The 57,671-nt window shown below is 73.1% G+C and carries 44 protein-coding genes (1 of these 44 running past the window's edge); 20 read left to right on the plus strand and 24 right to left on the minus strand.

Going from position 1 to position 57,671, the window contains the following annotated elements; genetic code table 11:
- Window positions 1-207: hypothetical protein (locus tag ABD331_RS11270; protein ID WP_425565996.1), on the minus strand; the 207-nt coding region annotated here is incomplete at its 3' end.
- On the opposite strand from ABD331_RS11270, the gene ABD331_RS11275 reads away from it, so the two are divergent.
- From ABD331_RS11275 to ABD331_RS11295, 5 genes are read left to right on the plus strand one after another with little or no spacing between them, the layout of a single operon-like run.
- Window positions 127-1,365, plus strand: a complete 1,239-nt coding sequence (locus ABD331_RS11275) for an alpha/beta fold hydrolase (RefSeq protein WP_344474235.1) — start codon at window positions 127-129, stop codon at window positions 1,363-1,365. The two genes, ABD331_RS11270 and ABD331_RS11275, sit on opposite strands and share 81 nt — an antisense overlap.
- Window positions 1,365-4,604: a non-ribosomal peptide synthetase gene (locus ABD331_RS11280; protein ID WP_344473420.1), complete on the plus strand. Its 3,240-nt coding sequence runs from the start codon at window positions 1,365-1,367 to the stop codon at window positions 4,602-4,604. Before ABD331_RS11275 ends, ABD331_RS11280 begins: the two co-directional genes overlap by 1 nt.
- The gene (locus ABD331_RS11285) at window positions 4,601-6,664 is read left to right on the plus strand and encodes a beta-ketoacyl synthase N-terminal-like domain-containing protein (RefSeq protein WP_344473422.1); all 2,064 of its coding nucleotides are present in this window, start codon (window positions 4,601-4,603) and stop codon (window positions 6,662-6,664) included. The genes ABD331_RS11280 and ABD331_RS11285 overlap by 4 nt, the downstream gene beginning before the upstream one ends.
- Window positions 6,661-7,839: a cytochrome P450 gene (locus tag ABD331_RS11290; protein WP_344473424.1), complete on the plus strand. Its 1,179-nt coding sequence runs from the start codon at window positions 6,661-6,663 to the stop codon at window positions 7,837-7,839. The genes ABD331_RS11285 and ABD331_RS11290 overlap by 4 nt, the downstream gene beginning before the upstream one ends.
- 9 nt (window positions 7,840-7,848) lie before the next feature.
- Window positions 7,849-8,229, plus strand: coding sequence for a VOC family protein (locus ABD331_RS11295; protein WP_344473427.1), 381 nt, complete (start codon window positions 7,849-7,851; stop codon window positions 8,227-8,229).
- Between the two features lie 24 nt (window positions 8,230-8,253).
- Here the strand turns inward: ABD331_RS11295 and ABD331_RS11300 are convergent, their stop codons facing one another.
- Together ABD331_RS11300 and ABD331_RS11305 are read right to left on the minus strand one after the other, a co-directional pair.
- The gene (locus tag ABD331_RS11300; RefSeq protein WP_344473429.1) at window positions 8,254-9,141 is read right to left on the minus strand and encodes a TIGR03619 family F420-dependent LLM class oxidoreductase; all 888 of its coding nucleotides are present in this window, start codon (window positions 9,139-9,141) and stop codon (window positions 8,254-8,256) included.
- 85 nt (window positions 9,142-9,226) lie between these two features.
- Window positions 9,227-10,870, minus strand: a complete 1,644-nt coding sequence (locus tag ABD331_RS11305; protein WP_344473431.1) for a hypothetical protein — start codon at window positions 10,868-10,870, stop codon at window positions 9,227-9,229.
- A 200-nt stretch (window positions 10,871-11,070) separates the two neighbouring features.
- Here ABD331_RS11305 and ABD331_RS11310 point away from each other — a divergent pair, with 200 nt between their 5' ends.
- Together ABD331_RS11310 and ABD331_RS11315 are read left to right on the plus strand one after the other, a co-directional pair.
- Window positions 11,071-11,925: a phosphotransferase gene (locus tag ABD331_RS11310; RefSeq protein ID WP_344473433.1), complete on the plus strand. Its 855-nt coding sequence runs from the start codon at window positions 11,071-11,073 to the stop codon at window positions 11,923-11,925.
- 59 nt (window positions 11,926-11,984) lie between these two features.
- On the plus strand, window positions 11,985-12,245 hold the full coding sequence (locus ABD331_RS11315; protein ID WP_344473435.1) for a TFIIB-type zinc ribbon-containing protein: 261 nt from the start codon (window positions 11,985-11,987) through the stop codon (window positions 12,243-12,245).
- 57 nt (window positions 12,246-12,302) lie between these two features.
- Here ABD331_RS11315 and ABD331_RS11320 read toward each other — a convergent pair whose 3' ends face one another.
- The 3 genes from ABD331_RS11320 to ABD331_RS11330 form a co-directional block, all read right to left on the minus strand.
- On the minus strand, window positions 12,303-13,280 hold the full coding sequence (locus ABD331_RS11320; protein ID WP_344473437.1) for a hypothetical protein: 978 nt from the start codon (window positions 13,278-13,280) through the stop codon (window positions 12,303-12,305).
- A 37-nt stretch (window positions 13,281-13,317) separates the two neighbouring features.
- Window positions 13,318-14,976 (minus strand): ABC-F family ATP-binding cassette domain-containing protein, encoded by a 1,659-nt coding sequence (locus ABD331_RS11325; RefSeq protein WP_344473439.1) that lies wholly within the window; start codon window positions 14,974-14,976, stop codon window positions 13,318-13,320.
- Window positions 14,977-15,212: 236 nt separating this feature from the next.
- The gene (locus ABD331_RS11330) at window positions 15,213-15,734 is read right to left on the minus strand and encodes a CGNR zinc finger domain-containing protein (RefSeq protein WP_344473441.1); all 522 of its coding nucleotides are present in this window, start codon (window positions 15,732-15,734) and stop codon (window positions 15,213-15,215) included.
- Window positions 15,735-15,759: 25 nt separating this feature from the next.
- Here ABD331_RS11330 and ABD331_RS11335 point away from each other — a divergent pair, with 25 nt between their 5' ends.
- On the plus strand, window positions 15,760-15,924 hold the full coding sequence (locus ABD331_RS11335; protein WP_187414711.1) for a hypothetical protein: 165 nt from the start codon (window positions 15,760-15,762) through the stop codon (window positions 15,922-15,924).
- A 61-nt stretch (window positions 15,925-15,985) separates the two neighbouring features.
- Entirely contained in the window at window positions 15,986-17,746 is a 1,761-nt protein-coding gene (locus ABD331_RS11340; protein WP_344473442.1) for an AMP-dependent synthetase/ligase, read from the plus strand.
- On the opposite strand, the gene ABD331_RS11345 is transcribed toward ABD331_RS11340, so the two are convergent.
- Window positions 17,737-18,282, minus strand: coding sequence for a hypothetical protein (locus ABD331_RS11345; RefSeq protein ID WP_344473444.1), 546 nt, complete (start codon window positions 18,280-18,282; stop codon window positions 17,737-17,739). The two genes, ABD331_RS11340 and ABD331_RS11345, sit on opposite strands and share 10 nt — an antisense overlap.
- A 38-nt stretch (window positions 18,283-18,320) precedes the next feature.
- Here ABD331_RS11345 and ABD331_RS11350 point away from each other — a divergent pair, with 38 nt between their 5' ends.
- Window positions 18,321-18,722, plus strand: a complete 402-nt coding sequence (locus ABD331_RS11350; RefSeq protein ID WP_344473446.1) for an acyl-CoA thioesterase — start codon at window positions 18,321-18,323, stop codon at window positions 18,720-18,722.
- Here the strand turns inward: ABD331_RS11350 and ABD331_RS11355 are convergent.
- The 5 genes from ABD331_RS11355 to meaB all read right to left on the minus strand — a co-directional run bounded on the left by ABD331_RS11355 (window position 18,680) and on the right by meaB (window position 24,839).
- Complete coding sequence (locus ABD331_RS11355) at window positions 18,680-19,753, minus strand: acyltransferase family protein (protein ID WP_344473448.1); 1,074 nt, start codon at window positions 19,751-19,753, stop codon at window positions 18,680-18,682. The two genes, ABD331_RS11350 and ABD331_RS11355, sit on opposite strands and share 43 nt — an antisense overlap.
- On the minus strand, window positions 19,750-20,370 hold the full coding sequence (locus ABD331_RS11360) for a TetR/AcrR family transcriptional regulator (RefSeq protein ID WP_344473450.1): 621 nt from the start codon (window positions 20,368-20,370) through the stop codon (window positions 19,750-19,752). Before ABD331_RS11360 ends, ABD331_RS11355 begins: the two co-directional genes overlap by 4 nt.
- A 51-nt stretch (window positions 20,371-20,421) precedes the next feature.
- Complete coding sequence (locus tag ABD331_RS11365; RefSeq protein ID WP_344473452.1) at window positions 20,422-21,357, minus strand: acyltransferase domain-containing protein; 936 nt, start codon at window positions 21,355-21,357, stop codon at window positions 20,422-20,424.
- Between the two features lie 4 nt (window positions 21,358-21,361).
- Entirely contained in the window at window positions 21,362-23,722 is a 2,361-nt protein-coding gene (locus tag ABD331_RS11370; RefSeq protein ID WP_344473454.1) for a CehA/McbA family metallohydrolase, read from the minus strand.
- 157 nt (window positions 23,723-23,879) lie between these two features.
- Entirely contained in the window at window positions 23,880-24,839 is a 960-nt protein-coding gene (meaB, locus tag ABD331_RS11375) for a methylmalonyl Co-A mutase-associated GTPase MeaB (protein WP_344473456.1), read from the minus strand.
- Between the two features lie 111 nt (window positions 24,840-24,950).
- Here meaB and ABD331_RS11380 point away from each other — a divergent pair, with 111 nt between their 5' ends.
- Entirely contained in the window at window positions 24,951-26,963 is a 2,013-nt protein-coding gene (locus tag ABD331_RS11380) for a serine/threonine protein kinase (protein ID WP_344473458.1), read from the plus strand.
- 18 nt (window positions 26,964-26,981) lie between these two features.
- Here ABD331_RS11380 and scpA read toward each other — a convergent pair whose 3' ends face one another.
- From scpA to ABD331_RS11405, 5 genes are all read right to left on the minus strand, one after another.
- Window positions 26,982-29,147, minus strand: a complete 2,166-nt coding sequence (gene scpA / locus ABD331_RS11385; RefSeq protein ID WP_344473460.1) for a methylmalonyl-CoA mutase — start codon at window positions 29,145-29,147, stop codon at window positions 26,982-26,984.
- Window positions 29,144-30,892, minus strand: a complete 1,749-nt coding sequence (locus ABD331_RS11390; protein ID WP_344473462.1) for a methylmalonyl-CoA mutase family protein — start codon at window positions 30,890-30,892, stop codon at window positions 29,144-29,146. Before ABD331_RS11390 ends, scpA begins: the two co-directional genes overlap by 4 nt.
- 105 nt (window positions 30,893-30,997) lie before the next feature.
- Complete coding sequence (locus tag ABD331_RS11395) at window positions 30,998-32,638, minus strand: peptidoglycan-binding protein (RefSeq protein ID WP_344473464.1); 1,641 nt, start codon at window positions 32,636-32,638, stop codon at window positions 30,998-31,000.
- A gap of 79 nt (window positions 32,639-32,717) precedes the next feature.
- Window positions 32,718-33,656, minus strand: coding sequence for an S-methyl-5-thioribose-1-phosphate isomerase (gene mtnA / locus ABD331_RS11400; protein ID WP_344473466.1), 939 nt, complete (start codon window positions 33,654-33,656; stop codon window positions 32,718-32,720).
- A 31-nt stretch (window positions 33,657-33,687) separates the two neighbouring features.
- Window positions 33,688-35,553 carry a CASTOR/POLLUX-related putative ion channel gene (locus ABD331_RS11405; RefSeq protein ID WP_344473467.1) on the minus strand — a complete coding sequence of 622 codons (1,866 nt, stop codon included), beginning with the start codon at window positions 35,551-35,553 and terminating at the stop codon, window positions 33,688-33,690.
- Window positions 35,554-35,819: 266 nt separating this feature from the next.
- Between ABD331_RS11405 and ABD331_RS11410 the strand changes: the two genes are divergently transcribed.
- A complete protein-coding gene (locus ABD331_RS11410) occupies window positions 35,820-36,929 on the plus strand; it encodes a DUF5925 domain-containing protein (protein WP_344473469.1) in 1,110 nt (369 codons plus the stop codon).
- Between the two features lie 87 nt (window positions 36,930-37,016).
- The gene (locus ABD331_RS11415) at window positions 37,017-41,219 is read left to right on the plus strand and encodes an NACHT domain-containing protein (protein WP_344473471.1); all 4,203 of its coding nucleotides are present in this window, start codon (window positions 37,017-37,019) and stop codon (window positions 41,217-41,219) included.
- Between the two features lie 30 nt (window positions 41,220-41,249).
- Here ABD331_RS11415 and ABD331_RS11420 read toward each other — a convergent pair whose 3' ends face one another.
- Window positions 41,250-44,024, minus strand: a complete 2,775-nt coding sequence (locus ABD331_RS11420) for a DUF6493 family protein (protein WP_344473473.1) — start codon at window positions 44,022-44,024, stop codon at window positions 41,250-41,252.
- Window positions 44,021-45,352, minus strand: coding sequence for an SWIM zinc finger family protein (locus ABD331_RS11425; protein ID WP_344473475.1), 1,332 nt, complete (start codon window positions 45,350-45,352; stop codon window positions 44,021-44,023). Before ABD331_RS11425 ends, ABD331_RS11420 begins: the two co-directional genes overlap by 4 nt.
- An 84-nt stretch (window positions 45,353-45,436) precedes the next feature.
- On the opposite strand from ABD331_RS11425, the gene ABD331_RS11430 reads away from it, so the two are divergent.
- The 3 genes from ABD331_RS11430 to ABD331_RS11440 are packed head-to-tail and all read left to right on the plus strand — an operon-like array spanning window position 45,437 to window position 49,663.
- Entirely contained in the window at window positions 45,437-46,543 is a 1,107-nt protein-coding gene (locus tag ABD331_RS11430) for a peptidase C39 family protein (protein WP_344474237.1), read from the plus strand.
- Between the two features lie 4 nt (window positions 46,544-46,547).
- Window positions 46,548-48,404 carry a dipeptidyl-peptidase 5 gene (locus ABD331_RS11435; protein WP_344473477.1) on the plus strand — a complete coding sequence of 619 codons (1,857 nt, stop codon included), beginning with the start codon at window positions 46,548-46,550 and terminating at the stop codon, window positions 48,402-48,404.
- Window positions 48,401-49,663, plus strand: coding sequence for a M20/M25/M40 family metallo-hydrolase (locus ABD331_RS11440; RefSeq protein ID WP_344473479.1), 1,263 nt, complete (start codon window positions 48,401-48,403; stop codon window positions 49,661-49,663). Before ABD331_RS11435 ends, ABD331_RS11440 begins: the two co-directional genes overlap by 4 nt.
- Here ABD331_RS11440 and ABD331_RS11445 read toward each other — a convergent pair.
- Window positions 49,656-51,347, minus strand: a complete 1,692-nt coding sequence (locus tag ABD331_RS11445; RefSeq protein ID WP_344473481.1) for an FAD-dependent monooxygenase — start codon at window positions 51,345-51,347, stop codon at window positions 49,656-49,658. The two genes, ABD331_RS11440 and ABD331_RS11445, sit on opposite strands and share 8 nt — an antisense overlap.
- 98 nt (window positions 51,348-51,445) lie before the next feature.
- Between ABD331_RS11445 and ABD331_RS11450 the strand changes: the two genes are divergently transcribed.
- Both ABD331_RS11450 and ABD331_RS11455 read left to right on the plus strand, forming a co-directional pair.
- Entirely contained in the window at window positions 51,446-52,105 is a 660-nt protein-coding gene (locus tag ABD331_RS11450; RefSeq protein ID WP_344473483.1) for a TetR/AcrR family transcriptional regulator C-terminal domain-containing protein, read from the plus strand.
- Between the two features lie 35 nt (window positions 52,106-52,140).
- Complete coding sequence (locus ABD331_RS11455) at window positions 52,141-52,746, plus strand: TIGR03086 family metal-binding protein (protein ID WP_344473485.1); 606 nt, start codon at window positions 52,141-52,143, stop codon at window positions 52,744-52,746.
- A 4-nt stretch (window positions 52,747-52,750) separates the two neighbouring features.
- Here ABD331_RS11455 and ABD331_RS11460 read toward each other — a convergent pair whose 3' ends face one another.
- The 3 genes from ABD331_RS11460 to ABD331_RS11470 are packed head-to-tail and all read right to left on the minus strand — an operon-like array spanning window position 52,751 to window position 55,644.
- Complete coding sequence (locus ABD331_RS11460; RefSeq protein WP_344473487.1) at window positions 52,751-53,494, minus strand: DUF427 domain-containing protein; 744 nt, start codon at window positions 53,492-53,494, stop codon at window positions 52,751-52,753.
- Window positions 53,495-53,536: 42 nt separating this feature from the next.
- On the minus strand, window positions 53,537-54,124 hold the full coding sequence (locus ABD331_RS11465) for a hypothetical protein (RefSeq protein ID WP_344473489.1): 588 nt from the start codon (window positions 54,122-54,124) through the stop codon (window positions 53,537-53,539).
- Between the two features lie 53 nt (window positions 54,125-54,177).
- Window positions 54,178-55,644 (minus strand): YibE/F family protein, encoded by a 1,467-nt coding sequence (locus ABD331_RS11470; RefSeq protein WP_344473491.1) that lies wholly within the window; start codon window positions 55,642-55,644, stop codon window positions 54,178-54,180.
- Window positions 55,645-55,719: 75 nt separating this feature from the next.
- On the opposite strand from ABD331_RS11470, the gene ABD331_RS11475 reads away from it, so the two are divergent.
- Both ABD331_RS11475 and ABD331_RS11480 read left to right on the plus strand, forming a co-directional pair.
- A complete protein-coding gene (locus tag ABD331_RS11475; RefSeq protein ID WP_344473493.1) occupies window positions 55,720-56,427 on the plus strand; it encodes a DUF72 domain-containing protein in 708 nt (235 codons plus the stop codon).
- Window positions 56,427-57,395, plus strand: a complete 969-nt coding sequence (locus tag ABD331_RS11480; RefSeq protein WP_344473496.1) for a magnesium transporter CorA family protein — start codon at window positions 56,427-56,429, stop codon at window positions 57,393-57,395. The genes ABD331_RS11475 and ABD331_RS11480 overlap by 1 nt, the downstream gene beginning before the upstream one ends.
- Here the strand turns inward: ABD331_RS11480 and ABD331_RS11485 are convergent.
- Window positions 57,351-57,671 carry the 3' portion of a DUF1850 domain-containing protein gene (locus ABD331_RS11485; protein WP_344473498.1) on the minus strand. It continues 153 nt past the right edge of the window, so the window shows 321 of its 474 coding nt (coding positions 154-474); its start codon lies beyond the right edge, outside the window; it ends in the stop codon at window positions 57,351-57,353. The two genes, ABD331_RS11480 and ABD331_RS11485, sit on opposite strands and share 45 nt — an antisense overlap.

The raw sequence follows: 57,671 nt of genomic DNA on the forward strand, positions 1-57,671 counted from the left end.
GGTGGCGGGGTCGGTGGCGGGGTCGGTGGCGGGGTCGGTGGCGGGGTCGGTGGCGGGGTCGGTGGCGGGGTCGGTGGCGGGGTCGGTGGCGGGGTCGGTGGCGGGGTCGGTGGCGGGGTCGGTGGCGTGCGGGAGACGGCGGGGCGCAGGCTGGTCGCCTACGTCGTCCTGCGCGGCGGCGGGACGCTGGAACGGGTGCGCGAGCACGTCACGGCCCGCCTGCCGAAACACCTGCTCCCCGCCCAGTACGTCCTCCTCGACCGCCTCCCCCTCACCCCGCACGGCAAGGTGGACCGCACTGCGCTCCCCGCCCCGGCGGCCCCACCGGCCCGCCGCCAGGCCGCCGCGCCGGGGACGCCCCGCGAGAAGGAGCTGTGCGACCTGTTCACCGAGGTCCTGGGCAGCGGCGCGGGAGCGGACACCGACTTCTTCGAGTCCGGCGGCGACTCGCTGCTCGCCATGCGCCTGACCGCCGCCATCGAGGCCAGACTCGGCCTGCGCACCTCCATCGCCGCCCTGTTCGAGGCCTCCACCCCGGCGGCGCTGGCCGTCCGCCTCGACAGGGCCGCGCCGGAGCTGGACCTGTCGCCGCTGCTGACCCTGCGCGCCGAGGGCGAGGGGCCGCCGCTGTTCTGCCTGCATCCGGGACGCGGCATCGGCTGGTCGTACACCGCGCTGCTGCCGCACCTCGCGCCGGGACGGCCGGTGCACGCCCTGCAGTCGCCCGTGCTCCAGGACCCCCGCTGCACGACGCCGGACAGCATGCGGGAGATGGCGGACGACTACCTGACGCGGGTGCGGGCCGTCCGTGCCGAGGGGCCGTACCTGCTGCTGGGGCACTCGTTCGGCGGGCTGCTGGCGTACGAGATGGCCGCCCGCCTGCGCGCCGCCGGGCAGGAGGTCGGCCTGGTCGCCTCGCTGGACGCGGTCCCGTGGCCGGCCGGGACGCGGGCCGACCCGGCGGACGCCGAGCAGGAGGCGCTGACCATCCTGCTGCGCACCCGCACCCTGCACCCGTACGCCCAGCCGGGGCCGCTGGAGCGGGCGCGGGTGTTCGCCGCCGTGCGCGGGAGCGAGGGGCCGCTGTCCGGGCTGGACGACGGACGGCTGTCGGCGGTCGCGGACGCGGTGGCCGGGCATCTGCGGCTGGCCGTCACGTACCGGCCGCCCGCGTTCGACGGGACGGTGGTGCTGTTCTCGGCCACCGCCCAGCCCGGCGGGCTCGCCTCGGCGGTCAAGGCGGAGCGGTGGGCGCCGGCCCGCGTGCGGGTGCACGACCTGGACTGCGGCCACAGCGACCTGCTCAGGCCCGGCCCTGCCGCCGCGATCGCGCGGGTCCTCGAACCGATCCTTGGGAGTGTGTGATGGCGCCGGTCGTCGAGTACGAGTTCCCCGTGTCGCCCGCGCAGGCCAGGATGCTGGTGCTGGACCGGCTCCACCCGGGCACCGCCCAGTACAACGTGCCCGTGGCCTTCGCCGTGCGGGGGCCGTTCGACGTCGCCGCCTTCCGCGCGGCCCTCGACGCGGTGGTGGCGCGGCACGAGTCGCTGCGGACGGTGTTCCGGCCGGGCGACGGCGCGTACGTGCAGGTCGTGGCCGGGGAGGCGCGGGCGGCGCTGCGGGTGGCGGAGCGGGTCGTGCCGGTGGACGGCGCGGACGAGGCGCTGCGGGCGGAGGCGGCGGCGCCGTTCGACGTGGAGGCGGGGCCGCTGCTGCGGTGTGCCGTGTTCGGGGTGGCGGACGGCAGCCATCGGGTGCTGCTCACGGCGCATCACCTGGTGTGCGACGGGTGGTCGCTGGGGCTCCTCCTCCAGGAGCTCTCCACCGCCTACCGGCCCGGCACCACCGCCGTCGCCGCCGTCCCCAGCCCTGACGTCACCGCCGCGCCTGAGCCGCACCCGATCCAGTACGCCGACTACGCCGCCTGGCAGCGGGAGCGCCTCGACGCGCACGCCCTGGACGCGGCCATCGCCTACTGGGCGGACACGCTGGCCGGCGCGCCCAGGACGCTCGCCCTCCCCACCGACCACCCCCGCCCCGCCGTGCAGTCCACGGCGGGCGGCGTCCACCGGCTGGACCTCCCCCCGGACACCGGGGCCCGCCTCGCCAAGGTCGCCGCCGAACGCGACGCCACCCCGTTCACCGCCATGTTCGCCGCGTTCGCCGCGTTCCTGTCCAGGATCACCGGCCGCCGCGACCTGCTCGTCGGCGTGCCGGTCTCCGGCCGCGACCACCCCGACGTGCAGAACCTCGTCGGCCTGCTGGCCAACACGATCGCGTTGCGCGCCGACGTGACCGGCGAGCCGTCGTTCCTGGACCTCGTGACCCGCGTGCGTGACCACCTCCTGGAGTCCCGCCCCCACCACGAGGCCCCGTTCGAGGCGGTGGTCGAGGCGCTGGCCCCCGGCAGGGAGCTCAGCCACGACCCGCTCGTGCAGGTCATGCTGGCCTACGACGACGACACCCGGCTCGCACTCGACCTCGACGGCTGCGTCACGGAACGCGTGGAGCTGCTGCTGGACGACGCCAAGTTCGATCTGCTGATGAGCGTGCAGCGGGACGGCGACGGCCTGGCCGCCCACTTCGTGCACCGGGCGGACCTGTTCGAGCCGGGCACCGTCCGGCACTGGGCGCGCGCGTTCGAGACGCTGCTGGACGGCCTTCTCGACCGCCCCCACCTGCCCGTCACCGCGCACGACCTGCTCCCGCCCGGCGAACGCGACCGCGTCCTGCACCGGTGGAACGACACCTTCGCCCCCACCCCTGCCGGGCTCGTCCCCGGCCTGGTGGCCGAGCGCGCCGCCGAGCGGCCCGACGCGACGGCGCTGGTCTGCGGCCCGGCCAGGCTCACCTACCGCGAGCTGCTGGAACGCGCGGACCGGCTGGCCGCGCGGTTGCGGGCGGCGGGCGTGGGCCCCGAGGTGCCCGTCGGGCTGTGCCTGGCGAGGGGGGTGGAGATGGTGGTGGGCGCGCTGGCGGTGCTGCGGGCGGGGGGCGCGTACGTGCCGCTGGATCCCGGCCATCCGGAGGCGCGGCTGCGGTTCATGGTCGAGGACGCCGGGGTGCGGCTGCTGATCGCCGACGAGCCTCGGGACCTAGGGGTGCCGGTGACCACGGCCGACGGACCGATCCCTGTCGTCGGGCCCCTGTTGAAAACCCCGGCCGACCTCGCCAACACGGCGTACATCCTTTACACCTCCGGCTCCACGGGCACCCCCAAGGGCGTCGCGGTCGAGCACCGCGCGCTGCTGAACCTCGCGACCGCCGTCCGGCCGCGGTTCCCCGTGACCGGGGAGGATCGGGTGCTGCAGTACGTGTCGTTCGGGTTCGACGTGGCCGTGTCGGATCTGTTCTTCGCGTTCGTGGCGGGGGCCGAACTGCACGTGGCGGGCGAGTGGGAGCGGCTCGGGGACGATCTGCACGCCCGGCTGCGCGACTCCCGGATCACCTACGCGTTCCTGCCGCCGTCGGCCGCCATGTCGCTGCCGCCCTCGCCGGAAGCGCTGCCCTGCCTTCGCACGCTGGCCGTCGGCGGGGAGGCGTGCCCGCCGGAGCTGGTGGAGCGCTGGTGGGCGCCGGGGCGGCGGGTGGTGGACGCGTACGGGCCGAGCGAGAACACCGTCTACGCCACCACGGCCGACCTCCGGCCAGGACGCCCTGTGGTGATCGGCCGCCCGGTGGCCAACACCCGCGCGTACGTCCTGGACGAGCGGCTGCGCCCGGTGCCGGTCGGCGTGACGGGCGAGATCTACCTGGCGGGGTCGAGCCTGGCGCGCGGGTACGCCAACCGGCCCGCCCTGACCGCCGAACGGTTCGTGGCCGACCCGTTCGGGCCGCCGGGCGAGCGCATGTACCGGACGGGCGATCTGGGCCGGTACGACGCCGACGGGGTGCTGTCGTACCTGGGGCGGGTGGACACGCAGGTGAAGCTGCGCGGGTTCCGCGTCGAGCTGGGCGAGATCGAGACCGTGCTGGCGGCGCATCCGGGTGTGAGGGTGGCGGCGGCGGCCGTGCGCGGCGACCGCCTGGCGGTGTACGCGGTGCCCGCCGCGGGTCCTGGCACGGAAACGGGCGCGGAGACCGGCGCAGGAACCGGCGCAGGAACCGGTGAGCGGCGCCCGACCGTGGTGGAGCTGCGTGCGTGGCTGGCGGCGCGGCTGCCCGGTTACATGGTGCCCGACGCGATCGTGTTCGTCCCCGGGCTGCCCCTCGGCAAGTCCGGCAAGCTGGACAGGCAGCGCCTGCCCGACCCGCCCCTCACTCGTCCCGAGCTGGACAGCCCGTACGCGCCCCCGTCCTCCCCCACGGAGCGGCGCGTCGCCGCGATCTGGGCGGACGCGCTGGACCTGACCCAGGTGGGCCTGCACGACAACTTCTTCGACCTGGGCGGCAACTCGATCCGCCTGCTGTCCGTCCTGACGGCACTGCGCGGCGGCGACCTCAGGCTGGTGGACCTGTTCCGGCACCCCACGGTCGCCGCGCTGGCCGCCTTCCTGGACGGCACGCTCCCGGACGCGGAGCGGGACGAGCCAGGACGGCGGGGGCGCCGCAGACGCGAACGGCTGGCCGCTCGCAGGAGCACGCAGAGAGGCGAGATGCGATGAACGACGTACCGGCGGCGGCGATCGTGGGCATGGCCGGCCGTTTCCCGGGTGCCCGCGACGTGGGCGAGTTCTGGCGCAACCTCCTCGACGGCGCCTGCTCGATCACCGACTTCACCGAGGAGGAGCTGCTGGCGGCCGGGGTGGACGCGGCCGAGCTGCGCGGCCCCGGGTACGTGGCGTCGAAGGGGTTCCTGGCGGAGGCGGACCGGTTCGAGCACGAGCTGTTCGGGTTCAACGCCACGGAGGCGGCGGCGCTGGACCCGCAGCACCGGCAGCTCCTGGAGACGGCCTGGTCGGCGCTGGAGGACGCCGGGTACGACCCGCGCCGCACCGGCCTGCGCACCGGCGTGTACGTGGGCGGCGGGCCGACGGAGCACGCGGTCGCGGCGCAGGTGGACGGGCGGTTACGGGCGCGGCTGGGGCCGATGCGGGTGCGGGTGTTCACCGATCGGGAGTTCCTGGCGGGCTGGCTGTCGTACCGGCTGGGCCTGACCGGGCCGAGCCTGACCGTGCAGACGGGCTGCTCCACGTCGCTGGCCACGGTGCACGTGGCCGTGCAGGCGCTGCTGAGCGGGGAGTGCGACCTGGCGGTGGCGGGCGGCGTGTCGATCGACTCGCCGTACCCGCGCGGCTACCTGTACGAGCCCGGCGGCATCTCCTCCCCCGACGGGCGGTGCCGCCCGTTCGACGAGAAGGCGGCGGGCACGGTCGGCGGGAACGGGGTCGGGCTGGTGGTGCTCAGACGCCTGGAGGACGCCGTGGCGGACGGCGACCCGATCCACGCCGTCATCCGGGGCACCGCGGCGGGCAACGACGGGGCCGGGCGGGTGGGGTTCACCGCGCCCGGGCTGGACGGGCAGGTGTCCACCATCGTGGAGGCCTGGGCGGCGGCGGGGCTGGACCCGGCGTCCGCGCAGTTCCTCGAGGCGCACGGGACGGGCACGGACCTCGGCGACCGCATCGAGGTCGCCGCCGCCGCGGAGGCCTTCCGCGGGGCCCGGCGGTGTGCGATCGGGTCGGTGAAGTCCAACGTCGGGCATCTGAACGCGGCTGCGGGGGTGGCGGGGCTGATCAAGGCGGTGCTGATGCTGCGGCACCGCACGATGGTGCCCACGGTGAACGTCACCCGCCCGCACCCGGATCTCCGGCTGGACGCCACTCCGTTCCGGCTGCTCACCGGGGTGGAGGAGTGGGAGCGCCCGGCTTGGGGGCCGCGGCTGGCGGGGGTGTCGTCGCTGGGCATCGGCGGCACGAACGTGCACGTCGTCCTGGAGGAACCGCCCCCACCGCCGGTCACCGCGGGTGACGCCCGCGAGGCGGCCCTGTCCTTATCGGCGCGCACCGGGGCGCGGCTCGACGAGGTGGGCCTGCCCTCGTCGGCAGACACCGGGGCGCGGCTCGATGAGATGGTCCTGCCCTTGTCGGCGCGCACCGGCGCGCAGTTAGCCATCGCCGCCCGGCGCCTGGCCGACGCGCTGCGGGCGCCCGGCGCGCCGCCGCTGGCCGACGTCGCCCACACCCTCGCCCACGGCCGCGCCGCCCTGGACGCCCGCGCCTTCGTGACCGCCGCCACCCGCGAGGAGGCCGCCACCGCCCTGGACGCCCTCGCCACCGGCCTCACCACCGGCCTCGCCACCGGCAGCACCGCTGGTTCGGCGTGGGTGGCGGGTCAGGAGGTCACCTGGCCCGACACCGGCGGCCACCGCACCCACCTCCCCACGTACCCCTTCGCAGGCGACCCCCACGGCGCCCTGACCCTGACCGCACAACCAGCCCCACCACCCCCCAAGCCCCAGCCCGAGGAAGAGGCCGTGACAGCCCTGTTCCTCTCCACGCTCGCCCTGACCACCGACCAGGACCTCGACCGCACGTACTTCGCGGCCGGCGGCGACTCCCTGACCGCCGTCTTCCTGGTCAGCGAACTACGCGACCGCTTCGCCCTGAACGTCGACATCGACCTGTTCCTCACCGACCTCCCCTTACGCGAGCTGATCGCGAAAGCCGTACAGGGCGAGGACGACGACCTGCTCACCGACCTCCTCGACGAGCTGGAACCATGACCCGCGCCCACCCGGACCCCACCCGGCTCGACACCCTGAACCTCCTCGACCCCCACCTGCACGCCACCACCGACCTGACCCCCCTCTGGCGCCACCTGCGCACCACCGACCCGGTACGCAGGCACGACCGTTTCTGGAGCGTCACCCGCCACGCCGACGTCCTGCACGTCATCCGCGACCCGGCCACCTACACCTCCCTGCACGGCAACATGCTGCGCACCCTCCTGCGCGGCCACGACCCGGGCGCGGGCAGGATGATCGTGGTCACGGACGGCCCCCGCCACGCCGCCCTCCGCCGCCTCCTCACCCCTGGCTTCGGCCCCCGCACCCTCGGCCCCGTCACCCACTCGATCACCGAGGCGACCAGGGGCCTGCTCAAGGCGTTCCGCTGCGAGGGCGGCGGCGACTTCGTCGCGGAGGTGGCCGCCCAGGTGCCGCTGCGCGCGATCTGCGAGCTGCTGGGCGTTCCGGAGCGTGACCGTCAGCGCGTCCTGGAGCTGACCGCGCAGGCCATGCTCGGCGAGGAGGACACCGATCCGGCCGCCAGGATCGCGCAGAGCGAGATCCTGCTCTACTACACCCGCCTGGCGGCCGAACGCGGGTCCGCCCCCGGCGACGACGTCATCAGCCTGCTCGTCTCGGCGGACCTCACCGAGGAGGAGGTGCTGCTCAACTGCTACAACCTGATCATCGGCGGGGACGAGACGGCCAGGCTGGCGATGGCCGGCGGGCTGCTGGCGCTGGCCACGTACAAGAGGGAATGGGCGCGTTTGCGCGCGGACCCCGGCCTGGCGGGGACGGCCGTCGAGGAGGTGCTGCGCTGGACCACGCCGGCCGCGCACGTCGGCCGGGTCGCCACCCGCGCGGCCGAGCTGGGCGGGCGGCGCGTCGAGGCGGGCGACGTGGTGGCGCTGTGGACGGTGTCGGCCAACCGCGACGAGACGGTCTTCGACGAGCCGGACCGGTTCGACGTGGGCAGGCGGCCGAACAGGCACCTGACGTTCGGCCACGGCCCGCACTTCTGCCTGGGCGCGCAGCTCGCCCGCGCCGAGATCGGGGCGCTGCTGGCGGAGCTGCGCGCGACGGTGACCACGATCGAGGTGACGGGCCCGGTGACGTGGCTGCCGTCGAACTTCGTCAACGGCGTCGTCACGCTCCCCGTCGCGCTGGCGTAGCCTGCGGGTATGTCCGTCCACTTGAACCACACCATCATGCCGGCCAGGGACAGGGACGCGACCGCCGCCTTCCTCGTCGACCTCCTCGGCCTGGAGCCGGCGCCCGAGTTCGGCCCGTTCCGCGTCGTCTCGCTCGGCAACGACGTGTCGATCGACGTCGTGCAGGCGGGCGAGGAGCTGCCGTCGCTGCATTTCGCGTTCCTGGTCGGTGAGGAGGAGTTCGACCAGATCTGGGGCCGGATTAAGGAGCGCGGGCTGACGTACTGGGCCGATCCCTACCACCGGCACGCGGGGCAGATCAACACCAACGACGGCGGGCGCGGCCTCTACTGGTCCGACCCCAACGGGCACAACTTGGAGATCATCACGGTGCCGTACGGCGGCGGCTGAGACGCCGGCGCTGTAAGGCGGCGGCTAGGGCGCCAGGGCCTCCAGCGCCTCCTCGGCCCGGCGCATCGCCTCCTTCGCGTCGGACGCGGGGATCTCACGGTCGAAGTTCAGGTCGTGGAAGACCTCCGTGACGCCCCGCTCCGCCAGCGCCTGCACGTCCCGCCTGATCTTCTCGTACGTGCCGGTCAGCGGACGTTCCTCGTCGCGCGCCCGCACCTGCGTGGAGCCGCGGCACACGAACCGGAACGTGCCCGCGTCCCGCCCCACCCCGGCCAGCTCCTCCTTGATCAGCTCGATCCTGGCGGCGATGGACGCCAGATCCTCCCTGCTGGAGCTGACCCACCCGTCGGCCAGCCGCGCGGCGCGGCGCAACGCGACCTCGGCCGTGCCGCCGAGCAGCAGCTCCGGCGGCCCCGGCACCGGCTTGGGGTCGATGTGCGCGGGCGGCACGCGGTAGAACTCGCCCTCGTGCCGCACCGGGTCGTCGCTCCACACCTTGCGCAGCACCTCGACGAACTCCTCGCCCCGGCGCCCGCGCCGCGCCATGTCCACGCCGGTCGCCTCGAACTCCTCGGGCAGCCAGCCCAGCCCGATCCCGGCGCTGAGCCTGCCGCCCGACAGCGTCTGCAGGGTGGCGAGCTGCTTGGCCAGCGGCACGGGCTGCACGTACGCGTTGATCACCGCGACGCCCAGCCGGATGCGGCTGGTCAGGGCCGACACGTGGGCCAGCGTGATGAGCGGGTCGTGCACGGCGCGGTAGGTGGGGCCCATGTCGTGGCCGACCGGGTAGAGGAGGCGCTGGAACGTCCACAGCTCGTGATAGCCGAGCTCCTCGGCCCGGACGGCGATGCGGCGCAGGTTCTCGGGAGTGGCCCAGGGGCCTGATACGGGTACGGCGAAACCGACTCTCATGGCACCCAGTCTGTACGACGCGGATCACACGCAGGGGGAAGCCGCGGGGCGCGCCCGGTCGGGCCTCCGGGCACGCCCCGCGGGGTCATCCGGTGCCCGCCGTGACCGTGAGCACGTGGACGGCGTGCTCCTCCCCGGCCGTGGCGTGCCCGGTCCACTCCACGAAGTAGGCGTACTTGGTGGCGGTCCCAGGCGTGTCGGTGAAGGCGTACGAGCCGTCGGCGTTCGTGGTCACGGGCGGGAGATCGCTGATGCCGACGCCCTTCACGCTGCGCTGAACGGTGATCGTGGCACCCGGTTCCGGCCGGCCGCCCGCCGTCAACACGCCGGTCAGCCGCAGGGGCTCGCCAACGGTGCCGGATGCCGGCCCGTCCAGGATGAGGGAGGAGACGTGCTTGACCGGTACGGTGACCGAGGCGCTGCTCCAGCGGGACTTGACGTCACCGTCCCAGAGCACGGTGTAGGTCACTTCGCCGACGTCCGGCGGCGTGTCCGTGAAGGTGAACCTGCCGTCCGCGCCCGTCTTCACGCCGGCGAGCGGCTCTGTCGTCCCGTCGGGCAGGCGGCGGGTCACGGTGAGCGGCTGGATGCCGGGCGACTTCCCCTCTGCCCGGGCGAGCCGTCCCGCGACGGTGACCTGCGCACCGAGCCACGCCCGTTCCGGGGCCGTCAGCGTCAGCTCGGAGGCCGGCAGGGCGACGCCGTGCAGCCGCCACAGCAGCAGCCGGCCCGTCGTGCTCCGCAGCAGCGTGAAGACGTCCGGCCCGGAGAACGCGACGCCGCCGGGTATCAGCTCGGCGTCCGGCTGGTCGGCGGAGAACACCGCGGCCCGGGTCGCGGCGTCGTAGAGCGTGAAGTCGGTGCCCCACTGGCGGCCGGCGGCGACGCGGGTGCCGCCGGAGCCGATCGCCACGGCGGAGGCGTAGCCGTCCCATTCATCGCCGTAGGCGCCGTTCTGCGTGAGCGTCGTGGTGTCGAAGGTGGTGAAGTGCCCGGGGGCGTCGGCCGCCGTGATCAGGGTAGCGCCGTCGGTGGTGAGGGCGAGCTCCTTGAGCCTGTCCAGGTTCGCCTTCTCGCCGTCGATCTCGCCGCGCAGCGCCGGGGCGGCTCCGCCGATGTCGTAGACGAACAGGCGGGGAGAGTGCATGCCGGTCTCGCCTGCCACGAGCGTGTCGCCGGCGACCGCGAGCACGGGCGGCCGGGCGTGCACGCGTCCGAGCGTCACCGGCGCCGGTGACGCCGCCGTCAGGTCCAGGCCGACGGCGCCGCCGTCGTCGCCGCCCACCTCGTCGCCGCACCCGTGCCCCACCCACAGCCAGTCGCCGGACAGGGCCAGCGTGGACGGGCACGGGTGGGCGGACAGGTCGATCCGCCGGAGGACGGTGAGTGCGGCCGTGTCGATCTCGGCCACCTCGTTCGAGCCGGTGAGCGCCGCGTACAGGCGGGTGGCGTCCGCGTTCAGCGCCAGCTCGGCCACGCCGGGCAGGCCGGTGACGGTCTCGCCGGTGACCTTCCCGCCGGTGTCGGCGACGATGATCCGGTCCTGGGCGGAGACGAACACCCGGCCGCCGCCGACGGCCAGGCCGGCGTCGAAGGTGTCAAGGCTCACCCCGAGGTCGGTCGTGGTGTCGGCGGCCGAGGCGGCGGGGGCCGCCACGGCGAGCAGGCCCATGATCAGACCGGCGGCGCCGCAGTGAGCGGCTAATCGGCGAACCAGGGAGTGGCGCACGTAGACCTCCTTCTTGAATGGGAACACGCGTTCTAATAACGCCTCATGGGACACTCCCCGTCAAGACCGACATCTCGACAGAAGACCTAACTCTCCGCGATATAGGCAGGTCGAGGCAGAAGGGCGAGATCAAATCGTGATCAGGCACATGAGCGCACACATGGGAGCCCGGCCCCTTACCTGCCGCATACCCTGTACGAGTGGGTCTTGAAGCGGAGCTGGCGATCATCGCCTCGGCGTACGGCGGCACGGGCGAGCCGGTGTTACATCCGACGCGGACGGACGTCGTCGTGTTACGCATGGGCGAGGTCGTCGTCAAGGCCCATTCGGCGCGCGACGAGGCCGGCGAGCTGCGGCCCAGGTTGCGGGCCGCCGCGTCGGCCGCGGTGAGCGGGGTGATGCTGACCCCCCTGGAGCGTGAGGTGCTGTCGGCGGGCGGCCGGGCGGTGACGGTGTGGCCGGCGGGAAGGCCGGTCTCGCATGACGATCCGCAAGCGGCGCCGTGGGAGGAGGGCGCGAGGCTGCTGGCCAGGCTGCACGCGACCCCGCTCACGGTGGTGCCCGCGCTGCCGCCCGCCGGCGGGCCCGCGCGGGCGGCGCGGGCGGTGGGGAGGATGACCGGCGACGGGCCGGTGGAGCAGCTCGTGCGGCGGGCGTTCAAGGAGCTGCCCGAGCCGCCGCCGCTGCCCGGGCTGCTGACGCACGGCGACTGGCATCTGGGGCAGCTCGTGCACCGCGACCGGTGGCTGCTGATCGACGTGGACGATCTGGGGGTCGGCGATCCGGCGTGGGATCTGGCGAGGCCGGCCGCCTGGTACGCGGCCGGGCTGCTGGAACCGGCCGTGTGGGAGCGGTTCCTGGGTGCTTATCTGGCGTCCGGCGGGCCGGCGCTCGGGCAGGGCGACGACCCGTGGGCGCGGCTGGACGTGCCCGCCCGCGCGCTGACCGTTCAGCTCGCGGCCGTGGCCGTGGTGAACGCCGATGGGGAGGGCCGGGAACTCGACGAGGTCGAGCACTCGTTAATCGAGTCGTGCAACAGAATCGTCCGAGCATGACGGGGGTTGCGCGCGGTAGGTTTCACCCTGAGACCTCGAAGTCAAGGAGAGCGACTTAGATGCAGTGCCCCAAGTGCCGCGGGAACATGCGGACCTATGAGCGCAACGGCGTGCACATCGAACAGTGCGACAACTGCCGTGGGATCTTCCTCGACTACGGTGAGCTGGAGACGCTGACCCGGATGGAGACGCAGTACCACGCGGCTCCCCCGCCTCCCCCCGCCGCCCCCGGCCCGGCCTGGGGCGCGCCGCACCACGGCGGCGGTCACTACGGCCACCACCGTCAGCGCAGCTGGGTGGGCATGCTGTTCTCGACCTGATCTGACGAGGGCCGCGCACCGGCGAAGTGCGCGGCCTTCTCCGCTCGCCGGTGGAGTTCAGCCCGGGAAGTCGTCCGGGTCCACGGGTGAGGTGCGGACGTTGCCGCCCGCGATGGCGTGCAGCGTGATCCGCCAGTCGTGCCAGAGGATCTGCGTGGCGGTGAACGTCGTCTTGAACTTCACGTTCTTCTCGAAGCGCTCGAAGCTGCAGTCACGGGTGAACGCCTTGTTCTTGCCGTCCCAGTCGGCGCCGCGGGTGAAGTAGATCTTGTAGCTGCCGTCCCGCACGCCTCTGATCTTGTACTTCGCCTTCTTGCGCACGTAGACGCTGAGCACCTTGCTCTTCCCCTTGACCACGGTGATCACCGCGTCGAGGCTCGAACCGTTGTCGATCTCCAGCGAGCTCCGCCCGTTCAGCGTGCTCTTGCGGATGAACGAGCCGTTGCGCAGCCGCCTGGTCTGCCGCTCCCCCGCCTTCACCGACACGACGTCGGCCGGGTAGCCGCCCGCGCTCTGCAGCTCCTTGCCGGCCTGGTCGAGCGCCTTCAGCTTGTCGCCGAGGTCGGCGAGCACGGCGGAGGACGTGCACAGGTCCCGCGCGCCGACCTTGTCGGTGGTGGCGCCCAGCTCGGTGGCGACGTCGCGCAGGCTGGTCACGTACGTCTCGTGCTGGGTACGCACGGCCTCGGGCGGGGTGAGCGCGGCCAGCGCGTCGGCGGCGCCGCTCAGCTCCTCCTCGGCCCGCCCGACCCGCTGGTCGAGCGCCTTGACGCCGCGCGCGCCGGCCAGCGCGGTGATCGCGCCGGCCATCGCCTCGTGCCGGCTCTCCAGCTCTGCCTTGTACGCCTCCGGGGTCAGCGCGGCGGACGTCTGGCCGCCTTCACTCCCCGTCTGGGGTACGGCGCCGCCGCCGCCCGCGACGCCCGACACCGTGGATTCGCCACCGGTCGGGGACAGCCCGCCGGAGGAGCACGCGCCGAGGGTGGCGAGGGTCGCCAGTGCGAGAACGCTGGAGATCAACCGGGGTGTAGCCACCTGCCACACTATCGTCCGGTTGATCCCCAACCGTCAATTACGATTCGGTCAGTCCCTTCTCCCGATCCTGCCGCAGCCAGCGGGTGATCCCCAGCGTCTCCAGGAACGGCACGTCGTGGCTGGCCACGACGAGCGCGCCCCGGTAGGCCGACAGGGCCTGGGCGAGCTGGCGGACGCTAGCCATGTCCAGGTTGTTGGTCGGCTCGTCGAGCAGGAGGAGCTGCGGCGGCGGCTCGGCCGACAGGAGCGCGGCGAGCGTCGCGCGGAAGCGCTCCCCGCCCGACAGGGTGCCGGCGGGCTGGTTGGCCCGGTCCCCGCGGAACAGGAAGCGGGCCAGCCCCGCCCGTACGTCGTTCACCGAGGCGGACGGCGCCAGGGCGCGCACGTTGTCCAGCACGCTCAGCCTGTCGTCCAGCAGGTCGAGGCGTTGCGGCAGGAGGCGGACGGGCACCTGGGCGCCGCCCTGCGCGACGATGCGCCTGAGCAGCGTGGTCTTGCCCGAGCCGTTGGGCCCGAGCAGCGCGATCCGCTCGGGCCCGCGCACGACCAGCGTCTCCAGCACGATCCCCGCGGGCTCCTCGCCCACCCCGCGCGAAGGCTCCACCACGCCGCGCGAAGGCTCCACCGCCCCGCGCGCAGGCTCCAGCACCGGGCGCGGAGGTTCGAGCGGGAGCGTGAGTACCGTGCGGCCCGCGGGCACCTCGGTGCCCGGGAGCTGGACGCGGATCTCCGCGTCGTCCCGCACCCCTAGCTCGGCCTCGGTGAGCCGCTCGCGCGCCTCCTCCAGCTTCTCCAGGTGCAGCGTGCGCTGCTTGCCCGCCGACACCTGGGCCTTCCCCTTGAGCGTGTTGGCGACGATCTTCGGCACCTTCTTGTTCTCGAACGCCTTCCTCCCGGTACGCAGCCCCCGGTCGGTCCTGATCCTGGACTCGACGAGCTCGCGCCGCTGCCGGCGCACGTCGCTCTGGGCGGTGCGCACCGACCGCTCGGCTGCCTCCTGCTCGGCGGCGACCTGCTCCTCGTACGCGCTGAGGTTGCCGCCGTACATGCGCACAACGCCGTCGCGTAGCTCGGCGACCTGGTCCACCAGCTCCAGCAGCGCCCGGTCGTGGCTGACGACCAGGAGCACCCCCTGCCAGGCGGCGACGGCGGCGTAGAGCCGGCGGCGCGCGTCCAGGTCGAGGTTGTTGGTGGGTTCGTCGAGCAGCAGCACGTCGGGCCGCTTCAGGAGCTGGGCGGCGAGCGCGACCATGACGGTCTCGCCGCCGGACAGCGTGCCGACGGTGCGGTCGAGCCCGAGGTGGCCGAGCCCGAGCCGGTCCAGCTCGGCGCGGGCGCGTTCCTCGACGTCCCAGTCGTCGCCAACGGCCGTGAAGTGCTCCTCCGCGACGTCGCCGCTCTCGATGGCGTGCAGCGCGGCCCGCGTGCGGCTGATCTCCAGGAGGTCCGACACGGTACGTCCGGCGCCGAGCGGCACGTTCTGCGGCAGGTAGCCGGCCACGCCGGAGACGGACACCGAGCCGGTGCGCGGCGTCAGCTCCCTGGCGATGATCCTGAGCAGGGTGGACTTGCCCGACCCGTTGACCCCGATGAGCCCGGTGCGTCCGGCGGGGAAGGCGGCGTCGAGCCCGTCGAGCACGGTGGTCCCGTCCGGCCAGGCGAAGGAGACGTGATCGACGACAATGGAAAAAGACATCAGGCGGCTCCCATCACGGAATGCGAAATTTCGTGACTTGGCGGGAAATCACCGCAAATACGCGCAAACCCACGGAAGTCCGTGGCAGGGAAGGCGAGGACGGCCTCGAGGTCCAGGTGAATGCGCGCATGCCCATGACAGGGCCGAACGGCGCGGTGCCCGCGACCTCAGATCCTCACGTCGGCTGCCCCCGGGGGTCGGCGATAAGACGTCCGGGAGTCTACGTGACAACCCGATCAGCCGACAAGGCGCCGGGCCCGGTGCGCCGCCACGTTCACCCTGTTGGCGCAGCCCGGCGAGCAAAACCGGCGCCGCCCGTTGCGGGAGGTGTCCACGTAGACGGTCGCGCAGCCCTGCCTGCCGCACCGCCCCAGCCGGTCTCCCCCGGCGAACGACAGCGCCATGGCCAGCCCGCCGGCGGTGGTGTCGCGTGTCCTGGCCACGATGTCGGCGTCGATGGAGAAGAAGTGCAGGTGCGGCTCGCGTCCGTCGTGTGCGCTGACGTACGGCTTGGACGTGGTCAGGTCGAGCAGCGCGTTGACCAGCTTGATCTGCGTCTCCTGGTCCTGCTCCCCGAACACCGGCGCCAGCCTGGCCGCCCACGCCCGCAGCTCGGCGGCCTGCCCGTCGGTCACGGCGGTGCGCACCATGCGGTGCTCGACCAGCATCGCCTCGACGGCCTCGGTGCTGAAGTCGGTGGCGTTGACCAGCGCCGCCGCGAGAGCCGCCCCGTTGCCGCCGTAAGCGTTGAAATGCATAAGGCCATTACATCAAGTTGGAGTCATGCACACCAGAGAGCCCCACGACCCCCTGGACCTGACCCTCGTCTCCTCCCACCGCACCTCCGAGGGGGTGGTGTCGTACCTGAGGTGCTCGTGCGGCGTCTGGGAGGTGCGCACCGCGCTGCTGGTGGGTACCGCCACGCCGCGGGGGCACGATCGAAGATGACCATCGACTGAGACGGTGCCCGCGTCCTAGAGTCGGGGCCAACACCCCCAGGAGGTCAGGCATGTCCAGCATTCCCTCCCTGTTGCGCGACCGGATCGCCGCGACCCCCGACGCCGAGGCCTACCGTGTGCCTTCCGACGGCGGGTGGACCTCGCTGTCATGGCGGGAGGTGGGCGAACGGGTCCGCGGCCTGGCGCTGGCGCTGTCGGGCCTGGGCTCGGGCTCCGGCACCCGCGTGTCGATCCTCTGCTCGACCCGCCTCGAATGGATCGTCTGCGACCTGGCCGTGCTGGCGACGGGGGCGGCCACCACCACGATCTATCCGTCGAACACGGCCGCCGAGTCCGCCTACGTCATCACCGACTCGGGCAGCACGATCGTCATCGCCGAGAACGACGAGCAGGTGACCAAGCTCAGGTCCGTGCAGAAGGAGATCCCGGACGTCACGCACGTGATCGTCATCGACGGCGCCGCGAGCGACGACGGCTGGGTGATCACCCTCGACTCGCTGAGCGGCGGCGAGGCCACCGGCGACTACGACGCCATGGTGGACGCGATCGCCCAGGACGACCTGGCGACCCTCATCTACACCTCCGGCACCACCGGCCGCCCCAAGGGCGTCGAGCTGACCCACGACAACTGGCTCTACGCCGCCGGCGCGGTGCGCGAGCTGGACCTGCTCTCCCCGGCCGACCTGCACTTCCTGTGGCTGCCGCTGTCGCACTCGTTCGGCAAGCTGCTGGAGGTGGTGATGATCGGGATCGGCGTGCCGACCGCGATCGACGGCCGCCTCGACAAGATCGCCGACAACCTCGGCGAGGTCAAGCCGACCATCATGGCCGCCGCGCCGCGCATCTTCGAGAAGATCCACAACACGGTCGTGGCGAACATGCAGCGCGAGGGCGGCCTCAAGCTGCGCATCTTCGGCTGGGCCCGCAAGACCGGCCGGCGCGTCGTCAAGGCCAGGCAGAACGGCGCCGCGATCCCGGTGACCAGCCGCGCCGAGTACGCCCTGGCCGACCGGCTGGTCTTCGGCAAGCTGCGCGAGCGGTTCGGCGGCCGGATCCGCTTCTTCATCTCCGGCGCGGCCCCGCTCAACCAGGAGGTCGCCGAGTTCTTCGACGCCGCCGGCCTGACGATCCTCGAAGGGTACGGGCTGACGGAGTCGTCCGCGGGCAGCTTCCTCAACCGGCCCGAGTCGGTGCGGTTCGGCACGGTCGGCCCGCCGCTGCCCGGCACCGAGGTGCGCATCGCCGAAGACGGCGAGATCCTCATCGGCGGGCGCGGCGTCATGCGCGGCTACCACGGGCTGACCGAGGAGACGGCCGAGGCGCTGGAGGACGGCTGGCTGCACACGGGCGACATCGGCGAGGTGGACGAGGCCGGCCGGCTGCGCATCACCGACCGCAAGAAGGAGCTGATCAAGACCTCGGGCGGCAAGTACGTCGCGCCCACGTACCTGGAGGGCCGGATCAAGGCGGCCTGCCCGTTCGTGTCGCACGTGTTCGTGCACGGCGACCGGCGCAACTACGTCACCGCGCTGGTCACCCTCGACCTGGACGTGGTCAAGCCGTGGGCGCAGGCCGAGTCGCTGCCCCTCGACACGGAGGAGCTGCGCGGGCACCCGCGCATGCGCGCCGAGGTGGAGAAGGCGATCAAGCAGGTCAACGCGGGCGAGGCCAGCTACGCGACGGTGAAGAAGTTCGCCATCCTGGCGGAGGACTTCTCGGTGGAGACGGGCGAGCTGACGCCCAGCCTCAAGATCAAGCGCAAGGCCGTGGAGGAGCGGCACGGCTCGACGCTCGACTCCTTCTACGACTGAGACGGCTGGCCGGTGTAGGCGGTCACCTCGACGGTGTGGCCGCCTGCCTCGATCGTCACGGTCGTCGGGCCGGTGGTGATCACGGCTCCGACCCACAGGGCCGGGGTGCCCGCGCAGCCGGTGAAGCGGTAGGAGGGGGTGCCGTCGTCCAGCGTGTAGGAGTTGTCCGCCCGGTAGCGGGACTCGTCGAACAGCAGGGCCGTGCCCGGCGTCCTGGTCGCCAGCGTGACGTCCGCGCCGGGCGGGAGGCGTACGGCGAGCTTGAAGGTGCGGGCGCGGGCCCGCTCGGGCGCCGGGGAGAGGCGGTAGGCGGCCATCGCGGCCGGTCCCGCCGTGACGACGCGCGCCCCCATGCCCGCGTCGAAGTCGCGCTGGTCGGCCCCGGCGCAGCGCCGCTGCCCCGGAGGGTCGGCCGCCTGTACGGGCGGAGCCGCGGCGCAGGCCGCCACGAGCAGCAGCGCGACCGCGAGCAGCGGGACGGCCGCGAGCGGCCGGGCGATCGCGTGCGGCCGGGCGAGCGCTGGAGTCGTTCTCATGCCTGCGTTACACCGGCCGCCCGCGTAGGGTTCCTGGCGTGATCTCCCGCTTACCGGTCCGCCCACGGCACTGCGACGCGCAGGCCATGATGCACGCGACCCGCTACTACGAGTACTTCGAGGACGCCTTCCTCGACTGGCTCGCCCCCAGGGGCGGCTACGAGAGGCTCCGGGAGGAGGGCGCCGACCTGGTGGTCAAGGTCAGCGGCTGCGAACACCACGCCCCCGCCCGGCTGGGCGACGTGCTGGCGGTGGAGAGCGCGCCGGCCAGGGTCGGCGCCACCTCGCTCACGATGACGTTCACGATGCGGCGCGGGGAGGAGCTGGTGGCGGTCGGCACGGTCACGTACGTGTGCGTGCGCGACGGCCGCCCCTCCCCGCTGCCCGCGATGCTCGTTCAGAGCACCCGCTTGGCCCCCGGCAGCGACCGCACCAGGTAGGCCAGCCACCAGCACAGCGGCAGGGCGAGCACCAGCATGGCGGCGAACTTGACGATCGCGATCGTCTCCAGGCCGCTCAGCGCCCAGCCGAGGCCGACCAGCACGAGCGGGTGGATGATGTAGACGGTGAAGGCGTGCTCGGCGAGGAAACGGCCGCGCGGCCCCTGCGTGTTGTGCCGCTCCCTGAACCACACGGTGAAGCCGATGACCATGCCGACGGCGAACGCGGACTCCCAGGCGGCCGTCAGCGCCGCCGACAGCGCCCCGGTGGTGAACAGCGACGGCACCAGCAGCACCGGGGTGGCCACTCCTGCCAGGCCGAAGCCGAGCCCGGCGGCCCGCGCGGGCAGCGTCTCGAACCAGCCGCGCCTGAAGGCCACGCAGCCGAGCACGAACATGGCCGCGTACTGGGGCAGGAAGTTCGGCGTCGGCAGCCCGACCACCGGCCAGTAGGTGCCGGTGGGCACCAGCAGCCGCCACAGGAACGTGGCCGCCGCGAGCGCCACCGTGAACACGGCGACCGCGCGCACGGTGAGCTGGGCGGGGCGCTGGTCGAGCGGGGCGCGCAGGGCCCGCCAGCCCGTGTACGCCAGCGCGAGGACGATCAGCACCTCGACGAACCACATGGGGCCAGGGTCCCAGGAGCGGAGGTAGTACTCCCAGAACGGCGTGTCACCGCGGCCCAGCACGCCCCCGAGGCCGGCCAGCGGGCGCAGCAGCAGGAGGTAGACCACCAGCGGGACGCCGAGCCGCACGAGCCGGTCGCGCACGAACAGGCGGGGGCCCTTGCGGTCGTAGGAGCCCGGGGTGAAGAAGCCGGACAGCAGGAAGAAGAACCCCATGAAGAACGCCTGGTCGGCGACGACCAGGAGGTCGAGCACGATGCCCGACGGGTCCTTCGCGGGCTCGACGTAGTACCACAGCGGGATGTTGCCGTAGGTGATGGCGACGTGGTGCGTGACGACGAGCGCGGTCAGCATCACGCGCAGGTTGTCGATGGCGTGGAGCCTCGTTCCGGTGTCCGCCTTCATGCGCGGCAGGCCCTTTCGATGAGGTCGGCGAGCTCTTTCGCGTGCGCTTCGAGGTCGTGGTCGGGGTGCGTGATCCAGTAGGCGAACATGCTGTCGACGGCCGCCTGATGGGTTACGGCCATGACGCGCAGGTCGAACGACCTGAACTCCCCGGTGCTCTGGCCGAGGCGGTAGATCCCCTCCAGCGCCTGGTAGAGCTCCTCGTTGGTGTGCATGCCGTACCGGAGCTCGCCGTCGGCGGTCCTGAGGTTGGTGAGGATCTCCCCCAGTGCCCTGTTCTGGCTGCGGTGGCCGCGCATGTGCTCGGCGACGGCCGTGATCTGCGTCCTGAGCAGCTCGGTGGCGGTCGTGAGCCCCTCCATCTTGGCCATCACGGCTTCGATGATCGCCCCGTAGGTGTGCTCGACCACCTGCTCCATCAGCTCGTCCTTGCCGGCGAAGTGATAGGAGATGACGCCCTTGCTGATGCCCGCGTGCTGCGCGATGCGCGCGAGGGACGCCTGGGCGAAGCCGACCTCGGCGATGACCTCGATGGTGGACGCCATGATCTGCGCCCGCCTGGCCTCCTCGATGAACGAGCGCCCCTTCTGGCCGACCGGCTCATTTTCTGACCGCATGGCCAAAATCTAGCACGTGCGGACGCCCATTTGGCCGGGCGGCCAGATTTTTCAGAAGGGCAGCCAGCCGACGCGGCCGTACCAGGTGCCGCCGGAGGCCAGGTGATCGGCGATCGCGCGCTCCAGCCGGGTGCGCCGGGGCAGGGCGCCCGGGTCGTGCTCGCCGTACACGAAGCCCAGCACGTCGCCGTCGTCGAAGCGCTCCAGCAGGCGGAAGCGCCGCTGGAAGGCCAGGATGTTGGAGTTCGCCGGCAGGTACGCGCGGAGCTGGTCGTCCAGCAGCCACGACCCGCACGTCATGACTCTGACCCGCTCGCCGGGGAAGTGCCGCGGGAAGAACTGCCTGGCCAGCGCGAACGACGCGTCGCAGGCCGCCGGCGACAGCGGCCCCAGGAAGTCCGGGACGTGCACCCCCAGCGACGGCGACCCCGGGCCCGCCGGCGTCCCTGACGCCCGGACGGCCTCGCCCACGCTCCCGCCCAGCGTGTCGCGGTTGAACTGGAGCCGCCCCAGCGCGTACAGGACGCCCCTGGCGTGCAGCATCAGCCAGTACGGCGCGTGCACCCCGCCGCGGCCGTACCGCTTGCGGTGCACGGCCATGGCGCGGCCCACGTCGGCGAGGGTCGCCCACGACACCTGCGGCGCGACGCCCAGCTCCCGGTGGTAGGCCAGGGTGTGCGGCAGCGCGCCGAGGAAGACGTGCACGTAGAAGTACGGCCCCAGCTCCGGCAGCGGCGGGAAGAACGGCGGGCCGTCCAGGCTGCCCATCGCCGACACCAGCGAGCGCACGCACCGCTCGGCCAGCCACCACTGCCCGCCGCCCGGCTCCGGCCGGGCGGCGAGGACCGCGCCGACGTCCTCGTGCGGCACCGTCAGGCGCAGCAACTCCGGCGTCGGGTCGGCGGGCAGGACGAGGTCGGGACCGTCGACGGACTCCAGGTGGGCGAGCCACTCGGGATGGGCGCTCAGCACGGCCTTGACGTCCATCGGCTCAGCCCAGCCGTCCGTGGTAGACGGCCCTGGCCTGCTGCAGCAGCGACATGTGGTCGCCGAACTGGTACGGGCTGGCCAGGCGGCCGTGCTGCCTGATGAGGTTCTCCAGGCCGTCCAGCCACTCCAGGCACCAGCGCACGTCCTCCTGCCTGGCGACCTGCCTGCCGTCCACGTCCACGTACACGGGGCTGGTCAGGGCGTAGCCGGTCGCGGTGAGCGTGCGCGGGTGCGGGTCGCACAAGACCTCGGCCACCACGTACGTGGGCGCGTCCACGCGCAGCTCGGCCGTCACCGTCAGGAGGTCCTCGCCCCGGCCGTGGCCGTCGGCGGGCAGCCGCTCGGCCCCCGCCCGCACGCCCTCGGCGGTGCGGATGCGCACGGCCGCCACCTCGGGGCCGATGGCGGTGGCCGTGACGCTGATGCGCTCCCCCGGCCGCGCGTGCAGCACGTGGCCGGGGCCGTGGCCGTTCACCGACAGCTCCAGCCACGGCCCTGTGGTGGCGAACGTGCGGCCCGCGCGCACGGCCGAGGCGAACGAGCGGGCGGTCAGCTCGCCCTCGACCTTGGCGTAGACGCGGGCCCAGCCGGGCGGGTTCGACTGGTTGTCGGAACGGGTGAAGGAGATCATCGCGTCGGTGCCCGCCGTCACCGCCAGCCGGTTGCCCGCGCCCAGCAGGCGGCGGTAGACCGACGCCGTGGCCGGGATCGAGGCGTGGGTGAGCACGTCCAGGCTGTCCACCAGGCCGAGCGCGGCGTCGGCGACCAGCTCGCGGGCGGCGCAGTTGCGCGGCACCGGCGAGACGATGCCCTTGGGCGGGTCGCCGTCGGCGATCGGCGTGCGGAAGGGGTGGCTGTAGCCGACGAGCGCGCCGAGGCCGCGCAGCTCGCGCAGCCCGTCGGCGTTGGGCGGCCAGTCGGCGTCGCCGTCGAAGCCGGTGTGGTAGCGGCCGGGGGCCGAGCGGGGCGCGAAGGCGTAGATGTGGCCGAGCAGGTCGTTGCGGTACTCGACGCCCATCCTGGCCAGGTGCGTGCCGTCCGACCAGGGCAGGTCGCGGCCCGTCCAGTGCTCCAGCGCCTCCCTGTCGTACACGCGGCGGCCCGAGACGTTGCCCGCCAGCAGGTTGAGCACGTGCAGGTCCTCGCCGTGCTGGGCGGCGGCCGCGTCGGCGGGCACGGCCACCAGGTCGCCCGCCCAGTTGAGGTGCACGTGCAGGTCGCCGCCGTACCAGCCGCGGGCGGCGGCGTCGTACAGGCGGGCCGGGGAAAGCTCGATCAGGTGCTCGGCGCCGGGGCGCGGCACCAGCCTGGTCCTGGCCTCGTCGTACTCCATGCCGCGCGCGGCCGTGACCGTCAGGTCCAGGCAGGGGACCTCCAGGCGCAGGTCGTCGCCGTGGAAGTACGGGCGGCCGTGGTAGTCGTAGCGGTGCGGGACGTCGGGCGGGAACCAGCCGCTGCCGTCGCCCGCCACCACGCTCCACCGGCACGGCATGCCGGCCACCAGGCGCAGGGTGGCCGACGGGATGGGGCGCAGCAGCGTGTCCAGGCGGACGCGGACGCCGTCGGCGATGACCAAGCTGTCCTCGTCCACCTCGACCAGCCAGGCGCCGTGCGGGGGGAGCAGGCGTTGCGTGTCGTCCACGCTGACCAGGCAGGGGGTGTCGCGGCTGGAGTCGATGAGCAGCGAGATGCGCTCCTCGCCGCGGCCGGGGAGCGGGGCGGCGGGCATGAGCTCCTCCCGCACGAACGGCGGATCGGGCGCGGGCTCTTGCCTGGGGAAGGGCGTGGCGCCCTCGGGGAGCGGTACGTGACCCTCGACGGGAAGCGGTACGTGACCTTCGCCGGGGAGCGGTGCGGCGCCCTCGCCGGGCAGGGGTGCGGCGGCGCCGCCGTGTTCGGCGGTGTGCGCGCCGCCCGGCAGCACGACGAACGGCGCGCCGCCGCTCCAGCGCCTGGGCCCGCCGCCGCCCCGGTGCGGCCCCTTCGCGGGCGGCTCGGAGGGCAGCAGCACCGTGCGCGGCGCCCCCTGCAGCGCGACGCCCTCCGGCTCGATCCGCACGGCGACGAGGTGACCGGGCAGCTCTCCGTCGAGGGTGTCGCGCAGCACGCGGTCGTAGTCGGGCTCGGCGAGCCTGGCGGCCATCTGGTCGCTCGGCTCGTCCGGGTGGTCCTCGGCCACCGCCTCCATGACGAGCTGCCAGAACCGGTCGAACAACGCGGGCGGCAGCACCCTGCGCCTGGCGAAGAACTTCACGTAGGGGATCTCCGGCTCCCCCCAGGTGATCCCGTGGTCGTCCAGGAGTTGCCCGTACTCCTCAAGCGCCTGTGTCACCCTGCCGGGCAGCATCGATTCCGCACCCATATGAGCCCTCCCCAGTCGGTTGCGCGACATCGTGACACGCATCACGTGAGCGCTCGGGCGGGCGGCGCTGCCGGGAGGGGGGATTCCTCACCCCCGGGGGGATGTATCTCCACCCGGGGAGTACCGATGCCGCTTACCGGAGGGGGTTCAACCTAGGTCAAAGCCTCTTGAACACCGACAAAACTTTTTCCGCCGCGAGGGCCGGCGTGAGCTCCCCCGCGAGCACCGCGCGCTCGACCTCATCGGTGATCGCGGCCACCTTCGGGTCGTCGCGCAACTCCGCCAGGAGCCGGTCCTGGACCAGCGTCCACGTCCAGCGCACCTGCTGGCGGCGGCGCCTGGCCGCCAGGTCGATCGACTCCTGGTGGGACAGCACCCGCCGCCACAGCTCGTCCAGCCCGTCGCCGCTGAGCCCGCTGCAGGTCAGCACGGGCGGCGGGGTCGAGTCGGAGCGCAGCAGCCGCAGCGCGCCCGCCAGCTCGCGGGCCGCCTTCCTGGCCGGCAGCTCGTACTCGCCGTCCGCCTTGTTGACGGCCACCACGTCGGCCAGCTCCAGCACCCCCTTCTTGATGCCCTGGAGCTGGTCGCCGGTGCGGGCCAGCGTGAGCAGCAGGAACGTGTCCACCATGTCGGCCACCGCCGTCTCCGACTGGCCCACGCCGACCGTCTCCACCAGCACCACGTCGAACCCCGCCGCCTCCACCACCACCATGGCCTCCCTGGTGGCCTTGGCGACGCCGCCGAGCGTGCCCGAGGTGGGCGAGGGGCGGACGAACGCGGCAGGATCGACGGCCAGCCGCGCCATGCGGGTCTTGTCGCCGAGGATGCTGCCGCCCGTCCTGGTCGAGGAGGGGTCCACGGCCAGCACCGCCACCCGATGCCCGGCCGCCGTCAGGAGCGTGCCCAGCGCGTCGATGAACGTGGACTTCCCCACCCCCGGCACGCCCGAGATGCCGACCCTGCGGGCCCGTCCGGACAGCGGGGTGAGCTCGACCAGGAGCCGCTGCGCGAGCGCGTGGTGGTCGGGCCTGGTCGACTCGACCAGCGTGATCGCGCGGGCGATCCAGGTACGGGAGCCCGCCCGCACACCACGGGCGTAGTCCTCCAGCGAGTGCACCCCACAAACCCCTTTCTTCGCAGTTGATCAGCCTAACTTCTGACAAGTCTTGACTTTTGCCAGTAGGGTGCTCGATGTTCTGTCTCAGCCGTCACAGGAGTCACTCCCCTCATGCCCAACGTCGAACCCCTCCGCGAGGGCGACCCGGCAGCGGTGGGACCCTACCGGCTGGTCGGGCGGCTCGGCGCGGGCGGCCACGGTGTCGTCTACCTCGGCCAGGCACGCAACGGAACCCCCGTCGCCGTCAAGGTGCTGCGCGAGGGGCTCGCCGTGGGCGAACGCCTGGTCAAGGACATCGCCGCCGCGCGCAACGTCGAGCCGTTCTGCCTCGCGCAGGTGCTCGACGCCTCGACCAGCGGCAGGCCGTACATCGTGTCCGAGTACGTGGACGGGCCCTCGCTCCAGCAGGCGGGCCGGCGCGGCGGGGCGGAGCTGCAACGGCTCGCCGTGGCGACCGCCACCGCGCTCGACGCGATCCACCAGGCCGGCGTCGTCCACGGCGACTTCACGCCCGCCAACGTCCTGCTCGGCGCCGACGGGGCCCGGGTCGTGGACTTCGGCATCGCGGCGGCGCTCGGCTCGGGCATGAAGGCGACCAGCAACATCGTCGGGACGCCCGCGTACATGGCGCCCGAGCAGCTCGCGGGGCAGCCCGTGGGGGCGGCGGCGGACGTGTTCTCCTGGGCGTCCGTGCTGGTGTTCGCGGCGACCGGCGTGCCGCCGTTCGGGGACGACTCGCTGCCCGCGGTGATCAACCGCATCCTGCGCGAGGAGCCGGTGCTCGGCGATCTGGGACGGCCCCTGCGCGAGGTCGTCGCGGTGTGCCTGGCCAAGGATCCGGGGGCTCGGCCGTCGATGCGTGATGTGCTGCTGCGGCTGGCGGCGCCGTCCCGCCAGACCTCGGCGCCGTCCCGGCAGACCTCGGCGCCGTACGCGGCCCCGGTGCCCGAGCCCGGTGCGGCGGCCCGGTCCGCCGACGCGAACGACGCCTGGCAGGACACCGTCGACCATCCGCCCGTCCGGCCCCCGGCTCCCGTCGAGCCGTTGCGCAGGCGCGGGCCCCTCCAGGCGCCCGAGCACCCTCGCGAGCCCGGGCTCGGGCACGGCTTCGCTGCTCACCATGGGGCGGGTCCCGCGCAGGAGGGCCCCGGCCCGGCGACCTCGCCGTTGCAGGCGCTGTTCGACCTCTCCTCACCCGTCGAGCAGCCCGCCGCCCCGCACGACCGGCCGGGCCCGCCCGCAGCGCAGGCCCCCGGCGCGTACGACCCGCCTGTCGCGCCCCCTGCGCAGCCGACCGGCGCGTATGACATGCCTGGCGCGCCGGCGGGGCAGGCCTCTGGCGCGCCAGCGGGGCAGGGCTCTGGCGCGTACGACCGGCCGGGCGCGCCCACGGCGCAGACCCTCGGCGCGTACGACTCCACGGCGCAGGCCTCCGAGCCGTTCGGCGCGCCACCCGCGTTCGACGATCCGGCGACGGCGCGGTACCCCTCCGCGGGCGAGCCACCTCCCCCTCCCGGCGACGAGCCCCGGCCGCGCAAGGGCCGCACGCTGAAGAAGGTGGCGATCGCGGGCGTGTCAGGCGTGTGCGTGTGCGCCCTGGCCGGCGCCATCGTCTGGCTCACCCCCACCACCCCCACTCCCAAGACCAAGAACGTCGCCGTCACCACCGGCGCCCCCACGACGTCCGCCGCCACGTCCGCCCCCACGCCCCGGCGCACCCGTACGACGAGGCCGACCCCGCAGACGGAGGGCACCCCCAGCACCGTCCCGAGCGACGGCGAGGGCGTCTCCGGCACGCCGTCGGCGGACCGGCTCAGAGTGATGTACGTCCGCCCGGGCGGCACCCTGAACGGCGAGTGCTGGGCGGGCGGCGAGGTGACGCTCCAGGCGCTGGTACGCCGCACGGGCGCCCCCGTGACGTTCACCTACGCCTGGATCGTCGACGGCGCCACCGCGGGCCGCGCGACGGCCACGATCACCGAGGACGGCCAGCGGTACCTCACCGCGCCCCGGACCCTGACGAGCACCGGCGGCACGCACACCGTCACCCTGCGCATCACCGCCCCCGTAACCGCCAAGCGGACGATCTCGGTCACGATGTGCGACGAGGCGACGGCCTACTGACGGCGGCGGGAGAGGCGCTCATCGGCGGTTCTTGAGCTGTTCCAGCAGGTCGAGGGCGGCGTCCGCGATCACCGTGCCCGGCGGGAAGATCGCGGCGGCGCCCGCGGCGCGCAGCTCGTCGTGATCGCCGGGCGGGATCACCCCGCCCACCACGATCATGATGTCGGCGGCGTCCAGCCCGGCCAGCGCCTCCCGCAGCGCGGGCACCAGCGTGAGGTGCCCGGCGGCCAGCGACGAGACGCCGACGATGTGCACGTCGGCCTCGACCGCCTGCCTGGCGACCTCCTCCGGCGTCTGGAACAGCGGGCCGACGTCCACGTCGAACCCCAGGTCGGCGAACGCGGTGGCGATCACCTTCTGGCCGCGGTCGTGCCCGTCCTGCCCCATCTTGGCGACCAGGATGCGCGGCCGGCGCCCCTCGTCCCGCTCGAAGCCCGCGCAGGCCGCGCGGACCCGCTCGATGTCGCCGGCCTGCCCGGACTCGTCGCGGTACACGCCAGTGATGGTACGCACCTGCTCGGCGTGCCGGCCGAACACCCGCTCCAGCGCGTCGGAGATCTCGCCGACGGTGGCCTTGGCGCGGGCGGCGTCCACGGCCAGCTTGAGCAGGTTGTGCTCCAGGCCGGGCGCGGGGTGGCCGGCGGCCTTGGTGAGCGCGTCGAGGGCGTGCCTGACGGCCTCGGGGTCGCGTTCGGCGCGCAGGCGGGCGAGCTTGTCGAGCTGCTGGGCGCGTACGGCGCTGTTGTCGACCTTGAGCACCTCGATGTCCTCGTCGGCGTTCGCGCGGTACTTGTTGACGCCGATGACCGGCTGGCGGCCGGAGTCGATGCGGGCCTGGGTGCGGGCGGCGGCCTCCTCGATGCGCAGCTTGGGCAGCCCCGCCTCGATCGCCTTGGCCATGCCGCCGGCGGCCTCGACCTCCTCGATGTGCGTCCAGGCGCGCTCGGCCAGGTCGTGGGTGAGCCGCTCGACGTAGTAGGAGCCGCCCCACGGGTCGATGACCTGGGTGGTGCCCGACTCCTGCTGGAGGAGGAGCTGGGTGTTGCGGGCGATGCGCGCGGAGAAGTCGGTGGGCAGGGCGAGGGCCTCGTCCAGGGCGTTGGTGTGCAGCGACTGGGTGTGGCCCTGGGTGGCGGCCATGGCCTCGACGCAGGTGCGGGCGACGTTGTTGTAGACGTCCTGGGCGGTGAGGGACCAGCCGGACGTCTGGCTGTGCGTGCGCAGGCTCAGCGACTTCGGGTTCTTCGCGCCGAACGCCGAGACGAGCTTGGCCCACAGCAGCCGGGCGGCGCGGAGCTTGGCGACCTCCATGAAGAAGTTCATGCCGATGCACCAGAAGAACGACAGGCGCGGCGCGAACCGATCGACGTCCATGCCGGCCGCGACGCCCGCCCGCAGGTACTCGACGCCGTCGGCGAGCGTGTAGGCCAGCTCCAGGTCGCAGGTCGCGCCGGCCTCCTGGATGTGGTAGCCGGAGATGCTGATGGAGTTGAACTTCGGCATCTTCTCGCTGGTGTAGGCGAAGATGTCAGAGATGATCCGCATCGAGGGGGCCGGCGGGTAGATGTAGGTGTTGCGGACCATGAACTCCTTGAGGATGTCGTTCTGGATGGTCCCGGAAAGCTGCTCAGGCGCGACGCCCTGCTCCTCGGCGGCCACGATGTAGAGGGCGAGGATGGGCAGGACCGCGCCGTTCATGGTCATCGACACCGACATGCGGTCCAGCGGGATGCCGTCGAAGAGCTGCCGCATGTCGTAGATCGAGTCGATCGCCACCCCTGCCATGCCCACGTCGCCGGCCACCCGCGGATGGTCGGAGTCGTAGCCGCGGTGCGTGGCCAGGTCGAACGCCACCGACAGGCCCTTCTGCCCGGCGGCCAGGTTGCGGCGGTAGAACGCGTTGGAGTCCTCGGCCGTGGAGAAGCCCGCGTACTGGCGGATCGTCCAGGGCTGGTTGACGTACATGGTGGGGTACGGGCCGCGCAGGTAGGGCGCGGCGCCGGGGTAGGTGCGCAGGAAGTCGAGGCCGTCCAGGTCGGCGGCCGTGTAGAGGGGCTTGACCGCGATGCCTTCCGGCGTCTCCCACGGCTCGCCCGCCGGTTCGGGGCCCTGCTGCTGCGAACGCTCCGGCCCCGTCTGATCCGGCGGGGGGTCGAGCGGGATGCCGGAGAAGTCCGGGATCATCGGGTCACCTCCAGGTCGTCGAACGTCTCGCTGAGCACGGCCAGCACGTCGCAACCGGCGTGCAGGTCGGCGTCCACGCCTTCGTAGCGTCCCTTACCCGCCAGCCACACCTTTCTCGCGCCCGCCCTGTGCAGGGCGGCGGCCACGGCGGTGGCGTGCTCGTCGTACAGCTTGTCGGTGGAGCACAGGCAGGCCACGGCGGCGCCGCTGACGGCGAACGCGGTCGCGATCTGCTCGGGGTCCGTGCCGGGGCCGGCCGTCTCGGTGGCCAGGCCGCCCGCCTGGAACAGGTTGGCGGCGAACGCGGCTCTGGCGGTGTGGGCGGACAGGGGGCCGATCGTGGCGAGGAACACCTTGGGGCGGTCGGGCCGGGCGTCGGCCAGGGCGCGCAGGCGTTCGAACGGCTCTGCGTACCGCACGGAGGGCAGCGCGCCCGCCTGCGCCGGGTCCGAACCGGGCGGGGCGGGGCGGCTGCGCAGGGGCTTCTCGCCGACGTCGGGGTACTCGCTGACCCCGGTGATCGGCAGGCGGCGGTGGGCGATGTCGTCGGCGCGGCGGTCCCGCGTGGCGGCGATCCGCCCGGACACCAGGTCGCCGGCCGCCTCGATTCCGCCGGCCGCCTCGATCTCCTGGAAGAACGCCCAGGCGGCCTGCGCGAGGTCGGCGGCGCGGCGCTCCACGTACCAGGAGCCGCCCGCCGGGTCGATCACCCGCCCCAGCCCCGACTCCTCCAGCAGCAGCGACTGCGTGTTGCGGGCGATGCGGCGCGAGAAGGCGTCCGGCAGGCCGAGGCAGGCGTCGAACGGCTGCACGGTGACCGCCTCCGCCCCGCCCACCCCGGCGGCGAAGCAGGCGACGGTGGTGCGGAGCATGTTCACGTACGGGTCGCGGGAGGTCATCATGGCGGAGCTGGTGACGGCGTGCTGCCGCTGGCCGCCCGCCCCGGGGGCGCCGCACGCCTCGGCGACCCTGGCCCACAGGCGGCGCGCGGCCCGCAGCTTGGCGATGGTGGCGAACTGGTCGGCGATGGCGGCGTACCGGAATTCGAGCTGCCCGAGCGCCTGCTCCACCGACAGCCCGCCGCCGGTGAGGGCGCGCAGCTCGGCGACGCCCAGGGCGATCGAGCAGGCCAGCTCCTCGGCGTCGCTGCCGCCCGCGTCGTGGTACGGCGTAGCGTCCACGGTGACGGCGCGCAGCCCGGGATGCCCGGCGGCGCAGCGCGTGGCCAGCTCGACGCCGCCGGTCCCGAGCACGGCGGAGGCCCCGAGGTTGCCGCTCAGCCCGTTCGTGTCGCCGGCGAGGGCGAACAGGGCCTCGGCGGCCTCCGGGGTGCGCTCCCCGGCCTGCAGCACGATGGGCGCCAGGTCGAGGTAGACGTCCTTGAGCACCGCGCCCAGCTCGCCCACCGGGATCGCGCCGTCGCCGACCACCAGCCAGAGCGAGGTGACGCCGTTCTCCAGATCGGCCAGCACGGCCTCGGGGTCGGGCACGGCGTGCCGCTGCCGCACGTCCCACCCGGCGACGGCGCGAGCACCGCGCACGTACGGGGCGGCGCCGGGCGAGCCGGGATCGCCCGGCAGGTCGTCCGCGTCGTAGAGCGGCGCGACGGTCACCCCGTCGTACGTCCGCCGCGACAGCACCTCCTCCGGCGCCCCGCCCTCGGCCCCGGACTTGCGCAGCACCTCCGCCGCCAGCGCGCGCCAGTCGTCTCGTGAGATGGACGCGAACCCCGCTGCCAGTTCCATGGTTCGGATAGTAGGCGGAACGGCGGCGCACCAGTAACCCCGGGGCCGCCTGACATGATCGCGACGGGATCGCGCCGTGACCCGCCCGCCATCCCGGGCGGCACGTCAGGTGAGGGGCGCCTCCCAGGACAGCCGCCACGTGACCGGCCCCACGATCCCGTCGGCGGGCACGTTCTGCTCCCGCTGGAACCGCAGGCACACCTCGCGCGACTCGGCCCCGTAGGCGCCGTCCACGTCGAGCGTGTAGCCGCGTTTCTTCATCTGCCCCTGCCACGCCCGCACGTCCGGGCCCCGCATGACCGGCGGGTACTTCAGCAGCCGTCCGGGGAACGGCGGCGCGGTGGGCGGTTTGGGGGTGCCGTTGTCGCCGCCGGGGCGGGGCGCGCCGCGTTTGACCCAGGCGTAGAGGGGCTCGCCCGGGCAGTCGGTGGAGTAGCCGTCGCGGTGCCCCTTGATCTCCCTGCCCGCGCGGCCGTAGTCCTGCACGTACTGGACGGCGTCGAGGATGCCGTGCAGGATCCCGTCGGGCGGCTCGACGAGGCCGCTGTTGCCGACCAGCCCGAGCACCGCGTAGTGGCCGGCGTTGAGCCCTGAGCCGTTGGCGGCGGGCAGGTGGTGGAGGCCGCGGCCTTCGAACACCGTCCGGTGCGGGCAGCAGACGTAGGAGTTGCCCGTGAAGTAGACGGTCCCGGCGCGGCGCGCCAGCCAGCTCTGGTTCTCGGTGCGGGGGCACCAGATCTCGCCGTGGTACAGCTCGCGCGTGATGCTGAGGCGCCGCTGCCGGTGCGGGGCGAAGGACCGCTGCCGCCCGATGCGCACCTGCCACCCGCCGCCCGGCGCTCTCTCCCGCAGGGACGCCGGCGCGCCCGTCAGCAGCACGGCGAACATGAACGCCTCGGCGGCGGCCCGGTCTTCCAGCGTCAGGTGGTTCCTCGTGCCGAACGAAGCCTCCATGAACAACGCGAGCTGCGCCCTGGTGAGGGAGAGCAGAAAGTCGTGGCCGGGCACGCCGCCAGGCGCCACCTCGCTCAGCCGCCGCCAAGCCTCCGCCGGCAGGTGGAATCCGTCCGGGGTCTCCCGCCAGCCGGGCCCGACGGCCGGCGTGAGCGCCGCACGCATCCTGGCCACACCGATGGGGTCCTTCCGCCCGCCGGCGGCGAACCAGGCGACGACCTCCACGACGGCGTCGGACCACTTCGCCTCACCGGGCAGGTCCGCGCACGGCGCGGCCAGCGCGATCCGGTCGGCGTGCCCCATCGTCTCCGTGGTCACCCACGATCGCTCGGGGTCCGCGCCCGCGCGCCGCCGCTCGACGGGCCAGCGGTGCTGAGGGGTGGTCAGCGAGGAGTGTCCCGCGCCTTCCATCCGCACCATCTTCCGTGGACGGGCGGGGAAGACGCACACCTCCAGCACGGGCTGCCACCGCGACAGGCCGGTCCCGTGGTCGAGGGTGAGCACCATGTCCCCGGCGCGCAGGCGGGTGTAGGACGTCCAGCCCTGCCGCGTCAGGATCTCGGTCTCCTCGTCCGCGCAGTAGCCGATGTCGATCCAGCCGTTGCCGTCCATGTGGTAGCCCTGGATGGAGCGGACCATGGCGACGCATTGGTCGTGGTCCGTCACGATGCCGGGCGAGACCAGACCGCCCGTGTAGTGGACTTTGACTCCCTTGGTGGAGTCGAGCTGTGTGTAGTCGCCGCGCGGCGGGCGTGCCAGCCAGTCGCGCCGCATGACCAGGTCGATGGCCACGGTGCTCTCCGGGGGTCGAGAACATGATGACCGAGCGTAACCCGATCGATGCGGCGCGGTCCTCGTGATCCGCCATTTGCTACGGCCTGATCACCCGTTGTTCCGTCACGATGGCGCTGATCAGATCGTGCGGGGTGACGTCGAACGCCGGGTTCAGCGCCCGTGTCCCCTCCGGGGCGACCCGCACCCCCCTGACGTTGACGATCTCCTCGTCGCCGCGGTCCTCGATCTCGATGTGGTCGCCGGACGGGGTGCCGGGGTCGATGGTGGACTCGGGCGCGACGACCACGAACGGCACCCCGGCCCGCTCCGCGCCGAGGGCGAGCGCGTACGAGCCGATCTTGTTGGCGGTGTCGCCGTTGGCGGCGATGCGGTCGGCGCCGATGAGCACCGCGTCCACCTCGCCCCTGGCCAGCAGGTACGGCCCGGCGGAGTCGGCGATGAGCCGGTGCGGCGCGCCCATCCTGCCCAGCTCCCACGTCGTGAGCCTGGCGCCCTGCAGCAGGGGCCGGGTCTCCAGGGCGAGCACCTCGGCCAGGCGCCCGCGCTCGTGCAGGGTCTGGACGACGCCGAGCGCGGTGCCGCGTTCGACGGCGGCCAGGCCGCCGGTGTTGCACACGGTCATGATCCGCAGGCGGTCGCCTTCGAGCAGGTCGGCGCCGCGTTCGCCCATGGCGCGGCAGGCGGCGACGTCGTCGTCGCGGACCTTCAGCGCGGCGGCGAGCACCGACTCGCGGCCTTCGGCCAGGCGGGCGGCGGCCCGGTCGACGCCCCAGGCGAGGTTGACGGCGGTGGGACGGGCGGCGCGCAGCGCGGCGATCTGCCCGGTGTCGCCGTCGGCCAGCACGACGCCGAGCGCTCCCGCCACCCCGAGGGCCGGAGCGCCGCGCACGGCCAGCCGCTGGATGGCCTCCACCAGCTCGGCGACGGTGTGGATGCGCAGCATGACCAGCTTGTCGGGGAGCAGGGTCTGGTCGACGAGCTCGACGGCGTCGTCGACCCAGTCAATGGTCCTCACACGCAAACGCTAACTTAATCCGGCGTAGGGGTCAGCGTTCCGCGAGGACGATGACCGAGTCCCGGCGGCCCAGCACGATCGGCTCGGACTTGTCGGGGTTGAGCACGATGCCGTAGTGGGGCGGGTCGTTGCGGGCGGTGGCGTTGCGGTAGCCGATCGCGGTCTCGCCCCTGCGCCGCGCCGACTCCACGACGGTGGCGAACGACACGCGGGTGCCGGTCTTGACGTAGTCGCCGGCGGGGCGGGGGTAGATCTCCGAGCCGGTCGAGTCGAAGAGGTAGGCGAAGACGTCGGCGAGGTGCCGGTTCTCGGCGAGCTGGGCCAGGAGCAGGCCGATGACGGTGTCGCTGATCACGATGTCGTCGGCCTCGGTGACCTCGGCCAGGGCGCGGTTGTTCTCGTCGTGCATCTCGCTGACGATCGAGTAGTGCTCGCCGAGTGTGCTCTGCATGTCGCGTAGCTGCAGCAGCGTCATGAGGGTGCGGGTGTCGGCGTGGTGGGGGTCGAAGCGGTCGTCGGAGAGCACGATGACGTGCTGGAAGAGGCCGACGCCGAGCGACTCCAGGGCGAACCTGTCGGTGGTGTCGCAGTCCTTGACGTTCACGGTGAGGTTGCGCAGGCCCGCGAGTTCCGTGCCGGCCTTGGGGTGGTCGGCGGCGACCTCCAGGACGGAGCCTGGGGCCACGTAGCCGTCGAGGTAGCGGATGATCTGCTCGGCGCGGCCGTTCCAGTTGAGCAGGAGGGTGCGCTCGGGCTCGGTGGGCGCCGTGCCGGTGGTGACGATGGCCGACTCGTCGATGGCGGGCTTGCCGGCGGCGAGCCGTACGTGGGAGTCGTCGTGGGCGATGACGATGACCTCGTCGTCGGCGTTGACGACGGTGTCGGCGGGCGGGTTCAGCACGACGCCGGAGGGGCGGCGCAGGCCGATGGCGGAGGCAGTCTGGTAGGCGTGCAGCGCCTCGCCGTAGGTGACGCCGACGAGCTTCTTCGGGGTGCGCAGGTAGATCTCGCCGCCGTCGAAGTTGAGCAGGTCCATGCAGACGACGGACATGCCGGACTGGCGGGAGGACTGCACGATGAGCCGGGAGGCGGTGTCGTCGGAGTCGACGAGGTGCACGTCGGGGCCGCCTGCCAGGCGGGCGGCGGCGGCGTTGCGGCTGGAGGTGAGGCCGGCCACCACCGGCGGGTGCGCGCCGCGCCGCTTGGCGAGCGCGAGCAGGATCTTGATCACGTGGGCGTCGGGGTCCTCCTTCTCGGGTGAGAGGACGACGACGGAGCGGGCCGCGGCGAGGTTCATCAGCGCGAGGTCGCGCGGCTCGGTGGGGCGGCCGGTGCGGCAGACGACGCGGGTCCTGCCGAGGTCGCCGACGTGCTCGCGGATGGCCTCCTCCATCTCGAGCTTGTCACGTTCCGCCAGTACGGCGATCACGGAGCCCTTCTGGCTGGCGTGCGCCTTGACCAGCTCGGCGACGATCGTGAACACCTGGTCGGACCAGCCGAGGACGACCGTGTGCCCGGCCTCCACGATCCGCGAGCGGCCTCTGCGCAGCCGGTCCACCTTCTGCTTGAGGCCGTTGGAGAGCAGGCCGACGAGCATGCTGACGATGAACAGGCCGCCGAGCGAGCAGGCGAACATCACCGTCATGTACGCCAGCGAGCCCTTGTCGCTGGCGACCTTGCCGGGGGTCAGGGCGTGCATGAGGGCGATCCAGAGCACCTCGCCCGCGTGCCCCACGCCTTCGGGCTCGCCGGGGGCCAGCCACATGGTGAGCGTCGCCACGACCACGATCAGCCCGACCGACACCACGGCGAGCCAGCCGATCAACGACGCCGTGCCCCTGGACATGGTGTTGTCGAACCAGTACCGCGCCCGCTCGCGGAACGTGATCTTCGACACTTCCCCGATACCTCCAAGTAAGGAGTGATTTGACCCGAAGACACGGTACCGGGCGATCTTGGCTTCCGCATGGAGACGAGCAACCCTCCCGGACCGCCAAAACCCCCGACACGCCCCGATAAACCCGAAACATACCGACGTCATTAACGCTCCGGCGCCGGCCCCGGACGACACACCCCCGCAGCCGGTACGCTGAGGACGGAACCCAGCGGATCCCCAGCCAAAATGCTTCGACATCCGGCCCAGAGACGGAGATCATTAACGGTATGTCTGTGATCAGGGAGGTGCCGTTCCCCAGCCCCGAGTCCTCTGAGCTCCCGATGAACATCTGGATCGACGACGCCGACTCGGCCATCGACGTCATCGACGCGCTGGCACTGTCGCCGTTCGCGACGGGCGCGCAGCCGTGGTCGCGCCTGGCCAACTTGGAGCGCGTCCGCCCGGAGGCCACGCTGACCCCCGCCGGGGGGCAGGTGCTGCGCACCGCGCGGGTCGAGGACGGCTCGGAGTCGCGGCTGATCAGCGGCGACGGCTGGACCCTGCGGGTCATCCGGCACCGCAACCGCACCGCGACGGTGAGCGTCACGGCGGTCAACGAGGACCTGGCCAAGACCGTGCTGGCGGAGAGCATCGAGGGCGCTGAGGAGCCCGTGCCCGAGGCCGACCACGTCGAGATGGGCTTCTGGTGGCGGGGCATGCACGGCGGCACCCGCTCGGAGAAGCCGATCACGGCGCAGCCGTGGGACGAGATCAGCTCCAACTACTCGGCCAAGGTCCGCCCGGCGCTCGACCGGCTCATGTCGATCACCCCGGCCGACGTCAACGGCCGCCTCATCCTGCTGCACGGCCAGCCGGGCACCGGCAAGACCACCCTGCTGCGCTCGCTGGCCAAGCAGTGGCGCGACTGGTGCCAGGTCGACTGCGTGCTCGACCCGGAGCGGCTGTTCAACGAGCCGGGCTACCTGATGGAGGTGGCGGTCGGCTACGACACCGACGAGGACGCCCAGCGCTGGCGCCTGCTCGTGCTGGAGGACTGCGACGAGCTGATCAGCTCGGGCGCCAAGGCCCAGGCGGGGCAGGGGCTGTCGCGCCTGCTCAACCTGACCGACGGCCTGCTCGGGCAGGGCCGCGACGTCCTCGTCGCGATCACCACGAACGAGGACCTGACCCGTCTGCACCCCGCCGTCGTCCGGCCCGGCCGCTGCCTGGCGCAGGTCGAGGTGGGGCCGCTGAGCAAGGAGGAGGCGGTCGCCTGGCTGGGCTCCTCGCAGGGGGTCGGGCCGTCGGGGGCGACGCTGGCGCAGCTCTACGCGCTGCGGTCCGGGCGTGAGATCACGCCCGTGCCCGGCGACGAGTCCACGGGCCTGTACCTCTGACAGACGGTCGAGTGTGGTCCCCGGTATCAAACCAGGCCGGGGACACCTCGTTACGGTTGGGTGACCGTGCGCGAGGAGGCCGTGGACATGCGCCGAAGCCGCTTGACCTTGCTGGCCCTGCTGACCGTGCTGGGGATCGTCGCGTTCTCGGTGGCGACCAACCAGCTCCTCACCGACGCTCAGGCGTCGTGGTCCATTCTCACCGGGCTCTTCGCGGCCCTGGCAGCGGCGTGGGCCTCGGAGCTGGTGTGGACCCAGTCGAGACACCCCGGGCTGTCCATGGAGCGCCTCGACGAGGTGGCGGGCAAGTTCGCCACCCAGGTCAGGAACCGGTGGCAGCGGGAAGCCTCCGCCGCCGACCTGTCGGACGCCGGTCGCCTGCCGCTGCGCTGGGCGGTCTCCGCCGAGGCCGAGGCAGGCGATGTCACGGAGCTGGCCGACACCTTCCGCTCCTCCTCGACGAGGCGGCTGCTGATCCTCGGCGCGCCGGGATCGGGCAAGACGGCTCTGGCGCTGCTGGTGCTCCTGGAATTGCTGGACAAGCGGCGCGACGACGATCCGGTGCCCGTGATGTTCGGCATCTCGACCTGGGACCCGTCGACCCAGCCGTTCCACGACTGGCTCGTGGGGCGCATGCTCGCCGAATATCCCTCCCTGGCCGCCATGCCGTCCGGCGTCGAACTCGCCCGCGCGCTGGTGGCGCGCCGACGCGTCCTGCCCCTCCTGGACGGTCTCGACGAGTTGCCTGCCCGCCAGCGACTGCTGGTGATGGACGCGCTCGCCAGCACGCTGCCCGAGGGTGACCCCCTGATCATCACGAGCCGAGACGCGGGCTTCCCCCCACTCGGTGCGGATCGCAGGACCGATCTCATGCTCAGCGGCCTGACCATCGCGCTCCTGCCACTGGATCTCACCACGGTCCTGTCCGCCTTGCGCGCCGACCTGCCGCAGCCTCCTGCCGCCGGATGGGCGTCCCTGCTGGACAGGCTCGGCGACGGCTCCGCCGACGTGGTGGTGCACGCGCTGAGCAGGCCGTGGGCCCTGGCCGTGATGCGCAGGGTCTACCCGCCCCATGACGATCCCACCGCCCTCCTGGACGCCGCGCGTTTCCCCGACGCCGGAGCCATCGAGCGGCACCTGCTCGACCGGTTGATCAACACGCAACCCGCCCCCAGGCCGGGCAAGCGCTGGTTCAGCCCGAAGGACACCCGCCGCTATCTGGCTTTCCTGGCCGAGCACATGACCGGCGACCTGGCCTGGTGGCAGTTACCAGGAGCCGTCTCGGCCCTGCTGCACTACGGGCTGGGCAGCTACTTCGGCATCGGTCTCATGCTGTTCGTGGCGGTGAATGTCGACCCGCGGCTCCTGCTCAGCGGCTGGATGCCATCGCTGCTGCTCACCGCGGCAGGAGGCCTACTCGGTGGTCTGGCAGCCGTGGCCGGACGTCACCGGTGCCTCGGGCTGGTCCCGCGCCACCACGTTCGCGGATCTCCCGCCGGCCCACGCACAACGCTGCGCGAGGCGCTGGCGAGTGCCGTCGCCCAGATCGTGGTGGGCGGCGTCGCGGCCGGACTCCTGTTCGCCTTCACCCTGTCCGACAACGAATGGGCGGCCTCACCCTTGCTCCAAGGGGCTCTCTTCGTGGCCTGCCTGGCGGGGGTGAGCCTCGGAATGAGCACTCCCGGCTTCACCTATCTCCTGGCCGTGGCCTTACTCGCCTACCGGCGCCGGATCCCGTTCAGGCTGATGACGTTCCTGGAACACTCCGCCGGGATCGGCCTGCTGCGGCAGGTCGGTCCCGTCCACCGGTTCCGCTACCCGCACCTGCGCGACGTCCTGGTCAGCCGGCACCCCGCCGAGACGGCACCGGGGCCGCCCGGCGAGGTGGCCCCCGGTCCGGCGAGCGGGCAGCCCACGCTCGTCCCGCCTCCACCCTCGATCCCGCCGATCCCGCCGATCCCGCCGACGAGTAAGATCGACGCGGTCGCCCAGCGGAAGATCTGCGACGCGGCGATGGTGCAGCCCGATGTGCTGCACATCATCGACGACTCCAGCGAGAACCGCTCGCACGAGGCCGTGAGGCTGCTGCTCCTGCGGCTGCTCGCGCAGAAGTTCGATGTGGTCGAACGGGTGGCCACGGCCCAGCGCGACCGCTACGTCAAGGCACACAAGCGCCTGGTCGACGCCGCGCACCTGCCGTGGTGGACGCGTCCCGGCCTGCTCTATCTGTGGGCCGCCTGGCTCTCGGGGGCGACCACGGTGTGGGCGGCCGGCATGTGGCGGTCGCCGGACGCCTTCAAGGCGACACTGATCACCGCCCTGTCCGTGTGCGTGGTCCTGCTCCTGATCCGCAGGTGGGTTCGAGCCGAGATCTGGTACCGCACAGTGGTCGTGCCGCTGACGCCGCTGTTCGGGGTGGGGCTCGCCGTCTCCTTCTTCTTCCGGGTGCCGGTCCATCCGGCCGCGGGACCGCCTCCGCTGCTGTGGGGGTCGGGCGCGGTCTGGCTCGTCACGACCCTGCTCTGGCTGTCCAGTGCGCCATCCATGCACGACCGTGCCGTCTTGTCGAACCCCGACCCGGCGGCGTGGCTGCAACTGCCCTCCGGGCTGGCCTGGTATCGGGCCGCGGCGGAGCAGGCGTACCAGAGCTGGATCGGCGCCATGGTCAGAGAGGGCCTCATGCCGCTCCTGCACGACGTGGTGGACGACGAGCGGGACGCCATGACCACGGTCCTGCCCCCGCTGGACTCGGGCAGGCTCGGCGGGCTGAGCAAGGTCGAGGAGTTCGTCCCCACCGCGGAGAGCCGCTATCTCCAGCAGCTCATCACACGGCTGACGAGCGCGAGCATCGGCGTGAGCGGCTCCAGGGGCGTGGGCAAGACGACCGTGCTCCAGCATCTGTGCGCCCGCGATCAGCCGGACGGGACGGCGAACCTCTGTCTGACGGTCCACGCACCCACGGCCTACGACGCCAAGGAGTTCGTCACCCACCTGTTCATCGAGGTCTGCGAGGAGGTCGTCGGCGAGGCGGGCGCGCAGACCGCCCAGCGGCGATGGATGGCCCGCCTGGTCAGACGGCTGCCCGCCATCGTCACCCTCGCCGGGCTCGTGCTGCTGGCCGGCGGCCTGGGCTGGGGCTGGCTCGGGCCGGTGATGACCGGCATGACCGAGCGGCCCGCGCTGCTCGTCGCCGCACTGGGAGGGCTCATGGCGGCCTGGGGGCTGCTCGCCACCTGGCAGTCCAACCGGCGCAGGCCCCGGGTGACAGGGGCCACCGCCTCGCAGGAGGCCGCCCGCGAGCACCTGCGGTCGCTGCGTTACCTGCAGGCGGTGACTCGCACCCGTACGGGTGAGGTGGCCGTGCCCGGATGGAGCAAGCTGGGCGGGCAGTGGGCCGTTCAGCGCACCGAGCAGTCCCGCGGCTACCCGCAACTGGTCGCGGAGCTGCGGGAGCTCCTCGGACAGATCGCGCTCGACCGGCAGGACCGCAAGGGCAAGATCATCATCGGCATCGACGAGCTGGACAAGATCGGCAAGGCCGAGGACGCCGAACGGTTGCTCAACGATCTGAAAGTGATCTTCGGTGTGCCCGGGTGCTTCTTCCTCGTCGCGCTGTCGGAGGACGCGCTCAGCGCGTTCGAACGCCGGAGCCTGGCCTTCAGGAACACTTTCGACAGCGCCTTCGACCGAATAGTCCGCATACCGCCACTGCGGAGCGCCGAATCGCGCAACCTGCTGAAGGGACGCGGGGTCCTGCTGCCGCTCCCGTATGTCTGGCTCTGCCACGCGCTCACCGGCGGCCTGCCGCGCGACCTGCTGCGCACCGCACTCGACCTGTCCACCACAGCCTCGGAGGAGGACGAGCGCGAGCTGCCCCTGCTGGCGGACAGAATGATCCGTCAGGATCTCGGCGCGATCACCGGAGCCTACCTCCGCGACGCGGCCAAGCTGACCGACCAGCACGCCCCCGCCGTCACCGAGTGGCTGGCCAAATGCGCGACGATCACCCCGCTCACCGCCGCGGAGTTCGACAGGCACGCGGCCGACGTGCCGCCCGCAGTGGAGAACCAGCCGCTGGTCGTGCAGGCCCGCGCGTACTTGCACATCCTCGCCGCGTTGACCACGATCTTCATCGAGTGCCCGCAGACCTCGCTGACAGCTCTGCTCGCGGAGGCGCAGCCGGGCAGCACCATCGACCTCATCGCCGAGACCCGCCTGTTGCTGACCACGGATCCCCGCCTGGCCCGGCACAGGATCCACGGCATCAGGACGCAGGCCCCGTTCCTCTGAACGGGGCCCAGCCGCGATCAGGTCAGGCCTTCAGGTCAGGTACGTGTGCAGCCTGCGCGCCTCCCTGACGAAGTTGTTCGACGCCCGCCGCTGCGCCAGCTCAGCCACGCACGGCAGCGCCCCGCGCGCCCCGGCCCACCGCGCCGCCCGCAACGCGAACGTGAGCCCCTGCGTGTGCCGGGTGTGCGGCCGCTCCCCCGGCCCCGGCAGGAACACGGCCAGGAACCCCGTCATGACCCGCCACACCTCACGGTGCGCGCCGAGCGCCGCCGCGCTCTCCAGCGTCTCGAACACCGGGCCCGGCTTCAGGTCCGACCTGCGCACCAGCAGCGCGAGCTGCCGCCCCACCTCCTCGGCGGGCAGCTCCCCCCGCGCGGCCAGCTCCACCAGCGGCCTGGCCCGCTCCTCCGGGTCGGCGCACCGGGACCTGTCGGCCACGAAATACGCCTGCACGAGCGCGGCCGCCTCGCCCATCGGCCCGTCCGCCAGCGCCAGCGCCTTCGCCTGCGCGTGCTCGGTGCGGGCGCGCTGCCAGCGCTCGGTCAGGTGCGGGACGAGATGCGCCGCGACGGCCTCCCTGTCGGACGGCATCAGGTACGGCCACCAGCGCAGGTAACCGTCGTGCTCCTTCAGCCGGTGCGCCACGGGGCCGCCGCTGAGCGATGTGGTGAGGTGGGCCGTCAGCTCGTGGAGCACCGCGCCCGTGCCCGCCTGCTCCCGGTCCTCACCATAGGAGCGCCTGTCGCCGCATCCGGGGGTTCCGGCGGGCGGGTAGTACCACCAGGTGATCTCCGCGACCGGCTCGGGGCGGTCGCCTCCCATCCAGCGCGCCGCCTCCTGGCCCGCCCGCGAGGTCAGCCGCCCGGCCCGCGCCGCCACCTCGGGCGCGGTCAGGCGCGGCAGCCGCAGCAGCGCCTGCCTCAGGTCGGCCGGCAGCGCCTCGACGCCCGCGCGCTCGTAGCCCGCCAGCCGCTCCACCAGCACACCGGCGTCGAGGTGGCCGGTCGTCGAGGTGGGCTCGGCCAGCAGGTACGGGGGCAGCGTCCCGCCCTCGATCGCGTCGCACACCTCGGCCCAGCGGCGCAGCAGGAACAGGTGCGGGCCGGGCACGTCACCGGCCTCGGGCAACCGCCCGGAAGCACGCCCCTCCCCCGGATGCGCCATCACCAGGCGGGCGATCTCCCGCGCCCAGTGCCAGACCGCCTGCCACGCCCCGTCCGGCGGGGTCACGCCGGGCCACAGCTCCGCCAGCCGGGCCGCCAGCCCGCCGCGATCGCTCCCGTACAGCCGCACGACCCCGGCCAGCCACAGCTCGGCGGCCTCCCACCGGCCCCCGTCCGGCAGCCCTTCGACGTCCCTCGCCACCACGACGGGCCCGGGGAACGCGGCGGCGGGCACCGGCGCGGGCAGCGGCACCGGCACGAACCCCTCGAAATCCCGCGAGTCCTCGGCGGCCTCCCCGCCGAACACCGACGCCAGCGTCTCGCGCAGCTCCTGCGGCAGCACCGTGGCCGCCTCCCGCACGGCCCGTGCCCCCTCCTCGCCGAACCGCTTGGCGTGCTTGACGGCCAGCCGCACCGCCCGCCCCTGCACGTCGGCGGACTCGCAGGCGAACGCGTACCCGAGGGCGGGAGCCAGCGAGCCCAGCTCGGTGCCGGGGTCGCGGGCGATCTCGTCCAGCCAGGTCAGCCCGGCGGTCAGCAGCTTGCGCTCACCTCTCGCCAGCAGCGCGGGCACCGCCTCCCGCACGTCGCCTGGGTCGAGGTCGTCCAGCCGCCGCAGGTGCCTGAGCGCCGGCTCGGCCACCGCGCCGGGCGCGACGGGCAGCAGCCGCAGGTAGTCGCGGCGGCGTTTGCTCACCTCGTCGTACGTGGGATCGAGCAGCTCGTGCAGGCGTACGAAGAAGCGCAGGTCGGCGGCCTGCCCGCCTCGCAGGAAGCGCCGCAGGCAGCCGTCGAGCAGCACGTCGCGCCCGATCCTGCCGTCGGCCTGCAGCTTCCTCAGCGCGGCCAGCCAGCTCCGCGCCGCGGGCGGGTCGGCGCGCTCGTCGCGCAGCAGGGCGCCGGCGCCTTCCGCCTCGAACAGGCGGGGCAGGAGGTGGTCGAGCAGCGGGTCGTCGCGCAGCTCCGCCGCGATGGGGGCGGCGGTGACCCAGGCCACGACCAGCGGGTCGTGCTCGGGCGGGGTGGCGCCGCTGCGGCGCAGCATGGCCAGCACCAGCCCGGCCATCGGGTCCCGTGCGCCGCGACGGCGAGGGGTGGTGCGCAGCTTGAGCGTGGCGCGGACGGCGAAGTCGGCCTGCCAGGCGGCCGGGCGGGCCGACAGGACACGTTCGAGTACGGCGATGGTGCGCTGGTCCCAGGTCCAGCGGTCCTGGAGGTCGCGGCGGCTCAGCCAGGCGGCCACGGCCGCCGCGCCGCCGATCGCCGCCGCGCCCGCCACCCGCAGCGGCGCGGCCCAGCTCTCGCCGGGGCCCATGGCGCCGGTCCTGAACCAGTGGGCGTCCCACTGCCAGCGCTCGTCCTCCTCCACGCGCTGGCCTTCGCGTTCCTGCGCCCGCACGTAGGCGCGCCAGGCGGCCTCGTTCTCGCGTGCGCGCCTGGCTTCGCGCTCGTGCCACCTGGCGGTGGCGCGTTCCTCCGCCACGAGGAGGTGGGCGGGCAGGGCGGCGGCCACCTCGCGGCGGGCGCGCTCGTCCAGGGCCAGGACGTGGTCCGCCACCAGATCCAGGTCGCCGGTGTCGAGCACGCGCAGCACCGCCTCCCACACCGCCCCACCACCCACCGCCCCACCGGGCGCGGTCACGGGGTGACCTCCACCGCCAAGCGGGCGGCGATCCTGGCCGACAGCACGTGCTTGCACGGCCCCCGAGACCCCCGATGATCGAACCACCACGCGCACGTGCAGGCCCCTTCACCGATCCGGACCCGCCGCACCCCGCCCTCGGTGGTGACCTCGGCCTGGTCGTCGGCGAGCAACCGGACGGCCCCGGCGTCGACGAGGGCGCGGGCCGAGGTGAGGCGCGGGTTGAGCTCGGCCACCTGGTCCTGGTCGTAGGGCAGCTCGCGATGGAAGTGCCCGGCCTCGTGCAGGTCGTAGCCGACCCGGCCGGAGGTGCCGAGCTGGGTGAGCGCGGCGCGTACCCGCGAGACGGGCAGGCCGGAGCGGTCGGCGAGGAGGCCGAGCTCGACGGTGGGTTCGAAGTTGAGCAGCATGCCGATGACGTCGGCGTCGGCGGCGGCCTCGTCGGTGGCGAGGTCGTCGAGGACCTGGCCCTCGCCGGAGAAGCCGCGCGACGGCTGCGGCGAGACGGCGAGCGTGTAGCGCATGCCCGGCAGCTCCAGCTCCCACGCGCTGGCGGTGGACGAGCCGTCGGCGGGCCCGTAGACGCGCAGCGCCTTGGCGAACCTGAGCAGCGGCAGCAGCGTGGCGACCCGCGCGGTGCCGGACAGGCAGACGCCGCCGCGCGCCGCGCCGGAGGACAGGCGCAGGTCGCGGCCGGCGGGGACGGCCCAGACGGTGGAGCGGGCGCCCTTGGGCAGGGACCGCAGGAACCGTACGGCCTGCGGCCCCGCCAGCTCGGCCCGCAGGTCCCATCCGGCGGCCATGACCTGCACCTCGGCGAAGCCGCGCAGCCAGCGGGACGGCAGCGGCACCTTCTTCTCCACGACGGCGCCGTCGAGGGTGGTGACGGTCAGCTCGTCGGCGCCGACGCCGACGTGCAGCGGGTCCTTGCCGCCGACCCTGGCCAGGGCTTCGCGGAGCGGGCCGTTGACGTCGACGTTGGTGGTGCCGCGGTCGAGCACCTCGCCGTCGAGCGCGGTCACGTCGAGCCGGGCGTAGACGCCGCCGCAGGCGGAGAACGACTCGAAGCGCAGCCGTTCGCCGTCGCACGTCACGACCGGGTCGCGGGTCCAGCCGGGGCGGGGCTGGTGGTAGCGGGTGAGCGCCACGTCGGCCACGGCCAGCAGCCCGGCGGCGGCCGGCGCGGCCTGGGTGAGCAGCCCGCTGAAGAACTTGGGGTGGGCCTGGGGGCCGGATAACGCCGTGCCACCGGAGGTCGAGAGGCCGAGCTTGCCGTCGGCCAGCACGGAGGGCCCCGGGTAGGTGTATGCCTGTACCGCTGATGTCATGTCCCGAACCTTAGAGTTGATCACCGACACAATCGGGGCCGGTACGTAAACCATCCGATGTGCGACATGGAGTGCGAAACCACAATGTGCCTGGTGCTCACCGTCGATCTGGCTCATGTCGCCTTCGCCCGCCTGACGGTCTCCGACGAGGCAGGCGTGTGGATCAGCGACGAGCGGGCGATCGGCTTTCCCGCGACCCAGCTCGTCCCATCGTGGACGGCGCGCACCCCGCCGGGCACCTGGATCGAGGTCGCGCTGCGGGTCAGGACCGCGTCCGGTGACCTGACCAAGTGGTACGTGATGGGCCGGTGGTCCGAGCACGGCCACCCGCGCACCTCGGTGCCGGGCCAGGGCGACGAGCACGGGGACGTGGCGGTGGACACGTTCGTGGCCAGGCAGCCGGTGACGGCCTACCAGGTGCGGGTGACCCGCCACGGCGACGGTGACAGTGACGGTGACAGTGACGGTGACAGAGGCGACCGGGGCGACGGCGGCAGTGCCCGGGTGACCGGGCTGGGGGTGATGGCCTCGGCGTTGCCCCGGCTGCCGCCCGCGCCGAGCGCGCCGGGCCCCGGCGGGGCCGTCGAGCTGGCGGTGCCCCGGCGTTCTCAGCACGCGCACGCCGGTCACCACGTGCGTTACGACGGCGGCGGCGTCAACTGGTGCAGCCCCGCCTCGGTGGCGATGGTGCTGGCGTACTGGGGCCGCGAACCGGTGCCGGGCGAGCTGGCCTGGGTGGGGGACGGCGATCCGGCGCCCGCCGTGGACCACGCGGCGGCCGGCACGTACGACGAGAGCTACCAGGGCACCGGCAACTGGCCGTTCAACGTGGCGTACGCGGGCCGGTTCGGGCTGGCCGGGTTCGTGACGCGGCTGCGGTCGGCGGCGGAGCTGGAGCTGTTCGTACGGGCCGGGATCCCGGTGATCACGTCGCAGTCGTTCAAGGTGCACGAGCTGCCCGGTTCGTGCTACTCCACCAGCGGCCACATCCTGGTCGTCACGGGTTTCACAACCGGCGGCGACATCGTGGTCAACGATCCGGCCGCGCCCCGCGACGCCGAGGTCCGGCGGGTCTATCCACGGGCGGCGTTCGAGCACGTGTGGCTCAGGAGCTCCGGCAGCGGCGGCATCGCGTACGTGCTGCATCCCCCCGACGTTCCTCTTCCTCCCTGTACCAACGGCAATTGGTGAGTTCATGAGCATTCGACCGATCGACGTGGCCCATATCGACGGCGGCCCCCAGTGGGTGGAGGCGGTGGCCACGCCCTCCGGTGTCGAGGTCTGGTGGGACGAGCCGCGCCCGCACGAGGGCGGCAGGCGCTGCGTGGTGCGCCGCCTGCCCGACGGCTCCCGCGTGGACGCGCTGCCCGCCGGGTGGAACGCCCGCAACCGCCTGGTCGAGTACGGGGGCCGCTCGTGGCGTCCGCTGCCCGGCGGCGGGATGGTCTTCACGAACTGGGCCGACCAGCGCCTGTACCGGCTCGACGGCGGCGATCCCGTGCCGCTCACCCCGGAGGGCCCGTCGCGCTACGGCGACCTGTACCTGCCGCCGGGCAGGGGCGAGGTGTGGGCGGTCAGGGAGATCTCGGACGTGCGGGACCTGGTGGCGGTGCCGCTGGACGGCGGCCCGGTCAGGGTCGTCGCCAAGGCGCAGCACTTCCTGATGAACCCGCGCGTCTCCCCCGACGGCCGGTGGGTCTCCTGGATCGGCTGGGACCACCCGAACATGCCGTGGGACGGCACCGAGCTGTGCGTGGCCCCGCTGGCCGGCGACGGCACGGCCGGGCCGTACGAGGTGGTCGCGGGCGGGCCCGGCGAGTCGGTGTCGCAGGCCGAGTGGCGCGACAATGCGAGCCTGTACGCGGTGACGGACCCGACCGGCTGGTGGAACGTGCACGTCGTCCCCCTGGACGGCTCCCCCGGCCGCAACCTCACCCCGATGGAGCTGGAGTTCGGCGCGGCGGCCTGGAAGCCGGGCCTGACCTGCCTGGCCGTGGCCGAGGACGGCCGCCTCGCCGTCGTCTACGGCACCGCCGACCACCGGCGCCTCGGCGTCCTGGATCCGGAGACGGGCGAGCTGCGGGAGATCGGCGGCGCGGCCACCCACTGGTCGTCCACCGTGTCGGTCGCGGGCGGCAAGGTGGCGGCGGTGCGGGCGACGCCGTACACGCCGCTGGAGGTCACGCTCGTCGGCCTGGCCGACGGCGCGCACGAGGTGGTGTCGCCGCGCAAGGAGCTGCCGGACCGCGCGCTGCTGCCCACCCCCGAGACGCTGACGATCGAAGGGGTGCACGCGCACCTGTACCCGCCGTCCGGCGTGCGGGGGCCGGGACCGTACGTGATCTTCGCGCACGGCGGCCCCACCGGGAACCTGCCGGTCATGCTCGACCTGGAGATCGCCTACTTCACCAGCAGGGGCATCGGCGTGGCCGTGGTGAACTACGGCGGCTCGACCGGCTACGGCCGCGCCTACCGCGAGCGGCTGCGCCACCAGTGGGGCGTGGTGGACGTGCAGGACTGCGCCAAGGTGGCGCGCGGCCTGGTCGAGCTGGGCCGGGCCGACGCCGCCAAGCTGGCCATCAGGGGCGGCAGCGCGGGCGGCTGGACGACGGTGGCGGCGCTGGTGCACAGCGACGTGTTCGCGGGCGGGGTGGCGCACTACGCGATCACCGACCCGGAGAGCTGGGCCGCCGAGACGCACGACTTCGAGTCGCGCTACCTGGACGGCCTGGTCGGCCCGCTGCCGGAGACCCGGCAGCGCTACACCGAGCGCTCCCCGCTGCTGAACGCCTTCCGCGCCTCCGGCCCCTGCCTGATGCTGCACGGCCTGGAGGACGCCATCGTGGACGTCTCGCAGGCCGAGCGGTTCACCGCCGAACTGGACAGGCACGGCAAGGAGTGGGCCCTGCTGACCTTCCCCGGCGAGCAGCACGGCTGGCGCAGGGAGGAGACTGTCGTCGCGGTGCTGGAGGCCGAGCTGGCCTTCTACGGGCTGATCTTCGGCATGGAGACGCCCGGGGTGCCGCCGCTGACCTTGAAGGGACGAGAGTGAAGAGCGTTGCCGAGATCTGCTCGGACTTGATCAGGTTCGACACCACCAACCCGGGCTCCGGAGAGCGCCCGGCCGCCGAGTACGTCGCCACGCTGCTGGCCGACGCGGGCCTGGAGCCGGTGGTGTTCGAGTCGGCGCCCAAGCGGACCACGGTCGTGGCCAGGATGGCGGGCGACTCCCCCGACGCGCTGCTCGTGCACGGCCACCTCGACGTGGTGCCCGCCGACCCGGCCGAGTGGCGGATGCACCCGTTCTCCGGGGAGATCGAGGACGGCTGCGTGTACGGGCGGGGCGCGGTCGACATGAAGGGCTCGTGCGCCATGACGCTGGCCACCGTGCTCGGCATGCGGGCGCGCGGCGAGCGGCCCAGACGGGACCTGGTGCTGGCGTTCCTGGCGGACGAGGAGGCCACCGGCGACTACGGCTCCCGGCACGCCGTGACCGAGCACCGGGAGCTGTTCGACGGGGTGAGCGAGGCCATCAGCGAGTCGGGCGGCTTCAGCGTGGACGCCCAGGGGCACCGGGTGTACCCGATCGCGGTCGGCGAGCGCGGCACCGCCTGGATGAGGCTGACCGCGCACGGCGTGGCCGGTCACGGGTCACGCCCCGCCGTGGACAACCCGGTCGCCACCCTGGTGCACGCGCTGTCGCGGGTGGCGTCGTACCAGTGGCCGGTGCGGCTCACCCCCACCGTCGCGGCGCTCATCCGCAGCCTGTCGGAGATCACCGGCCAGCCGATCGACCTCGACCGGCTGGACGCCGAGGCGGCCCGGCTCGGGCCGCTCGGCAGCCTGTTCAAGAGCCAGATCCGCAACTCGGCCAACCCCACCATGCTGGACGCCGGATACAAGGTGAACGTCGTGCCCTCGACGGCCTCCGCCCACGTGGACGGGCGGTTCATGCCCGGCACGCAGGAGGAGTTCCTGGCCACGATCGACGAGCTGCTCGGGCCGAAGGTCACCCGCGAGTTCGTCAACCTGGAGGACGCGCCCGCCGCGCCGTACCCGTCGGCGTTCTTCGACGAGCTGGCCGGGGCGCTGGTGGCCGAGGACGGGCTGGCCAGGCCGGTGCCGTACGTGATGGCGGGGGGCACGGACGCCAAGTCGTTCGCCAGGATCGGGATCAAGGGGTACGGGTTCGCGCCGTTGATGTTGCGGCCGGATCTGGACTACTTCGGGATGTTCCACGGGAAGGACGAGCGGGTGCCCGTGGAGGGGCTGGAGTTCGGCACCCGGGTTCTGACCCGGCTGTTCACCTGACGGCGGGCGGGCCGAACCACGTGGTGAGCGCCTCGGCGGCCTCGCCCGGTTCGCCCGCCCACGCCACATACCCGTCGGGCCGCACCAGCCACGCCCCCGCCCCGCCAAGGCCGCCGCCTGGGCCGGCCGTGCCGACACCCGCGCTCACGCCGCCGCCGGGCTCGGCCCAGGCCGCCCGCACGCGGTCGCGATGCCCCGCCAGCGCAGCGCCCGCCTGCCCCCCGCCTGCCCGCGCAGTGCCTGCTTGCCCCGCGCCTGCTTCTCCCGCGCCCGCCTGCCCCCCGCCTGCCCGCGCAGTGCCTGCTTGCCCCGCGCCTGCTTCTCCCGCGCCCGCCTGCCCCCCGCCTGCCCGCGCAGTGCCTGCTTGCCCCGCGCCCGCCTGCGCGAACCCGATGAGCAGGCCGCGTCCGTCCCGAAGCAGCTCGGCGACCCCGGCCGTCCCGGTCAGTCGCAGGTCGGGGACGAACCGCCCGACCAGGGGCTCGGCCGCGCCGGGCGCGTAGTCGATGGCCGTCCCGTCCATCATGCCCGCGAAGTACCGCCGCCCCTCCCGCAGCCCGATCACCTCCCCCAGCACCTCACGCAACGCCTCCACCTGCGCCCCCGGCCGCATGAGCGCGACCTGGGCCCGCGCGTTCCGCAGCACTCTGGCCGCCACCGGATGCCGCTCGGCGGTGTACCCGTCGAGCAGGCTCTCGGGCGCCGCGCCCCGCACCACCAGGCCCAGCCGCCAGCCCAGGTTGAAGGCGTCCTGCATGCCGAGGTTGAGCCCCTGGCCGCCGATGGGCGAGTGGACGTGCGCCGCGTCCCCGGCCAGCAGCACCCGCCCCTTGCGGTACGTCTCCGCGTGCCGGGTGTTGTCGCCGTACCGGATGCCGGTCTCCACCCGTTCGACGACCACCTCCAGCCCCGTCACCCGCCGCAGGCTGGCCTGCAGTTCGGCGGCGGTCATGGGCGCGTCGCGGTCGCCTGGCCCGCCGTCGAACTCGATGGTCGCGATCTCCCCGGGCACCAGCGACAGGTTGACCAGCCCGCCGGGCCCGCGCAGCGACGAGGTCACCAGGGACGGGTCCGCCAGCTCGGCCACCGCCGTGCGCCCGGTCATGGTGGGCGGCGTGCCGTCGAAGGCGAAGCCCGCCCGCTTGCGCACCACGCTGCGCCCGCCGTCGCAGCCGACGAGGTAGGCCCCGCGCACGACCTGCCCGCCGGCGAGCGTGGCGGTGGCGGCGGAGCCGTCCTGCGTGACGTCCGTGACCGCGCGTCCCTGACGGATCCGCACGCCCATCGCGACGGCCCGCTCGGCGAGGATCTCCTCCAGCCGGTCCTGCTTGAGCATGAGGTACTCGGCGCCGCCGGCCGGTTCCAGCAGCGGCATCCCGGCGAAGTGCCCTCTGATCCCGCCCTTGCGCAGAACCTCCAGCATCAGCCCCACGACGTCGTCGCGAGCGGGGCCGGACAGCCCGCCGAGCATCTCCTGCTGGGCGCGCTCGACCGGCTCGACGAGCCCGCGCAGGGCCAGTGACTGCACGGTGCGGGCGTTGAGCGAGCGCAGCCCGAGGCTGCGTGTCCTGCGCGCCTCGCCGTCGGCCGACTCCAGGACCAGCGGGTCCGCGCCGGCCAGTTTGAGCTCGCAGGCCAGCAGCAGCCCGACGGGCCCGCCGCCGACGATGATCACGTCTTCCATGGTCTCCACTCTTCTACTTACAGCGTAAGCGTACGCCGTAAGTAGAACACGTACACCGTAAGCTTTGTCAACCGGAACCCTGCGGAAAGGAACGTCACATGGCCCGGCGCGAGCCGCTGAACAGGGAGAAGGTCCTCGACGCGGCCTTGGCCCTGGCCGACGAGGAGGGCCTGGACGGCCTGTCGATGCGCCGCCTGGCCAAGGTGCTCGGCGTGGAGGCGATGTCGCTCTACAACCACGTCTCGAACAAGGCCGACCTGCTCGACGGCATCGCGGAGCGGGTGTTCGCCGAGGTGGAGCTGCCCGACGCGGAGCTGCCGTGGCAGGAGCAGGTCCGGTCGGCGGCGCTGAGCATGTACCGGGCCTTCCGCCGCCATCCGGTGGTGCCGATGGCGCTGGTGACCGACCTGTCCAACCCGACCTCCGCGCGGGCCATGTCGCGGGTGGACGCGCTGGTCGGGGCGCTGTACGCGGGCGGGTTCGACGACGAGGGGGCGTGGCGGGCGCTGGGGGCGGTGAACGCGCTGGTGTTCGGCTCGCTGCTGCTGTCCACGGGCGGCTTCGCGGGCGATCCGGGGCCGCACGCGGGCGCGGCGAACGTGGAGGCGTACATCACCGAGCTGAACCCCGCCGTGTTGCCGCACTTCAGCAGGCTGCTGCGGTGGACGCGGGGCGGCGGCGTGGATCCGGAGGCCGACTTCGAGCAAGCACTGGACATGCTCATCCGCGGACTAGTGGAACAAAGCATTCCGTTCTGATAGAGTGGTCTCAACGAACCGAAAGGGGCTCACTCATGAGCGACAGCATCATCATCAGCGGCTGGGACGTTCTCGACGCCTCGCACGAGGCCCTGCGCCAGGCGGTCAGCGGCGTTCCGGCCGGCGGCTGGAGCCTGCCCACGCCGTGCGAGGGCTGGAGTGTCGCCCACGTCCTGCAGCACGCCGCGGGCGACCAGCTCGGCTTCGCCTCCGCCCTCACCGGCGAGCCCGGCCCCGCCTTCAACCCGTTCGAGCCCACCGGTGAGCTCGGCGGCGACGCGCAGGCGTTCCTGGAGGACGCGCTGCGGCGCTCGGCCGGCGCGTGGGCCGGGGTGGACCGGCAGGCCGCCGAGGTGCCGACCCCGGTCCCGCCGCACAAGCTGGCGCCCGCGTCGGGCATGGCGGCGTGCGCGCTGGACGCGGGCGTGCACGCCTGGGACATCGCCATGGCCTGCGGCGGGCCGTCGCCGCTCACGCCCGAGATGGCCCGCCCCATGCTGGAGGTGGCCAGGCAGATCGTCGAGCCGCTGCGCGCCTGGGGCGCGTACGCGGCGGCGCTGGAGTCGCAGCCCGGCGACGACGACGTCACCACGCTGCTGCGCTACCTCGGCCGCGACCCCCACTGGACCCCGGCCGCCTGACCCGTCAGGCGAACTTGCTCTTCGGCCGCTCCTGGAGCTCGCCGTCCACGTACACGTCGAGCTTCTCGTCGTAGAACGCGATCAGCCCCGCGATCCGCGTGCTCTCGGGCAGCGGCGTCCGGTACGACCACGCCAGGTCCTTCTTGCCGTTGACCGACCAGTAATCCGCCGTCCCCTTGTAGGGGCAGTGCGTGGCGGTGTCGGTGTGCTCCAGCAGGTCCAGCCGCACATCGGTCTTCGGCAGGTAGTACCGGACGGGCAGGCCGGTCTCGAAGAGGATGCGCGGGTTGCGGGAGTCGGCCACGGTCACGCCGTCCACCTCGATCCGCACGTGCCGCGAACTGGGCAGGATGTCCACCCTCGTGTACGGGTCGCGCGGGTGGAAGAACACCTCCTCGTCCTCCTCGAACCAGGCGTCCATCGCGTCCCACTCGAAACGGACGTAGCCCCGGATCTCCTCCAGCGGCGAGTCCGGGTAGGCCAGCGCCGCGTCCGCGGCCTCGGCGGCGCCCGACGTGACGGTGTAGACGACCGCGTCGCCCCTGCTCGGGGAGTGCTTGGTGGCTCCCGTGGCCTTCAGCGCGGACTCGTCCACGTCGGCCGGCGGGAAGTAGTAGGTGGGGTAGTACGGGACTTCCCACACCAGGAGAGCGGCGGTGGTGTCGGCCACCACCCGTCCGCCCAGGTAGGTCCGCACGCGCTTGGCCGTGTGCTCGACACGCACCCGGCCGCGGTTCTTGGCATCCATGTTCGCGGCAACCCCGGCGAGAACGCCGCTATTCCGGTGCCGCTAACTCACGCCGAAGGCGGCCAGGGTCGCCCAGGTCGTGAGCGTGCCCACCACGGCCCCTGCCGCCACCTGGGGCCAGGTGTGGTGCGTGAGACGTACCCTCGCCCAGCACACCAGCGCCACGACGGCGGCCCCCACCAGCGCGGCCGGCCAGGCGGGCAGCACGTGGGCGAACACCACGACCGTGCCGGCGGAGACGGCGGCGTGGAAGGAGATCTTCCAGCGCAGCGTGATCGGCACGGTCACGCCCAGCGCGACCAGCATCGCCGTCACCGTCGCCACCAGCAGCGTCGGCGCGCCCAGCACGATCAGCAGCGCCAGCGCCACCAGCACGGCCGCCACCGCCGCGAGCAGCGGGCCGGTGCGGCGGGTGCGGTCCACGATGTGGTGGGAGTCGAGGCGGCCCGAGCGCACGCCCAGCGCGATCACCGCCGCCGGCACGCCGCCGCAGAACGCCGAGGCCACCAGGCCCCACGCGGCGCCTTGCCAGCCCTGGGCCAGGAGGCCGACCAGCGGGGGCATCAGGATCACCAGCACCTGGGGTGCCAGGACATCCGTCACCCGCTTCGCTAGCAGGTCGGCCGTCATGTCAGGAAACATTACGCGATCATGGGGGCTGTCCCGTCCAACGGGGCCGGGGTTCAGGCGCCGGTGCGGCGGCGGTGGCGAGCCGGTCGGTCCGGCACGGGTGACGGCTCGGCGTGCGCAGGCGTGTCGGGGCGAGGGCGTGGCGTGAAGAAGCCGTCACGCTCGGGCTGGCGGAAGTCGCGCTCGGGCTGCGGCGAGAAGAAGCCGTCGTGCTCAGGCGGGCGCGAGAAGAAGTCCTCATACTCGGAGTCGTGTCCGGACTCGCGCTTGGAGTCGCGCTCGGAGTGCTCGGAGTGCTCGGCGTGCTCGGGGTCGTGTGCGTGCGCGGTCACGGGGCTGGAGTCGCGCCGGGACGCCGTCAGCGCCGCCAGCGCTGTCGTGATGGGAACGGCCGCGATGAGCCCCAGCGTGCCCACGATGCTCCGCACGATCTCCTGCGCGATGACCGGCGTCGACATCACCTCCCCCAGCGGCTGCTCCCCGATGCTGAACAGCAGCAGCAGCGGCAGCGACGCCCCCGCGTACGCCAGGATGATCGTGTTGATCACCGACGCGATGTGCGCCCGCCCGATCCGGCTGGCCGCCCGGTACAGGCGGGCGAAGCCGTAGGACGGGTTGGCGTGGGCCAGTTCGGCCACCGTGACCGACTGCGTGACGGTGACGTCGTCGAGCACGCCGAGCGCGCCGATGATGATGCTGGCCAGCAACAACCCCTGCGTGTCGATGGACAGGCTCATGTCCAGGGCGAGCGCGCTGTCGTCGGTGATCCCGTTCAGCCGGGCGAACCCCAGCGCCAGGTACGACAGCGCCCCCGTCAGCGCCAGGCTGGCCAGCGTCCCCAGCACGGCGACGGAGGTGGACAGTGAGAAGCCGTGCGTGAGGTAGAGCACCGCCAGCATGATCGCCGCCGCGCCCACGATGGCCACCAGCATGGGCGGCCGCCCCTCCAGGATGCCGGGGATCACGAACGTCAGCAGCAGCACGAACGTGACCGCCAGCCCGACCAGCGCCGTCACCCCGCGCCACCGCCCGAAGGCGATCACCGCGAGCGCGAACGCCGCCCCGAACAGCCACAGCGGCATCGACCGGTCGTGGTCGGAGATCTGGTAGGTGCCGTCGGCGCCGCGCAGCAGGATCACGTCGTCGGCGGCGGCGAAGTGCTGCGCGCCCGGCCCGCTCGGCAGCCGCAGCTCGACGTCCTGGCCGGCGTCGGGCCCATCGCCCACCTTGACGACGGCGTTCCCGCAGGTGGCCGGGTCGGGCTGGGGCGAGCCCTCGACGGCGGCCGGGCAGGTCTTGAGCGTGACGCTGACGACCGTGCCGCCCAGGCGCTGCACGCCGGACTCCACCGGCGCCGCCGCGTTCCCGCCACCTGGCCCGCCACCTGGCCCGCCGTCGGGCCAGAGCCAGATCAGGGCGGCCAGCGTGACGACGGCCAGCGGCACCAGGACGGCCAGGCCGGCCACCACGGTGCGGCGCGAGCTGGGAAGGGCGGTGCCGTGCGCGTGGTTGGCGCCCATTGCGTGAAAAATCCTCTCGGCTGATGAACTAGGACAGTTGTACTGCACGCGGCCCCGCAGGGTAGGCGAGATGCCATGACATGGCTGGTGGGCACGTCCGGGTGGCAGTACAAGGACTGGCGCGGGGTGCTGTATCCGGAGGGCGTGCCGCAGCGGCTCTGGCTGGAGACGTACGCGGCCGAGTTCGGCACCGTGGAAAGCAACAACGCCTTCTACCGCCTGCCGAGCCTGGAGTCGTTCGCCGCCTGGCGCGACCGTACGCCGCCGGGTTTCGTGATGGCCGTGAAGGCGAGCAGGTTCCTCACCCACATCAAGCGGCTGGAGGAGCCGGAGGAGCCGGTCGCGCGGCTGATGGGCGCCGCCGCCGGGCTGAAGGAGAAGCTCGGCCCGATCCTGCTGCAGCTCCCGCCGACGCTGAAGGCCGACCCCGGCCGGCTGGACCGGTGCCTGCGCTGCTTCCCCGAGGGGGTGCGGGTGGCCGTGGAGCCGCGCCACGAGTCCTGGTGGACGGAGGAGGTGCGGGGGCTGCTGTCCGCGCGGTCCGCCGCGCTGTGCTGGGCCGACCGGCTGGGCCGGCCGGTGACCCCGCTGTGGCGTACGGCGGGCTGGGGTTATCTGCGGCTGCATCAGGGCAGGTCCGGCTTCTCGTACGGCGAGCAGGCGCTGCGCACCTGGGCGGGCCGGGTGCGTGAGGCGGGCTGGGACGACGCCTTCGTGTACTTCAACAACGACCCGGGAGGGGCGGCCGTGCGTAACGCGAGACTCTTTGCCAGACTCGGCTAGTGCATACGCGGCTGTACAGGAACGGCGTCCTCGAGAAGGAAGGCTTCCCGGTCGAGGAGGTCTCCGACCACGTGGCGGACCCGGAGAACGTGGTCTGGTTCGACCTGTGCGCCCCCACGCCCGAGCAGCTCGGCGTGATCGGTGAGGAGCTGGGGCTGCACGAGCTGGCGGTCGAGGACGTCCTCACCGACCACCAGCGCCCGAAGGTGGACGTCTACGACAACCACCTGTTCATCACGGTGTACGGGCTCTACTCCGACGGCGGCCGGCTCGTCCCCGTCGAGGTGGACGTCTTCGTCACCCCGAACGCCCTGGTCACCGTCCGGGAGAACGACCACTTCGACATCGGCGGGGTGGTCAGGCGCTGGGACGCCGCCTCCCGGATGGCCTGCCACGGCGTGACGTTCCTGCTGCACGGCCTGCTCGACCACGTCGTCGACCAGCACTTCGACCTCGTGCAGGACCTCGACGGGAAGGTCGAGGCGATGGAGGAGGGCCTGTTCGTGCAGGGCGTCCGCGAGAGCAGGCAGTTGCAGCACTCCATGTACCTGCTGCGCAGGGACACCACCAAGCTGCGCCGGGTCGCCTTCCCGATGCGGGAGGTGATCGGCACGCTGCTGCGCCGCGACCAGGACCTGATCGCCGACCCGGTGATGAAGCCGTACTACGAGGACGTGCACGACCACGTGCTGCGCGTCATCGAGTGGGTGGAGTCCATCCGCGACATGCTGGCGAACGTCCGCGAGACCCGCCTGTCACAGCAGGGCTTCCGGCTGAACGAGATCATGAAGCGGGTGACGAGCTGGGCCGCGATCATCGCCGTGCCCACCGCGATCACCGGCTTCTACGGCCAGAACGTGCCCTATCCGGGGTCGGGCGAACCGATCGGCTTCTGGACGTCCTCGGTGCTGGTGGCGCTGGCGTCAACGGGACTGTACGCCGTGTTCAAGAAGAAGGACTGGCTGTAGGGCCGCGAACGCGCCGGGGCAAGGACGGCTCGCGGGCTGCCGGGTGAGCCCGAGCGTCAGGCGCACCTCGCCGGCGCCCGTGGCCGGGTAGAGGGGCAGGCAGCGGCCGTCCGCTATGAGCGTCCTGCGGCCGATCGAGGTGGTGAGCAGCGACAGCTCCCGGTACGTGGCGGGCTCGGCCAGCCGCAGCAGCCACAGGCCGCCCGGCAGGCGCACCCGCTCCCCCTCGACCGCGTAGTAGTCCAGCACGCCCTCGTTGGCCGACACCACGGCCCG

Origin of the sequence: Nonomuraea monospora, from assembly GCF_039531895.1 — a bacterium.
GTDB lineage: Bacteria > Actinomycetota > Actinomycetes > Streptosporangiales > Streptosporangiaceae > Nonomuraea > Nonomuraea monospora.

Excerpts from the sequence above, each read along its gene's own strand:
- ABD331_RS11280 (WP_344473420.1), top strand. The coding sequence starts at position 1,365 with ATGGCGCCGGTCGTCGAGTACGAGTTCCCCGTGTCGCCCGCGCAGGCC.
- ABD331_RS11285 (WP_344473422.1), top strand. The coding sequence starts at position 4,601 with ATGAACGACGTACCGGCGGCGGCGATCGTGGGCATGGCCGGCCGTTTC.
- ABD331_RS11290 (WP_344473424.1), top strand. The coding sequence starts at position 6,661 with ATGACCCGCGCCCACCCGGACCCCACCCGGCTCGACACCCTGAACCTC.
- ABD331_RS11295 (WP_344473427.1), top strand. The coding sequence starts at position 7,849 with ATGTCCGTCCACTTGAACCACACCATCATGCCGGCCAGGGACAGGGAC.
- ABD331_RS11300 (WP_344473429.1), bottom strand. The coding sequence starts at position 9,141 with ATGAGAGTCGGTTTCGCCGTACCCGTATCAGGCCCCTGGGCCACTCCC.
- ABD331_RS11315 (WP_344473435.1), top strand. The coding sequence starts at position 11,985 with ATGCAGTGCCCCAAGTGCCGCGGGAACATGCGGACCTATGAGCGCAAC.
- ABD331_RS11325 (WP_344473439.1), bottom strand. The coding sequence starts at position 14,976 with ATGTCTTTTTCCATTGTCGTCGATCACGTCTCCTTCGCCTGGCCGGAC.
- ABD331_RS11330 (WP_344473441.1), bottom strand. The coding sequence starts at position 15,734 with ATGCATTTCAACGCTTACGGCGGCAACGGGGCGGCTCTCGCGGCGGCG.
- ABD331_RS11335 (WP_187414711.1), top strand. The coding sequence starts at position 15,760 with ATGCACACCAGAGAGCCCCACGACCCCCTGGACCTGACCCTCGTCTCC.
- ABD331_RS11340 (WP_344473442.1), top strand. The coding sequence starts at position 15,986 with ATGTCCAGCATTCCCTCCCTGTTGCGCGACCGGATCGCCGCGACCCCC.
- ABD331_RS11345 (WP_344473444.1), bottom strand. The coding sequence starts at position 18,282 with ATGAGAACGACTCCAGCGCTCGCCCGGCCGCACGCGATCGCCCGGCCG.
- ABD331_RS11355 (WP_344473448.1), bottom strand. The coding sequence starts at position 19,753 with ATGAAGGCGGACACCGGAACGAGGCTCCACGCCATCGACAACCTGCGC.
- ABD331_RS11360 (WP_344473450.1), bottom strand. The coding sequence starts at position 20,370 with ATGCGGTCAGAAAATGAGCCGGTCGGCCAGAAGGGGCGCTCGTTCATC.
- ABD331_RS11365 (WP_344473452.1), bottom strand. The coding sequence starts at position 21,357 with ATGGACGTCAAGGCCGTGCTGAGCGCCCATCCCGAGTGGCTCGCCCAC.
- ABD331_RS11370 (WP_344473454.1), bottom strand. The coding sequence starts at position 23,722 with ATGGGTGCGGAATCGATGCTGCCCGGCAGGGTGACACAGGCGCTTGAG.
- ABD331_RS11380 (WP_344473458.1), top strand. The coding sequence starts at position 24,951 with ATGCCCAACGTCGAACCCCTCCGCGAGGGCGACCCGGCAGCGGTGGGA.
- scpA (WP_344473460.1), bottom strand. The coding sequence starts at position 29,147 with ATGATCCCGGACTTCTCCGGCATCCCGCTCGACCCCCCGCCGGATCAG.
- ABD331_RS11390 (WP_344473462.1), bottom strand. The coding sequence starts at position 30,892 with ATGGAACTGGCAGCGGGGTTCGCGTCCATCTCACGAGACGACTGGCGC.
- ABD331_RS11410 (WP_344473469.1), top strand. The coding sequence starts at position 35,820 with ATGTCTGTGATCAGGGAGGTGCCGTTCCCCAGCCCCGAGTCCTCTGAG.
- ABD331_RS11415 (WP_344473471.1), top strand. The coding sequence starts at position 37,017 with ATGCGCCGAAGCCGCTTGACCTTGCTGGCCCTGCTGACCGTGCTGGGG.
- ABD331_RS11425 (WP_344473475.1), bottom strand. The coding sequence starts at position 45,352 with ATGACATCAGCGGTACAGGCATACACCTACCCGGGGCCCTCCGTGCTG.
- ABD331_RS11430 (WP_344474237.1), top strand. The coding sequence starts at position 45,437 with ATGTGCCTGGTGCTCACCGTCGATCTGGCTCATGTCGCCTTCGCCCGC.
- ABD331_RS11435 (WP_344473477.1), top strand. The coding sequence starts at position 46,548 with ATGAGCATTCGACCGATCGACGTGGCCCATATCGACGGCGGCCCCCAG.
- ABD331_RS11445 (WP_344473481.1), bottom strand. The coding sequence starts at position 51,347 with ATGGAAGACGTGATCATCGTCGGCGGCGGGCCCGTCGGGCTGCTGCTG.
- ABD331_RS11450 (WP_344473483.1), top strand. The coding sequence starts at position 51,446 with ATGGCCCGGCGCGAGCCGCTGAACAGGGAGAAGGTCCTCGACGCGGCC.
- ABD331_RS11455 (WP_344473485.1), top strand. The coding sequence starts at position 52,141 with ATGAGCGACAGCATCATCATCAGCGGCTGGGACGTTCTCGACGCCTCG.
- ABD331_RS11460 (WP_344473487.1), bottom strand. The coding sequence starts at position 53,494 with ATGGATGCCAAGAACCGCGGCCGGGTGCGTGTCGAGCACACGGCCAAG.
- ABD331_RS11465 (WP_344473489.1), bottom strand. The coding sequence starts at position 54,124 with ATGACGGCCGACCTGCTAGCGAAGCGGGTGACGGATGTCCTGGCACCC.
- ABD331_RS11470 (WP_344473491.1), bottom strand. The coding sequence starts at position 55,644 with ATGGGCGCCAACCACGCGCACGGCACCGCCCTTCCCAGCTCGCGCCGC.
- ABD331_RS11475 (WP_344473493.1), top strand. The coding sequence starts at position 55,720 with ATGACATGGCTGGTGGGCACGTCCGGGTGGCAGTACAAGGACTGGCGC.